The 50,608-nt window shown below is 61.9% G+C and carries 51 protein-coding genes and 1 tRNA gene; 37 read left to right on the top strand and 15 right to left on the bottom strand.

Features of this window, described 5'->3' with window-relative positions; genetic code table 11:
- Window positions 1-132 precede the first annotated feature (132 nt).
- The 3 genes from G8767_RS35595 to G8767_RS30130 all read left to right on the top strand — a co-directional run bounded on the left by G8767_RS35595 (window position 133) and on the right by G8767_RS30130 (window position 4,834).
- Window positions 133-321: a helix-turn-helix domain-containing protein gene (locus tag G8767_RS35595; protein WP_206029924.1), complete on the top strand. Its 189-nt coding sequence runs from the start codon at window positions 133-135 to the stop codon at window positions 319-321.
- A 576-nt stretch (window positions 322-897) separates the two neighbouring features.
- Window positions 898-3,018, top strand: coding sequence for a restriction endonuclease (locus G8767_RS30135; protein ID WP_166813519.1), 2,121 nt, complete (start codon window positions 898-900; stop codon window positions 3,016-3,018).
- Window positions 3,019-4,042: 1,024 nt separating this feature from the next.
- A complete protein-coding gene (locus tag G8767_RS30130) occupies window positions 4,043-4,834 on the top strand; it encodes a hypothetical protein (RefSeq protein ID WP_166813517.1) in 792 nt (263 codons plus the stop codon).
- Between the two features lie 220 nt (window positions 4,835-5,054).
- Here the strand turns inward: G8767_RS30130 and G8767_RS30125 are convergent, their stop codons facing one another.
- Window positions 5,055-6,026, bottom strand: a complete 972-nt coding sequence (locus G8767_RS30125; RefSeq protein WP_166813515.1) for a pseudouridine synthase — start codon at window positions 6,024-6,026, stop codon at window positions 5,055-5,057.
- Window positions 6,027-6,216: 190 nt separating this feature from the next.
- Here G8767_RS30125 and G8767_RS30120 point away from each other — a divergent pair.
- Window positions 6,217-6,289, top strand: a tRNA-His gene (locus G8767_RS30120).
- Between the two features lie 299 nt (window positions 6,290-6,588).
- Here the strand turns inward: G8767_RS30120 and G8767_RS30115 are convergent.
- Window positions 6,589-7,686, bottom strand: coding sequence for a glycerophosphodiester phosphodiesterase family protein (locus G8767_RS30115; protein ID WP_200316140.1), 1,098 nt, complete (start codon window positions 7,684-7,686; stop codon window positions 6,589-6,591).
- A gap of 63 nt (window positions 7,687-7,749) precedes the next feature.
- On the bottom strand, window positions 7,750-8,607 hold the full coding sequence (locus G8767_RS30110) for a PE-PPE domain-containing protein (protein WP_166813513.1): 858 nt from the start codon (window positions 8,605-8,607) through the stop codon (window positions 7,750-7,752).
- 107 nt (window positions 8,608-8,714) lie between these two features.
- Here G8767_RS30110 and G8767_RS30105 point away from each other — a divergent pair, with 107 nt between their 5' ends.
- From G8767_RS30105 to G8767_RS30075, 7 genes are all read left to right on the top strand, one after another.
- Window positions 8,715-9,680 carry an L-lactate dehydrogenase gene (locus G8767_RS30105; protein ID WP_166813512.1) on the top strand — a complete coding sequence of 322 codons (966 nt, stop codon included), beginning with the start codon at window positions 8,715-8,717 and terminating at the stop codon, window positions 9,678-9,680.
- Window positions 9,681-9,720: 40 nt separating this feature from the next.
- Window positions 9,721-10,107: a phage holin family protein gene (locus G8767_RS30100; RefSeq protein WP_003945275.1), complete on the top strand. Its 387-nt coding sequence runs from the start codon at window positions 9,721-9,723 to the stop codon at window positions 10,105-10,107.
- Window positions 10,104-10,469: a VOC family protein gene (locus tag G8767_RS30095; RefSeq protein ID WP_166813510.1), complete on the top strand. Its 366-nt coding sequence runs from the start codon at window positions 10,104-10,106 to the stop codon at window positions 10,467-10,469. The genes G8767_RS30100 and G8767_RS30095 overlap by 4 nt, the downstream gene beginning before the upstream one ends.
- Window positions 10,470-10,544: 75 nt before the next feature.
- A complete protein-coding gene (locus G8767_RS30090) occupies window positions 10,545-11,021 on the top strand; it encodes an SRPBCC family protein (protein WP_166813508.1) in 477 nt (158 codons plus the stop codon).
- A 32-nt stretch (window positions 11,022-11,053) separates the two neighbouring features.
- Window positions 11,054-12,382 carry a WS/DGAT domain-containing protein gene (locus tag G8767_RS30085; RefSeq protein WP_166813506.1) on the top strand — a complete coding sequence of 443 codons (1,329 nt, stop codon included), beginning with the start codon at window positions 11,054-11,056 and terminating at the stop codon, window positions 12,380-12,382.
- A gap of 20 nt (window positions 12,383-12,402) precedes the next feature.
- Complete coding sequence (locus tag G8767_RS30080) at window positions 12,403-12,966, top strand: mismatch-specific DNA-glycosylase (protein WP_166813504.1); 564 nt, start codon at window positions 12,403-12,405, stop codon at window positions 12,964-12,966.
- 52 nt (window positions 12,967-13,018) lie between these two features.
- Complete coding sequence (locus tag G8767_RS30075; RefSeq protein WP_166813502.1) at window positions 13,019-13,369, top strand: hypothetical protein; 351 nt, start codon at window positions 13,019-13,021, stop codon at window positions 13,367-13,369.
- Window positions 13,370-13,429: 60 nt separating this feature from the next.
- Here G8767_RS30075 and G8767_RS30070 read toward each other — a convergent pair whose 3' ends face one another.
- Window positions 13,430-15,127, bottom strand: coding sequence for a fumarate hydratase (locus G8767_RS30070; RefSeq protein WP_166813500.1), 1,698 nt, complete (start codon window positions 15,125-15,127; stop codon window positions 13,430-13,432).
- Between the two features lie 114 nt (window positions 15,128-15,241).
- Window positions 15,242-16,363 (bottom strand): winged helix DNA-binding domain-containing protein, encoded by a 1,122-nt coding sequence (locus G8767_RS30065; protein ID WP_166813498.1) that lies wholly within the window; start codon window positions 16,361-16,363, stop codon window positions 15,242-15,244.
- 271 nt (window positions 16,364-16,634) lie between these two features.
- On the opposite strand from G8767_RS30065, the gene G8767_RS36410 reads away from it, so the two are divergent.
- From G8767_RS36410 to G8767_RS30030, 8 genes are all read left to right on the top strand, one after another.
- Window positions 16,635-16,766, top strand: a complete 132-nt coding sequence (locus G8767_RS36410; protein ID WP_255246888.1) for a hypothetical protein — start codon at window positions 16,635-16,637, stop codon at window positions 16,764-16,766.
- Between the two features lie 348 nt (window positions 16,767-17,114).
- Window positions 17,115-18,119 carry an alpha/beta hydrolase family protein gene (locus G8767_RS30060; protein ID WP_166813496.1) on the top strand — a complete coding sequence of 335 codons (1,005 nt, stop codon included), beginning with the start codon at window positions 17,115-17,117 and terminating at the stop codon, window positions 18,117-18,119.
- Window positions 18,116-19,102: an alpha/beta hydrolase family protein gene (locus G8767_RS30055; RefSeq protein WP_346843050.1), complete on the top strand. Its 987-nt coding sequence runs from the start codon at window positions 18,116-18,118 to the stop codon at window positions 19,100-19,102. The genes G8767_RS30060 and G8767_RS30055 overlap by 4 nt, the downstream gene beginning before the upstream one ends.
- Window positions 19,103-19,187: 85 nt before the next feature.
- A complete protein-coding gene (locus G8767_RS30050; protein ID WP_003945229.1) occupies window positions 19,188-19,667 on the top strand; it encodes a VOC family protein in 480 nt (159 codons plus the stop codon).
- Window positions 19,668-19,756: 89 nt separating this feature from the next.
- Window positions 19,757-20,740, top strand: a complete 984-nt coding sequence (locus G8767_RS30045; RefSeq protein ID WP_095972217.1) for an iron-siderophore ABC transporter substrate-binding protein — start codon at window positions 19,757-19,759, stop codon at window positions 20,738-20,740.
- Window positions 20,741-20,908: 168 nt separating this feature from the next.
- Complete coding sequence (locus G8767_RS30040) at window positions 20,909-21,607, top strand: CPBP family intramembrane glutamic endopeptidase (RefSeq protein WP_124567143.1); 699 nt, start codon at window positions 20,909-20,911, stop codon at window positions 21,605-21,607.
- Between the two features lie 69 nt (window positions 21,608-21,676).
- Window positions 21,677-23,077, top strand: a complete 1,401-nt coding sequence (locus G8767_RS30035) for an amidohydrolase family protein (protein WP_166813492.1) — start codon at window positions 21,677-21,679, stop codon at window positions 23,075-23,077.
- A 1-nt stretch (window position 23,078) separates the two neighbouring features.
- On the top strand, window positions 23,079-24,020 hold the full coding sequence (locus G8767_RS30030) for an antibiotic biosynthesis monooxygenase (protein ID WP_166813490.1): 942 nt from the start codon (window positions 23,079-23,081) through the stop codon (window positions 24,018-24,020).
- Here G8767_RS30030 and G8767_RS30025 read toward each other — a convergent pair.
- Window positions 24,008-24,238, bottom strand: a complete 231-nt coding sequence (locus G8767_RS30025) for a PLD nuclease N-terminal domain-containing protein (RefSeq protein ID WP_166813488.1) — start codon at window positions 24,236-24,238, stop codon at window positions 24,008-24,010. The two genes, G8767_RS30030 and G8767_RS30025, sit on opposite strands and share 13 nt — an antisense overlap.
- An 888-nt stretch (window positions 24,239-25,126) precedes the next feature.
- Here G8767_RS30025 and G8767_RS30020 point away from each other — a divergent pair.
- Window positions 25,127-25,909, top strand: coding sequence for a DUF1906 domain-containing protein (locus G8767_RS30020; RefSeq protein ID WP_166813486.1), 783 nt, complete (start codon window positions 25,127-25,129; stop codon window positions 25,907-25,909).
- Here G8767_RS30020 and G8767_RS30015 read toward each other — a convergent pair.
- Window positions 25,896-26,396 (bottom strand): nuclear transport factor 2 family protein, encoded by a 501-nt coding sequence (locus tag G8767_RS30015; protein WP_166813484.1) that lies wholly within the window; start codon window positions 26,394-26,396, stop codon window positions 25,896-25,898. The genes G8767_RS30020 and G8767_RS30015 overlap by 14 nt on opposite strands.
- 236 nt (window positions 26,397-26,632) lie before the next feature.
- A complete protein-coding gene (locus tag G8767_RS30010; protein WP_095972223.1) occupies window positions 26,633-28,063 on the bottom strand; it encodes an MFS transporter in 1,431 nt (476 codons plus the stop codon).
- A 79-nt stretch (window positions 28,064-28,142) separates the two neighbouring features.
- On the opposite strand from G8767_RS30010, the gene G8767_RS30005 reads away from it, so the two are divergent.
- Window positions 28,143-28,607, top strand: a complete 465-nt coding sequence (locus tag G8767_RS30005; protein ID WP_166813482.1) for a MarR family winged helix-turn-helix transcriptional regulator — start codon at window positions 28,143-28,145, stop codon at window positions 28,605-28,607.
- On the opposite strand, the gene G8767_RS36015 is transcribed toward G8767_RS30005, so the two are convergent.
- The 3 genes from G8767_RS36015 to G8767_RS29990 all read right to left on the bottom strand — a co-directional run bounded on the left by G8767_RS36015 (window position 28,598) and on the right by G8767_RS29990 (window position 30,396).
- Window positions 28,598-28,999, bottom strand: coding sequence for a hypothetical protein (locus G8767_RS36015; RefSeq protein ID WP_234036817.1), 402 nt, complete (start codon window positions 28,997-28,999; stop codon window positions 28,598-28,600). The genes G8767_RS30005 and G8767_RS36015 overlap by 10 nt on opposite strands.
- A 79-nt stretch (window positions 29,000-29,078) precedes the next feature.
- The gene (locus G8767_RS29995; protein WP_095972224.1) at window positions 29,079-29,822 is read right to left on the bottom strand and encodes a hypothetical protein; all 744 of its coding nucleotides are present in this window, start codon (window positions 29,820-29,822) and stop codon (window positions 29,079-29,081) included.
- Between the two features lie 271 nt (window positions 29,823-30,093).
- A complete protein-coding gene (locus G8767_RS29990; RefSeq protein ID WP_095972225.1) occupies window positions 30,094-30,396 on the bottom strand; it encodes a 4a-hydroxytetrahydrobiopterin dehydratase in 303 nt (100 codons plus the stop codon).
- A 16-nt stretch (window positions 30,397-30,412) separates the two neighbouring features.
- Between G8767_RS29990 and G8767_RS29985 the strand changes: the two genes are divergently transcribed.
- Window positions 30,413-30,838: a (deoxy)nucleoside triphosphate pyrophosphohydrolase gene (locus G8767_RS29985; RefSeq protein WP_095972226.1), complete on the top strand. Its 426-nt coding sequence runs from the start codon at window positions 30,413-30,415 to the stop codon at window positions 30,836-30,838.
- Here G8767_RS29985 and G8767_RS29980 read toward each other — a convergent pair.
- Window positions 30,816-30,992: a hypothetical protein gene (locus G8767_RS29980; protein WP_003945207.1), complete on the bottom strand. Its 177-nt coding sequence runs from the start codon at window positions 30,990-30,992 to the stop codon at window positions 30,816-30,818. The genes G8767_RS29985 and G8767_RS29980 overlap by 23 nt on opposite strands.
- Window positions 30,993-31,316: 324 nt before the next feature.
- Here G8767_RS29980 and typA point away from each other — a divergent pair, with 324 nt between their 5' ends.
- From typA to G8767_RS29950, 6 genes are all read left to right on the top strand, one after another.
- Window positions 31,317-33,224, top strand: a complete 1,908-nt coding sequence (typA, locus tag G8767_RS29975) for a translational GTPase TypA (protein ID WP_095972227.1) — start codon at window positions 31,317-31,319, stop codon at window positions 33,222-33,224.
- Window positions 33,225-33,374: 150 nt separating this feature from the next.
- Entirely contained in the window at window positions 33,375-35,159 is a 1,785-nt protein-coding gene (locus tag G8767_RS29970; RefSeq protein WP_166813480.1) for an ABC transporter family substrate-binding protein, read from the top strand.
- Complete coding sequence (gene mshB / locus G8767_RS29965) at window positions 35,156-36,040, top strand: N-acetyl-1-D-myo-inositol-2-amino-2-deoxy-alpha-D-glucopyranoside deacetylase (protein WP_166813478.1); 885 nt, start codon at window positions 35,156-35,158, stop codon at window positions 36,038-36,040. Before G8767_RS29970 ends, mshB begins: the two co-directional genes overlap by 4 nt.
- Before the next feature lie 49 nt (window positions 36,041-36,089).
- Entirely contained in the window at window positions 36,090-36,305 is a 216-nt protein-coding gene (locus tag G8767_RS29960) for a hypothetical protein (RefSeq protein ID WP_166813471.1), read from the top strand.
- A 100-nt stretch (window positions 36,306-36,405) separates the two neighbouring features.
- Window positions 36,406-36,822 carry a hypothetical protein gene (locus G8767_RS29955; RefSeq protein ID WP_166813477.1) on the top strand — a complete coding sequence of 139 codons (417 nt, stop codon included), beginning with the start codon at window positions 36,406-36,408 and terminating at the stop codon, window positions 36,820-36,822.
- Window positions 36,823-36,873: 51 nt separating this feature from the next.
- Entirely contained in the window at window positions 36,874-37,719 is an 846-nt protein-coding gene (locus G8767_RS29950) for a uroporphyrinogen-III synthase (RefSeq protein WP_124567047.1), read from the top strand.
- On the opposite strand, the gene G8767_RS29945 is transcribed toward G8767_RS29950, so the two are convergent.
- Window positions 37,679-39,250, bottom strand: coding sequence for a PH domain-containing protein (locus G8767_RS29945; RefSeq protein ID WP_095972232.1), 1,572 nt, complete (start codon window positions 39,248-39,250; stop codon window positions 37,679-37,681). The two genes, G8767_RS29950 and G8767_RS29945, sit on opposite strands and share 41 nt — an antisense overlap.
- On the bottom strand, window positions 39,247-39,750 hold the full coding sequence (locus tag G8767_RS29940; RefSeq protein WP_095972233.1) for a PH domain-containing protein: 504 nt from the start codon (window positions 39,748-39,750) through the stop codon (window positions 39,247-39,249). The genes G8767_RS29945 and G8767_RS29940 overlap by 4 nt, the downstream gene beginning before the upstream one ends.
- Before the next feature lie 82 nt (window positions 39,751-39,832).
- Here G8767_RS29940 and G8767_RS29935 point away from each other — a divergent pair, with 82 nt between their 5' ends.
- From G8767_RS29935 to G8767_RS29900, 8 genes are all read left to right on the top strand, one after another.
- Window positions 39,833-40,021 carry a hypothetical protein gene (locus G8767_RS29935; RefSeq protein ID WP_166813476.1) on the top strand — a complete coding sequence of 63 codons (189 nt, stop codon included), beginning with the start codon at window positions 39,833-39,835 and terminating at the stop codon, window positions 40,019-40,021.
- 118 nt (window positions 40,022-40,139) lie between these two features.
- Complete coding sequence (locus tag G8767_RS29930) at window positions 40,140-42,698, top strand: bifunctional FO biosynthesis protein CofGH (RefSeq protein WP_166813525.1); 2,559 nt, start codon at window positions 40,140-40,142, stop codon at window positions 42,696-42,698.
- Window positions 42,698-43,456 carry a hypothetical protein gene (locus tag G8767_RS29925; RefSeq protein ID WP_095972236.1) on the top strand — a complete coding sequence of 253 codons (759 nt, stop codon included), beginning with the start codon at window positions 42,698-42,700 and terminating at the stop codon, window positions 43,454-43,456. Before G8767_RS29930 ends, G8767_RS29925 begins: the two co-directional genes overlap by 1 nt.
- Window positions 43,457-43,602: 146 nt before the next feature.
- The gene (fdxA, locus tag G8767_RS29920) at window positions 43,603-43,926 is read left to right on the top strand and encodes a ferredoxin (protein ID WP_003945248.1); all 324 of its coding nucleotides are present in this window, start codon (window positions 43,603-43,605) and stop codon (window positions 43,924-43,926) included.
- A 5-nt stretch (window positions 43,927-43,931) separates the two neighbouring features.
- Entirely contained in the window at window positions 43,932-45,035 is a 1,104-nt protein-coding gene (dapC, locus tag G8767_RS29915; protein ID WP_166813475.1) for a succinyldiaminopimelate transaminase, read from the top strand.
- Between the two features lie 64 nt (window positions 45,036-45,099).
- Window positions 45,100-45,780: a rhomboid family intramembrane serine protease gene (locus tag G8767_RS29910; RefSeq protein ID WP_166813474.1), complete on the top strand. Its 681-nt coding sequence runs from the start codon at window positions 45,100-45,102 to the stop codon at window positions 45,778-45,780.
- A gap of 12 nt (window positions 45,781-45,792) precedes the next feature.
- On the top strand, window positions 45,793-47,205 hold the full coding sequence (locus tag G8767_RS29905; RefSeq protein WP_166813523.1) for an acyl-CoA synthetase: 1,413 nt from the start codon (window positions 45,793-45,795) through the stop codon (window positions 47,203-47,205).
- Window positions 47,206-47,418: 213 nt separating this feature from the next.
- Window positions 47,419-49,020, top strand: coding sequence for a substrate-binding and VWA domain-containing protein (locus G8767_RS29900; protein WP_095972239.1), 1,602 nt, complete (start codon window positions 47,419-47,421; stop codon window positions 49,018-49,020).
- A gap of 15 nt (window positions 49,021-49,035) precedes the next feature.
- Here G8767_RS29900 and G8767_RS29895 read toward each other — a convergent pair whose 3' ends face one another.
- Window positions 49,036-50,358, bottom strand: a complete 1,323-nt coding sequence (locus G8767_RS29895; RefSeq protein ID WP_166813473.1) for an HNH endonuclease signature motif containing protein — start codon at window positions 50,356-50,358, stop codon at window positions 49,036-49,038.
- Between the two features lie 124 nt (window positions 50,359-50,482).
- Between G8767_RS29895 and G8767_RS29890 the strand changes: the two genes are divergently transcribed.
- Window positions 50,483-50,608, top strand: a 126-nt coding sequence (locus G8767_RS29890) for an ATP-binding cassette domain-containing protein (protein WP_166813472.1), incomplete at its 3' end; no start/stop codon positions are given.

The raw sequence follows: 50,608 nt of genomic DNA, 5'->3' as shown, positions 1-50,608 counted from the left end.
GAAGCACATTTTTCAATCAGCAGCCAGGGCGTCCCGAAGCGCTGGGCGGCCACTCGTTTCGAGCCACACAAGGCAAGACACCATCAGCCACACCCAGCACTTCCGGACCAACTAACAACTTACGGAGACACCATGATCGAACGCACACGTGCCGGACTGATAGCAGCTGCCGCAAACGGACGCAAGGGCGGACGGCCCCGCAAGGTGACAGATTCTGACGCGATCAAGGCTCGACAGTTGCGCGAAAAAGGTATCAGCGCTCCAGATATTGCACGAATGCTCGACTGCTCACGTGCGACGGTCTACCGGTATCTCGCGTAACTCTTGAACAGATACAGAGACAATTCGCATGGCGGATGTCGATAGGTCACACCGTAACTGTCAACGCGTGGTGCAGCATAAGATGCTGACCGTTGTAGCGGACCCCCACCACGTTCCGTCACCAAAAAGCGTTAGACCTTTCGATAACGCAAACGACCCATGGTGTTCGATTGATCTACCGTCTTCTGGTAGTCCGACTCAGCGTTAGCGGCTGTGGCTAAAGAGAGTGCACGGAGACTGTGCGGAACCGTCCTCGGCTTCGGGCAGGTCGAGGCGCACGGTGTCTGCCAAGTCGAGGTGGAGACGAGACCGACGAGCGAATGATCTCAGTTTCCTTGCGCGCTAGGCGAGTTGCGCGGGGGCGGCGAACGTCTTGTTGATCAATGCGAGTGGTTGGATGATTCCCCGGAAGAAGGCTGGGTGGCCTATCACTCGATCTCACCGCGACCGAGCTGAAGACTAGACGTCGTCGACCGGTGTTCAGAAAGGGGCGATCCACACTTGGACACCAGACGGAATTGAAAACGGTGAGGACGTTTTCGATGAGCGAAACAAGCAGTCCCTTAGACTCCTCCCATGGCTCCAGCAATCAAAACCAACCCGCGGCATGAGGTAGCCGAGCAGACGGCACTTTGGCGGAGGCAAGCGTCCTCGCTACCCGCGTTGCGTGGAGGCAAGCGAGTCTGGTTTGCGCTCGTCGTCGAGCTCGTGGAGCAGATCGCCGCTGGTAAAGCAGACGTTATGGAGTCTCGCCCCAATATTCCTCCTGCGATTTTCGAGGGCGCCATACACAAGGTTGGCGCTGCGCCCTCAACAGATCCATCAACATGGCGTGAATACGGCAGATTCCTCAAAGCGGCTGGATTCGCACAGACCGTGCGAGGTCGACTTGACCTAACATCGGCCGGTCAGGCTTTTCAGTCGGGTCCGGCACCCGAAGCCCTCGGTGCAGCCCTCGCAGGCCACTTTCGGCTATTCGCGGAATCGCTGGCGTTTGTGTCCAACGCGCCATGCACGGTCGAGGACCTCGACCGCCATCTTCGCGTTCAATATGAAACGGCATGGAGGAGTCTGGGCGGCACGCGCGATCGGATTGATTGGCTTGACGCTCTTGGTCTTGTCGAAGGAATCGGAGGCCGGCGTTGGAGTACAACGTCAGCGGGGGAGAAACTTCTCGCTCAGTGCACGATCGTTAGCCCCCAAGCCATCGCAATACGTCGTACCACCACCGACGACATTGCGGAAGCGCCGCACGAGATCAAGCTCCTCCTCGCAGAGCTCTCGACGACCGAACGTACTCATGAATCTCGTAGCACCTACAACATCTGGGTTCCAAGTCCAGCCTCAAGACCCAACAAGGTCGAAAACCTCAGGACGATTGTGAACGCGGCCCTCGATCCAATCGATCGGGAAGAGCTTCTTCGCTTTATTACCGACACGTTCGCGCTGCAACGCAGTAGCGTCGATTCAATGATGCCGTTCCTCCGGGCATCGGGTCTTCTGCACGAGGTCGGACTCGGCATTTACCAAGCCACGACCTCCGCTAAAGCGTGGATTGAATCGGAAGAGGACATCAACTTCATCCGAATTCTTCATGCGAATATGCGATTTGTCGGCGAAATGCTTCAGACTGTGAAGCTCGGTATCACTCGCACTGACATGTATCTCGAATCTGCGAAGTACGGCCTCAACGTCGACAAAAGTCGCTGGATCGCATCATTTCTCGAAGACGCCGGTTTGGTCGAGCAGCCACGGTACGGGAGCCTCCGGGCAACTTCACTTGGACTAGCTCTGCTCGCTGGGCTGCCACTCGCAACCGCTCCGATTCCTCGCGATCATGAGCAGGCTCAGTCTGCCGAGATTACCCGGGCCAGCCCCCCAAACCAACCTTCGCTCACGGATCAGTTGGTGACGTTGTCGCGATCGCCAAACGCTTCAGGTCTCGGTTCGGGGAAGGCTTTCGAGCTCGCAATCCGCGATGCTTTTCGAGCACTGGGGTTCCATGCACGAATAATCAGCGGATCGGGTGATACCGATGTCGTTGTGAGCTGGCGCGACGATACCGGAACTGAAGCGGTGGCCATCGTAGAGGCTAAGTCTCGATCGAACGGTCAGGTATCACACACTGACATTAGCGATGTAGCTTTGGAGACTCACAAGACCCAGCATCAGGCAGTTTTCGCTGCGGTAATAGGACCGACGTTCGCTGGCGAGACCATCAAAAACATGGCCGTCAAGCGGAAGTGGGCGCTCGTGGACGCGCAGGGGCTTGGAGATATCGTTGAGGCTGCCACCGAGCTCGGATTGAGCCCGAAGACGACGAGTCTCTTGTTCAAGGTTCCAAATGGACTCGACGAGCTAGCTCGCGCAATCGAGGGGCGACGCCGAAAGCTTTCTGTGATTTCGTTTGTGGTGTCCCAGCTTGTCGACGAAGCAGCGGATACAGGTGACGCGATTACAGCCCGCGATATTTCTCGAGACGGGCGGAGGTCCCAGCTACAACCAACCCTCGAAGAAGTACTGGATGCACTCGCGCACCTAACAAGCACGGCCACTGACGCGATTCGAGTCGTGCAAGGACACGATGACGTCAGATTCTCGACATACTCACTCGGCGACGCGCGGTCGGAAGCTTCGCGATTGCGAGCGTTGGCAAACGCAATTGAAAGGTCATTGCCGGAGAATCTTAATAGCTGAGGGTGATGTGTGTCTGCGCGACTCCGTCATGTACCGAATGTGGTGCGCTTCCGTCTCGCCAGGTTGACGGCTTTTGTGATCGGAAGGTGTCCCCGGCGTATACCTGATCTCGGTTTGCAGCCATGGCCGGCCGCGCGGAGGCTTCTTGCGCTTCCCATCTATGGCTCTTGTTGCGCTGATTGGGGTTACGCTGAATCGTGTCGTAGTCGACACGATATTTCTCATGGGCGGGTCGACCGTTTGACAAGTTCACCAGTGCAACCGTGTTCGTGATTTTCTTCCGGCGCAACACACATTTGCGGACGGGCGGCTTGCCCGCAGCGCGGGCCGCTTGATCTCGCGCTGGCGTGGCGTGTTGCCCATAGTGACCGCCTGAATGGATGCGACGGGGTGAATCTTCCAGTGTCTCAATATTTCAGGCATCGCTATATGCCGACACGGCGGGCTCGCTCGGTGCATGGCCTCACCGATCGGCTGCGCGTACTAATCCGATGCGAACGTCACTGCGGATTCGTTCTGGCGATTTGGGCGCAACGCCTCATATGTGTTCACGTGTAGGCGCGTTCGAATCATTGGTTCCCGTAGATGAAGTCCTGTATCGCCTTGGTCTCGGCCAAATCGTAGGGGTCGTTCGCCAGTCGTTCGGCCTAGTCACGAATGTCTTGGCGTCGCTTCTTCCGCAGTTCCATTGCCATACAGGGCAGCTTGATCGCAGCCTCAGTGGCGCCCCAGTTGGGGGAGTACCTCACCCCGGCATCGATCACGCCCCCCAACTCGCTCGCGTGATCGCAAGATGTACGGGTTCCCAGGTCTAAAAGGAGAATCGAACGTATCTACGCCCCACCGTGCTAATCCGCGATACTCGGCCTCGTGACGCCTGGAAGATCTCACGTCGACTGACATTCATGCGATATCGTTTGTGGCGCTTGCTAAACCGAATCCACTCTCTTTGCATGCGCAAAGCCCATGATGATTCGGCAACTTTCGTCGAGCAAAGAAAATCCGAACACGAAGGACGACGATATTGAAGATTGACGAAATTGAAATTGGTCACGACTACGCCTACCGTGTTGGCGGTCAAGGCGCATTCACCCGTGTGAAATGTCTTGAGATTCAGAAGAGAAGTTCCCCGCCTCGCGTGGTTGTCCGTTTTGAGGCTGACGGAGTCAAGGATCGCGTAACCCCTGCCAGGTTGCACGTCGAGTGGGACCTCCGCGATGCACTCATGGAGAAGGAGAGCAGGCAAGCCGCGGTCCGTAAGGCTTCGCTCGGTTACAACGATCCGCGGGAAGACGCGTGCCATGTTGTATTCGACGAACTGATTGATCGAACTATTGCATCGGCAGGGCACAGCAAAGAGGCTGGTGTCATCACGATTTCCGATGTTGATGCGTTGGCTCGAATTCTCGAGATTGAGCCTACTCAGCTGGAATCTGACTCATTGACATTCCGTGACGGTGATGATTTGGTGGCGCCGTGGGCGACGACAAGCCTTGTCCTGACCAGGCTATGTGAACTGAACTCCGAGAAGATTTTGAAGCGGGTGGAGTCGGATGAGCGGGCGGCCGCTGCAAGGATCCGCGAGCATGGCAGCGATGATCCATGGTGGTCGGGGTTTGAAGAGAATCAGGTACAGGCGCGGAATATTTTGAGGCAATGGTGCGGAACTGAAGCAGTAGAGCGGCGCGATGAGCTGATCGTGCTACGCGAGCAGGTAAAACACGCGTGGGATGCGGCTGAATCAGCGATCAAACTGCTGAGGAACTATGGGTACGACACAGATGCCGACCGACTTAGCCGCGAACTTCATTCTTGACTAAGGCCAAGCGACGCACTCTAGTCATCCTGAGCTGACAGCCGCCAGACATGACGCATTCGGTACGCAGAGAGTACGCAGTAGATCCGAAATTGTCCGAATCCTGCCAACGGTACTAGTCGGTTAACCTCCTGTTCAGGGCATGTTCTCGTATCGAATCAACTTCGACAAACGCCCAGCACCGGATTCCGCTTCAACGTCTAGATCTGGCTTCGGGTCCTCACCGCACGGGCATCTCGCTGAGCGCCCGACGTGTGACAAACCGCCGTGGTCTCCCCGACAGCGGATCGGTGAATTCGAGTTCCCTCGCGAGCAATTGGAGTGGGAGAGAATGATCGTCCGGCGCGTCGGGGAGCAGGTCGGGGTATCGCCGGTCGCCCAGAATCCCGGCGCCGAGAGCTGCCAGGTGCACCCGCAACTGGTGCATCCGTCCGGACTGCGGACGTAGAACCGTGTGCAGCACAGCACGTCCGGAGGCGCTCACGCCCGTCCCTCGCGCCTCGATCATGGTCTCGGAGTTGGGTTCACGGCTGTCGTCGACGAGGACCCGCAACTCGCCACGCCGTGCTTCGATGTGGTTGCGGTAAACGAGGGGACCATCGGATTCGGCGAACCCCTGTGCGTCCTGGCCCCACCGGGACGGTCGCGCTGACACTGCCTCGTAGACCTTCGTGACCTGACGCTTCTCGAACAGTGACTGGTAGGCGCCGCGCGTCGCGGAGCGGGCCGAGAACATCACCACGCCTGCGGTGCCGCGGTCGAGTCGATGGATCGGGGTCAGATCTGGGTTGTCGAGGCGGACCCGCAGTCGGACGAGCGCCGACTCACGCAGGTAGCGCCCGCTGGGGGTGGTCGGGAGAAAATGTGGCTTGTCGATGACGACGAGATCGTCGTCGATGTGCAGGATCTCTTCGTGGAACGGCACGGGGTCCTCCGCCGACAACTCACGGTAGTACCAGATGAACCGGTGCGCGCTGAGTTCTGTGCTCCGGCAGATCGACTGGCCGTCGATACCCACGAACTCACCGTCGTCGAACCGCCGATACAAGTTTTCGGCGTCCAGATGGCCGAACTTGGCTACGACGTACTCGGCGATCGTCGCCCACGGACCAGAGAGCGGGATGCGTAGGCGCGTCGGGCCAACCCCGTTCTTGACGGGCAGCGGTGGAGACATGGACACGCAGGTCATCATCCCATCGACAGCTGGTCAGCGGTGATTCGGTGTGGCCTCTACCGGGGACGTCCCCGCGGGGACGCGGAAACCGAACTCGGAGCGGCGGCCGCCCAGAGATCGTCGAGTGGAAAATCAGTAGCGCGGACGACAGTCGGGTCCGTATTGTTCGGGAGACAAAGACCGCAGTCGAAAAGCGCTGCGGTCCATACCTTCTGTAGCTCAATTGGTGAGAGCACCCGACTGTGACTCGGGCGACGGCGGATCGTAACCGCCCAGAGGGACTCAGCTCAGATACGGCTCAGGTCGGGCCTCTAGGCGCAGAGACCGGCAGCCCTTTGCCTGCACAGTTGCCGAACCAGCCTCAGTCGGTATTCCCTGAATCGCCGAACAGCATTCCAGTCGCCGGCCATTTCCGCGTCGGCAAGTAGGTATTCGCAGTTGTCCAACTGATCCTTCAAAGACATCATCAGAATTCACCTCCGATCACCCGAGCAAGTACCTGTCCAGGATGCGTCCGACGGGACCTCGCGGGCATCGGCCGTACTACCTGATCAGGTACCTGCTTCGGAGTGGGGGCGGGCTACTTCTTGACCGCAGACGCAGGTAGCGGCATACCGCGCTCGGCCAGGACGGCGCGGAGGCGATCGGGGTAGTCGGTGATGATTCCGTCGACACCGAGGTCGATCAGGGCGTGCATGGTGGCGGGATCATCGACGGTCCACGGGATGACCTTCATGCCACGCGCATGTGCGCTCGCGATCATGTCGGCTGTCGGATAGAGGGTGAAACCGGGATCCCCGACCTTTCCGCCCTGCGGAGTTCCTTGGACAGGGGAGTAGGCGGAGGCGCCGAAGGTTGCCACCGCCGCGATGCCGTCGCCACCGAAATCATCGATGTCCAGACCACCGAGCCACGGTGACGCTCCGTCCTTGCCTACCTGGAGAAAGTCGCCGTTGGTGAGCGCGACAACGGGCACACTCGGCGCGAGTTGACGGGTGAGCATGAGCGAGCCCCAGTCGAAGCTCTGAATGGTGACGCTGTCCAACAATCCGGCTGTCCGGATCGTGTCGAGAACTACGGAGACGAACTGCTCACGCGGGGCGGTCTCGTGAGGCGCTCCCGCTTCCACCTTGGTCTCGATGTTGAGCTTGATTCCGGGTGCGTTGTACGACTTCACCAGAGCGAGGACTGCTTCGAGCGTCTGCATTTTCGCTCCCGGAACACTCTGCTGCTCAGGGTATCCGGCAAGGGGGAGGGTGCCGCAGTCCATGGTCTCGATCTGCTGCAGGTTCAGCGTGTTGACGAATTTCCCGACGTAGGGGAACTCCGGGTCGCCGGCAGTTGCGGGCTCGGTGTCGAGGCATTTCTTGTTCGAGATCTTACGATCGTGCGTGACGACAGCGATCCCGTCTTCGGTGACCTGGGTATCGAGTTCCAATGTGCTGACGCCCATTTCGAGAGCATTCGAGAACGCGGCCAGGCTGCTCTCCGTGTACAGGCCGAGCCCGCCGCGGTGGGCTTGGACGTCGAACGTCGAAACCGGCTGGGGCGCTGAACTACCGAACGAACCGGACCAGTCGAGACTTCCGGTGGGCGATGCGGCGGCCGGGGTCGCCAAGGCGGTGAGGGGGAGTGCGACGGTCACGGCGGCGCACGACAATATTCTGCTCAGTTGCATGAAAGGAAACGTAGAGGCGCCGAATGGCCCACTGGGGTTCGTTAGGTAAACTAACGGTAAAGGTCAGGCCGCGTGAATACGCTGCTCGATGCCGTTCGCTTGGACCTTCATCCACGACGCCAGAAGCTCGCACCCGGTCAGTCCGCTCTCGTCGAGAGGTTCGATCGCGTAGCTGATGTGTCTACCGCCGCGAGGGTTCTCCAGCTGAAAGCGGTTCAGGTTCAACCGCGTCGGCAGATAGCCGAGTACTTCGAGGAACGCGGTGCGAATGCGTCGTAGATCGGTACGCCACTGCTTGGGGCTGAACCGAGTCTTCTGCGCGTTCTGGAAAGCATTGCTGCGAAGTAGTTCCCACACCTTACGTGCCCACACGCGTGCCTGGGAGAAGGACATCCAGCGCGTCAAGTCTGCGATGTCGCGAATGTAGTTGTCGTCGCTGGCATTACAGATCATGTCCTGTGGGTGCCCGATCCACTTGACCGGAATCCACGGGTGGACTTCGGGTCCGTCGCCGGCAACGCCGTGTCCCTCACAACCTTCGATGACACCGGCCGGTTGTTGAGGATCCGAGATCAATCCGACTCCGATGATGTTGGCGCCGTTCAGCGTCGGAGAAGTCAATGTCGGAAGTGCTGCGCGGATCACACTGCATCCCTGGGAGTATCCGATCAGCATGACTGGGCCGTCTGTCTGTGCGATTTCGGCAGTGAGGGCCTTCACACCCATCGCGGTGCTGTGCCGAAAGCTCAGGCCGCCGTCGGCGACCGGGCCGTACGACGCGGGATAGGCGACCCAGCGAGAATCGAATCGATGGTCGAGTTCGTCGGTGACGGCACTGAGGAGTCCGCGCACACGGGCGCCGTCGTCGCCGACGTGGGATTCGCCGGTGCCGCCAACTGCAAGAACGGTTACCTCAGCCATGTCAGCCATGATCCACGTCGATTCTGAGAGGTCGGCATCCAAACCCTGAGAAGAGACTGGCAATCCGTTGTGCTGCGAAATCGTTATGGAACGAGCACCATTTACCCATGACGACGCCGAATCGTTCATCCAGGCGAAAAGTGTCCGTGGTCGGGGCGGGAAGCGTCGGCACTGCGATTGCATACGCATGCTTGATACGCGGATCAGCCGACGTCCTTGCCCTCTACGACACCAACAGGGCAAAGGTCCGCGCCGAAGTTCTCGATCTCAACCACGGAACCCAGTTCACACCGCCGTGCACCGTGGAGGGAGGCGATGACATCTCGGTCACCGCGGGATCGGACTTGGTCATTGTCACCGCGGGCGCCAAGCAGCATCCCGGCCAGTCGCGGCTCGAACTTGCCGCGGTGAACGTCAAGATTGCACAGACTTTGACCGAACAACTGTTGTCGGTGTCGCCGGACGCGGTTCTTCTCTTCGTCACCAACCCGGTCGACGTGGCGACCTACGCCGCGATCCAGGCCGCTGGACCGTCGTACAGCGGCCGAATTTTCGGATCGGGGACGGTGCTCGACACGGCCCGATTGCGATTCCTGCTGGCCACCGAACTCGGAGTCGCAGTCGAGAACGTCCATGCCTTCATCGTCGGCGAGCATGGGGACTCCGAGATTCCGCTCTGGTCGAGCGCAACCATCGGCGGAGTGCCGGCAACCTCGTTCGTGGGACCGTCGGGCGGCATCCTCGGCCCCGACCTACGCGCGAACGTCGCGAAGTCTGTGGTCCGCAGTGCTTACGAGATCATCGAAGGAAAGGGTGCGACCAACCTCGCCATCGGATTGTCGAGCGCATTCATCGCGGAAGTCGTGCTGCGGGACGAACAACGGGTTCTGCCGGTATCGACTTTGCAGACCGGTGTCCACGGACTCGAGCGCGTTTGTCTCTCCCTTCCCACGATGGTTGGTCGTGCGGGTGCCGGTCGAGTCCTCGAAATACCGCTATCGGAAAAAGAGGCTTCGGGCCTCCGATCTTCTGCCCGTACATTGCGAGAGGTGCAGGAATCTCTGGGATTGTGAATATCTGTTCTCCTCGATATCCGACATATAGGATCAACAAATGATCAGCTTCCTGATTCGCGCCGCGATCTTCCTGGGTTCTGCCGCTGTCGGGCTTCTTGTTGCGTCGTTGATTCTTTCGGGTTTCTCGGCGCCCACATCCGGATTCATCGTTGCGGTCGTGATCTTTGCGATTGCGCAGTCGGTCCTGGCGCCGTTCATCGCCACAGTGGCGAAGCGACACGCACCGGCGTTTCTCGGCGGAATCGGATTGGTATCGACGTTTGTCGCTCTATTGGTGGCGTCGCTCTTCTCCAATCTGTCGATCTCCGGTGTCTCGACGTGGATTCTGGGAACCGTCGTCGTGTGGCTGGTAACCGCAGTTGCGACGCTGGTTCTTCCGTTGTTGTTCGTGCGTAAGAAAGTTCAGGAGAAGAAGGCACAGTGACGCGCCCGAACATCGGTATGGACTACACAGTCCTGGACTGCCCGGATCCAGCTGCATTGGCCAGCTTCTACGTCCAGGTCCTCGAGTGGAAAAGTGTTCGCGACGAGGACGATTGGCACGTGATCGAAGGACCCGGCGGGGAGCGGCTCGCGTTTCAGCTCGCTCCGGATTTCGTTCCGGTGGACTGGCCGACCTCCGGCGTCGGGATCCATCTGGATCTGCTCGTCGATTCTCTCGACCCCGCGGAGGCTTGGGTGATCAGTCTGGGTGCGCGGCGGGTGACCGGCAACCCGGACCATCAGACTTTCCGCGTCTACCGCGACCCGGTCGGTCACCATTTCTGCCTGTGCCTGCGGGGCTGAGTGCCGACTCGCCCCGATCTCGTCGACCGTGGATAATTCCGAACACTTGTCACGCCCGAGAATTGGAGATCGACGATGGCTTCGCAGAATTCCGACGAATTCCTGGTAGAACGTACGACGATCGTCAAGGCAGAAGCCTCGGACGTCTTCGCGTTGATCAACGATTTCCACCAGTGGACGCAGTGGTCGCCCTGGGAAGGTCTCGACCCGGCAATGCAGCGTACGTACGCGGGTCCGGACGCGGGCGTCGGGGCTTCGTACGCCTGGGCGGGAAACAAGAAGGCGGGCTCCGGTTCGATGGTGATCACCGAATCCGTCCCGAATGAACGCGTAGTTCTGGACCTGGCTTTCCTCAAGCCGTTCAAGGCGCAGAACGTCACCACCTTTCTCATCTCGCCGAATGCCGGTGATGTTCAGGTGACGTGGAAGATGACCGGGAAGAAGAATCTGTTCTTCAAGATCTTCGGTTTCATCTTCAGCATGGACAAGCTCGTCGGTAAGGATTTCGAGAAGGGCCTGTCTCAGCTGAAAGCTGCTGCAGAAAAGAGCTGACAAGCCGGTGGTACCGTCTCCCGGTGTTACGGATGACGCCCACCGATGCCCAAACTTTCTGGATTTCGGAGAAGATCCCGAACGATCAGCTATTGCTCTACTGTTTCGACGGTCAGAGCCAGTCGATCGACGAGCTACGCCGCTCAGCGGTGGAACGAGCGTCGCTCATTCCGGATCTCAATGTTCGGATTCGTGAATCACCGTGGCACCTCGACTATCCGGTCTGGGAACCCATGCCGGTCGATGCCTCGTTGGTGAGAGTGCATGAGCTGACCGATGACTCGTGGATCTCGTGCATTCAGGGAATCGAGAAACTCCTCGAGAACCACGTCGATCCGCGCGAGTCGCCGTGGGCGCTGCACCTGTTTCACGGCGTCACCGGCGTGCCGCGCTGCAGTGGCCCGGCGCTGATCGCAGTTCTGCAGGTCGCGCATTCTCTGGCAGACGGCAAACGGGCGTCGGCGATTGCTCGCCAGCTGTTCTCGCCGCAACCGCCCGCGCAGCAGAAGACGGACGTGCGGCGTAGCGGATCAGCCGAGATTCTGGGCCGCGCCGCCTTGCGCCTGCCGGGTCAACTCGTTTCACTGTTCCGCGACGGCCGGGCGGGGCACCGAGCGCAGTTGCAACTGCAGGCCGACACCGAATCGGGAGTTGTTGCGCCGCAGGCGGCGAGCCGTCCCAAAGTGCGCTCCAACATCCCTCCCGGACCTCACCGATTGGTGCGCATGGTCGTGCGGGACAGCGCAGATTTCCGTGGCGACGGCGTATCCGTCACGGTCGGAGCGATGACAGCTATCTCGCTGGCGATGGCGAACTACCTCACCGAGCGAGACGGCTCGGTACCGCCGGAACTGGGAGCTGAGGTGACCATCGCCAAGGCGGGTACACCCACGGCGCGCAACCACTTCCGCAATGCAGGTGTCGGACTGTTCCCGGACGTCGAAGACCTTCGTGAGCGAGCCCAACGGATCAAGGAGTCGATGGACGAGCGTCGCGCACGAGCGTCCCATCCGTCCAGTGCAGCGTCGGATCTCGCGCTGAACGCGGTTCCCGGCCCGCTGGTCCGTTGGGGCGTGCAGCAATACGATTTCACGGCGGTGCCCGACGAGGTCACCGGCAACACCGTGGTGTCGAGTGTCGCGCGCGGTGACGCGGATCTGATGCTCGGAGGCGGCGTCGTTCGGTTCACCGCCGGCTTCCCGAGTTTGTCACCGGTCATGTCGTTGACCCACGGCGTCCACGGGATCGGGGACACGGTGACGATCAGCATCACCAGCAGTCCGGCCTCGATTCCGGACATCGACGTGTACGAGCAGATGATGCACGACGCGATCGACGAGGTGCGCGAGGCGCTGTCGTGACGGCCTGATGTACTGGGAGCATGGGATTCACGCGCGCCGAGCTGGAGTCTTTCCGAGACGCCGAGATCGAGGATCTGATCGGGCCGAATTGTCGGCTGTTGTTCGTCGGTATCAATCCGGGACTGTGGACTGCCGCGACGGGCGCGCATTTCGCGAGGCCAGGCAATCGGTTCTATCCGGCACTGCTGCGGGCAGGCATCATCGAGCGTGCGATCGACCCCTCCGCGGGTATGTCGGACGCTGACACACAACATCTGATCGATCGGGGAGTGGGCATCACCAACTTGGCGGTGCGGGCAACTGCGCGCGCAGATGAATTGTCGTCGGAGGAGCTCGCAACTGGCGGAGTCCGGGTCCGAAACATCGTGCGCGCAACCAAACCAGTAGTCGTTGCCTTCGCCGGGATCACCGCCTATCGAACAGCTTTCGGTGACAAGAAGGCGAAGGCCGGGCGCCAAGACCGCGATTTCGAGGGGGCAAAACTGTGGATCGTGCCCAATCCCAGTGGCCTCAACGCACACGAGACGGTAGACACCTTGGCAGCGAAATATCGTTCCGCCGCATCCGAAGCCGGAATTCTCTGAGAGAAGTCGCAGTTCCGTTCGGCCAGAACAAGGTACAAGTTAAAGTGCTTGTATGTCTGTTCTATACAACGTCTTTGTAGTGATTCACCTACTCGGTATGGCTGCCCTGGTCGGTAGCTACTTCACGGTCCTCAAGGCTCCTTCGATCACCGAGGTCATGGTGTGGGGTGCCAGGATGCAGTTCGTGTCCGGCCTGATCATCGTCGGGTTGGGCGAAGGCGCCCTGGACAAGAACTACATTCACGCGAAGATCGCTGTGAAACTGGTGCTTTCGTTGGTCATCGTGGCGCTTGCCGAGATCACCCGTGCGAAGCAGAAGAAGTGCCAGCCCAATCCGAATCTGGTACACGTCGTCGGCGGTTTGTCGATCGTGACCGTATTCGTGGCCGCGCTCTGGACCTGACAAAGACACAAAAGAGCCCCGGCGATCGAAACTCGCCGGGGCTCTTTGCTGTTGACGTGTCTACAGGCCTGGACGCTTACCGATCGTCAGGGTCACTTCACCGGTATGGGCGAAGAAGTCGTTGCCCTTGTCGTCGACGACGATGAACGCGGGGAAGTCCTCGACGTCGATCTTCCAGACGGCTTCCATCCCCAGCTCGGCGTACTCGAGGATGTCGACCTTCTTGATGCAGTCGAGTGCCAGGCGAGCTGCCGGTCCACCGATGGATCCGAGGTAGAAACCGCCGTGGGTGTTGCAGGCGTCGGTCACCTGCTTGGAGCGGTTTCCCTTGGCGAGCATGATCATCGAGCCACCGGCGGCCTGGAACTGCTCGACGTACGAGTCCATACGGCCGGCCGTGGTCGGGCCGAACGAACCGGATGCCATACCGTCGGGTGTCTTGGCGGGGCCGGCGTAGTACACCGGGTGATCCTTGAGGTACTGCGGCATCTCTTCGCCTGCGTCGAGACGCTCTTTGATCTTGGCGTGCGCGATGTCTCGTGCCACGACGAGCGGACCGGTCAAGGAGAGACGAGTCTTCACCGGGTGCTTGGAAAGCTCGGCGAGGATCTCGGCCATGGGCTTGGTGAGGTCGATCTTGACCGCTGCGCCCTTGCCGGTTCCGGAGATTCCGTCGGTTTCGGAGTCGAGCTGCGCGTCGGTGACCTCGGGCAGGAATCGGCCCGGGTTGAATTCGAGCTGTTCGAGGAAGACACCTTCGGGCGTGATCTTGGCCTTGGCCTGACGGTCTGCGGAGCACGACACGGCAATGGCAACGGGCAGCGAAGCGCCGTGGCGGGGGAGACGGACGACGCGGACGTCGTGGCAGAAGTACTTACCGCCGAACTGGGCGCCGATACCGATCTTTTGCGTGAGCTCGAAGACCTTCTTCTCGAGCTCGTGATCTCGGAAGCCGCGACCCGTGATGGCGCCTTCGGTAGGCAGTTCGTCGAGATAGTGTGCCGACGCGTACTTCGCCGTCTTCATCGCGAACTCGGCCGAAGTACCGCCGACGACGATTGCAAGGTGGTACGGCGGGCAGGCAGCAGTACCGAGCGAGCGGATCTTTGCCTCGAGGAACTGCATCATCGAGTCAGGGTTCAGGATCGCTTTGGTTTCCTGGTACAGGTAGGACTTGTTGGCGCTGCCGCCGCCCTTGGCCATGAAGAGGAACTTGTACGAGTTCTCGTGTCCGGCAGCAGTATCGGCGTACAGCTCGATCTGTGCGGGCAAGTTGTTGCCAGTGTTCTTCTCGTCCCACATCGTGATGGGGGCGTTCTGCGAGTAACGCAGGTTCAGACGCGTGTAGGCGTCGTAGACACCGCGGGCAATGGACTTCTCGTCGTCGCCGGGGGTGAGTACGTGCTGTCCACGCTTGCCCATGACGATGGCGGTTCCGGTGTCCTGGCACATCGGCAGAACGCCGGCAGCGGCGATATTGGCGTTCTTGAGCAGATCGAGCGCGACGAACTTGTCGTTGTTCGACGCTTCGGGATCGTCGAGGATGCTCGCGAGCTGCGTCAGGTGATCCGTCCGCAGGTAATGAGAGATGTCGTGCAGCGCCGTTTCGGTCAGCAAGCGCATTGCTTCCGGCTCGACCTGCAGGAAGGTGCGGCCGTCCGGTCCCTCGACTGTCGACACCCCTTCGGTGGTGAGCAATCGGTACTCGGTGGTGTCATCACCGATCGGCAACAGGTCCTCATAGAGGAAGTCGGCCATCATCTCTCCTGAACAAGGGTGCGTGCGAAGGTCGCATTCAGGTTATCGTTGGGGGTTTCCTTCTCTGAATCGGGGCGGGTGTGAGCTGGAATTATCCGGATACCACTGGCTCGATCAAGATACTTCGACCAGTTCGGAGAGCTCGACGCCGCGAAATTCGGCAAGGATTTCGGCCTGCTCGGCCACCGCTGCGCGGGCCGATCGTGACCACGTTCCCCACGGGGCGACCGCGACCTTCAGCTTCTTTCCGGACGCCCGCGGTCGCCACAGTCCGGTGATCGTGCCGCCGACCACCACCGTGCCCGGTCGCCCGAGGGTTGGCCACACCGTCTTCTGTGCGTCCGGATCGGGAACCAGGGTCTCCCGATCCTTGAGCTGTACATACGGATCGAAAGGCCCGAGTAGGCGAGTGCTCGAATCGGTGGGGGAGCCGAGCAAGTCTTCGCGGTCCTGTTCGAGAATCCATCGCTTCTCGCCGTTCACCTCGATCTCCTCGGTATCGGTGGGCCAGTGGGCCCTGACGTCCTTGACCGGGGCATCGAGAAACGACGCAACGAGAGCAGGAGTGGCGGGGCCGTAGAAGCGCAAATATCCGCGGATCACGTCGAAGCGAGGATCGGCGTCCGAACCTGAGGATGTGTACGGGCGTCGGCGCCAACCCGGAATGCGTTCGAGCACTGGGGGAGATGTGCCCGGCTGCAGCTCGAGGCCTGCCTGAAGTGCCGCGAGCCGGAACGGCATCTCGTACAGATGGGTGGCGTTGCACGGGCGGCAGAATCTCAGATACGGCTCGGTGACCCGGGTGGTCAACTTCGCGGACATCTCGCCCTTGACGGTGGGTTTGGAGACGATATCCCGCATCGCGGTAGCAACTGTTTGCAGAGCGGTCAGGGTCGGAATGCCGGCGGCCTTCAGTGGCCGGTTCGCGTCGTAAATGCGTTTGGCTGCATCAGCTTCGCTGAACGGGGACGTGGCGACGGCGACAGCAGGCAGGTCGCGACGACGGTAGTAGTGGGGAGCGCCGCGCAATGTCCAAGCAAGCGCGAGGTCAGTGGCGTCGCCGCGGACGCCGCGGATCCGCAGTGCCCACGCGGCGCCGTCCGGTCCGGTGTTCTGAATCCCGAGGTCGAGTATTGCGCAGTCGTTGTGATCGGCATCACCGGAATGGGGCCTGTCGAGTTGATGGCGGTGCCACCGGAAATTAGCTACCTGCGTGAGTGAGGTTGCGCTAGACATGATTTCAGTTTACTGGTGGGTAACCGCAGGATTTGGGGCGGTTGATCAATGTGGCGACAGAATTGGTCAGATTCGACCGATTGGCCGGAATTTTTTCAGTAGCAGACCTTATTAGTCGAAATAATGACCCCATTGTCGAAATCCTTTGCCAACTGGTCGTTCGTATGATTACTGTTACCCACGTCACGGATACATTACAGATGTGACGCAGCTGTCACAGCACTGTCGGGTGCTTTGGGCAGCTGACCTCTGACTTCTCTAGGAGATTCACATGGGTTCACTGATGTCGATCGTCGAACTTGCACTCAAGGGCCTCGGCTCGGTCGGTGCCGGCGACCAGTTGTTCGAAACCTTCATCGGTTCGGTTCAGACGAACACGGGCAGCCTCAAGCCCCTCCTCTGATCCTGCTCGCTGGAATCGGATCGTTCGACCACACAACTTCCGCTCGGGTGACCGAGACCTAAACAACTGTAGGAGTTTTCATGGGATCCTTCGAAATCGTGGGGAACGTCATCACGGCTGTCAACAACGTCGGCACCGCATTCTTCAATTCGCTGACCGAGCTCAGTGGCGGCACGGTTACGCCCAAGTAAGCGTCGTCTGACGAGAAAGGCTCACGCACTCGGTGCGTGAGCCTTTCCGCGTCGATCGGAACTAGGTCGACCGGATCGAGTTTTTCCGATCACGTCGGGTTTGCCTCTTTCAGCCGGTACCGTTCGAAAGGTTCCGCTGCCGAAGAGAGTGACCCGGATGATCGAGACTCGTGCTTTGCGAACGGTTTTCCGCGTCTTCGTGGCGTTGGCCACGGCAGTATGTGGGCTCCAGCTCCTCACGGCACCGGGTCACGCTCAGTCGGTGGACAGCAGGCTGGTCGACATCTCGGTGTACTCACCGTCGATGGGGCGCGACATTCCGTTGCAGGTCTTGCGGCCCGCTGATACCTCGAGGCCCGCTCCGACGCTCTACCTACTCAACGGAGTGGACGGAGGCAAAGACGATGCGACGTGGTCGGTGCGGACCGATGCGCCGAAGTTCTTCGCGGACAAGCACGTCAACGTGGTCACCCCTCTGGGCGGAGCATTCAGCTACTACACCGATTGGGAGCGGCCGGACCCCGGCCTCGCGAAATCCGGCAACAACAACGGGGTCAACATGTGGACCACGTTCCTGACGGAAGAACTACCGCCGGTGATCGATTCGATGTTCGCGACGACCGGCGAGAACGCTCTGGCAGGCTTGTCGATGGCAGGCACGTCGGTACTGGATCTGGCTATGGCGGCGCCCGCGCTGTACAACAGTGTCGGGTCCTTCAGCGGATGTGCGATGACGAGTCCCGGCATCGGTCAAGACTTCGTGAAACTCGTGGTTGCAGTGGGTGGTGGTAACGCGGAGAACATGTGGGGTCCGTACGATGGTCCCGGCTGGCCGGCTCACGATCCGGTTGTCAACGCGGACAGGTTACCTCGCATCCCGATGTACATCACCACTGCAACCGGGATTTCGGGTCCGTACGACACACTTGCCGATCCACGGATCGGCAACGACGTCACAGATTTGGCGTTGCAGCTCGTTCTCGGTGGCGGAATCGAGGCGGCAACGCACTACTGCACCACCCAGCTTGCGGACAGGACGAACGCATTGGGTATGAACAACATTCGCTACAACTTCAAGCCGGCAGGAACGCATTCATGGGGATACTGGGAAGACGACTTACACGACTCGTGGCCGATGATCGCCGCGTCGCTCGGCGTGTGAGGTCCCATCGAGCGAGCCTTCGAAGCGTAGGTCTCGTCGGCGCGCTCGCCTTGATTTCACTACTTGCGCTGCCCTCGACCGCGCTCGCCGACGAGGCCCCGAAGATAACGGGCGTCACCGAACTGTCTTCGCGCTTGGTTCTTCTCGACGTCGCGAGTCCCGCTATGGGGCGCACCATGCAGGTGAAAGTACTGCTTCCTGCCGACCGCTCGGAACCGCGCGGGACGCTGTATCTCCTGGACGGCAATTCCGGGCAGATCGAAGAGAACAACTGGTTGGCCCCGGCTAACGGCGATATCGTCCCGTTCTTTGCCGACAAGAACGTGAACGTCGTACTCCCCATCGGTGGAACAGGCACCATGTACACCGATTGGCAGGAAGACCACCCGAAATTCGGTCGTCTGAAATGGGAGACGTTCCTGACGAAAGAGCTTCCCCCACTGATCGACACGAGGTTCGCAACGAACGGACACAACGCAATCGGTGGGATCTCGATGGGCGCAGAGGCCGCGCTGATCCTGGCCCAACGCTCGGCCGGGTTGTACGACGCAGTCGCGGGCTACAGCGGCTGCTACACAACCGTCGGAGGATTCGGCAAGGCGTTGACCGATCTTGTGGTCGTCAACGGAAATGCCCGTTCGGAGCAGATGTGGGGTCCGGCAGGCAGCGAGGCTTGGCAAGAGCACGACATCTTCGCCAATGCCGACAAGCTACGCGGCACCAAGGTGTATCTCGCCTCGGGATCGGGACTGCCAGGCCCGCACGAAACTCTCGATACTCCTGCCCTGGGGCGTGTACTGGTCGTCGGCGGGGTCATGGAACTGGGATCGAACCTGTGCACCGACCAGATCACGCAGGTGTTGCGCGATCGCGGAGTCGATGTCACCCGCAGCGCTCAACCGGTGGGGACGCACGGTTGGCCGTACTGGCGCGACGAACTCGTTCGCTCCTGGCCGATGCTCGACTCTGCGTTGTCGGCTTGAGCAATTCCTTGCGATGAGTTTCCGCTTCGGGCCGGGTCTATAACCGTGTACACCTGATTCGTCACCTCACCGACAAGGACAGAACATGCCTTCCATCACTCCCTGTTTGTGGTTCGACAACCAAGCAGAAGAAGCAGCGAACTTCTACATCTCGGTGTTCGGTTCCGGGCAGATCCTGGGAATCGAAAGATACGTCGAGGGATCGCCTTCCGGAATGCCGGCGGGATCGGTGATGACCGTCAGCTTCGAGCTCGACGGTCAGCGATTCACCGGATTGAACGGCGGACCGATGTTCACGTTCTCGGAAGCAGTGTCTTTCGAGATTCCGTGCGTCGATCAGGCTGAGGTCGATCACTACTGGTCCAGGCTGACCGAAGGCGGAGAAGAGGGCCCGTGCGGATGGGCCAAGGACAAGTTCGGATTGTCCTGGCAGGTAGTCCCGAATCGCCTTCTCGAACTGATGAAGGATCCGGATCGGGCCAAGGCGCAACGCGCCACGGACGCGATGATGAAGATGAAGAAGATCGACATCGCAGAGCTCGAACGGGCCGCGGACGCATCCTGAACACGATCTGGCCGATGGGCGACAGTCTTCGTTAGCTGATGCTAGCCTTCCCTAATTCTCGCTGGAGCGTTGGAGGAGTGCTGGTAACCATGCGAATCAAAGTCTCTCGAATGAAGATCGCAGTCACGGCCTTGGCGGCCTCACTCGCCGTCGCCGGGCTTGCCGGCTGCAGCAGCGACAGCGCTGACGCACCCGCGGAGGCGGGAGCAACCGTCTCGACCATGTTCGGCGACGTCGAAGTTCCGGCCAACCCACAGCGCGTCGTGGCGCTCGGTTGGTCGGACGCCGAAACAGCACTTGCCCTCGGAACGCAGCCGGTCGGTGTCGCGGACTGGATGGCGTTCGGTGGCAAAGGCGTCGGACCCTGGATTGCGGACGAGTTCACCACAGACCCGAAGATCCTCGGAACGATGGACCTGAGCGTCGAGGACGTTATTGCTCTAGAGCCGGACCTGATCTTGTGGACACGAAGCGACAACACGCAGGCAACCTACGACAAGCTGAGCGCTATCGCGCCGACGGTCGGGCCGCCGCCGGGTCTGGCCACTGCGTACGGGACGACGGTCGAGCAGCAGACCGAACTCGTCGCGGAAGCTCTCGGTAAGGAAGCAGAAGGAAAGGCGTTACTGGACGGCCTCGACGCCAAGTTCGACGCCGCGATTGCCGCCAATCCGGCCTTCGCGGGCAAGACCGCGGCGGTCGGCGCCTACAGTTCCGATGGTTACGGCGCATATGTACCCGGCGACGCACGCGCCGACTTCATGACCCGACTCGGCTTCACGATCCCGACGGCGATCACCGAAAAAGCCACCGGCAACTTCTACATCCCGGTCGCCAACGAGAACCTGAATCTGTTCGACGCCGACCTGACCGTGCTGTTCCCGATCTTCCTCGACAGCAGTGCGTTTGCGAACGATCCGCTACTGCGCGCAATTCCTTCGGCTCAGCAGGGGCATTTGTTGATCCTCGACGATCCCGCGCTCGTCAACGCGTTCTCGAGTGGCTCGGTACCGGGGTTGACCTACGCAATCGACAACGCCGTTCCGAAGTTTGCGAGCACACTCGGCGCCTGATCAGAGCTGTTTCGGGATCTGTCCGTCACTGTGAGCGTGTTCGCAAACAGTGGCGGGCAGTTCTCGTGCGTCGGTACACTGGAAAAAGTGAACTTTCAGCTAACGAGCGGCGGCCCAGTGGAGATCGCTCCAGTGGAGATCGCAGCGACCGCTCCTCGTTTTCCACGTATGCACGCATATGTGGATATCGCTGTCGTCGTCGTGGTCTTGGTGGGAACCAATCTGATCGCGCATTTCACCACCGCATGGGCAAGCATCGCCACGGTCCCCATTTCTGCTCTCGTCCTGTTGGCGCTCACCAAGCGCCGGGGGATGGGGTGGGCGGAATTAGGGCTCTCACCTCGTGATCTGCGGCGGGGTTCGAAGTACGCTCTTGCCGCCGTCGGCCTGGTCCTGACCGTAGTCGCCGTTGGCGCGTTGCTCCCGCTCACACGTCCTTTCTTCATGGCGGATCGCTACGCCACTATTTCCGGCGCGATCATCGCGTCGATGATCGTGATCCCGCTGCAGACCGTCATTCCCGAAGAGTTGGCCTTCCGCGGCGTCCTGCACGGCACGTTGAACCGGGTCAGTGGATTCCGGGGCGTCGCCGCTGCCGGTTCACTGATGTTCGGGCTGTGGCACATCGCGTCGTCGATGGGTTTGACCAGTGGTAACGAAGGGCTTTCCGGGTTTCTCGGTACCGGAGTCGTCGGTCAGGTCGCCGGGATCCTCGGAGCTGTTCTCGCAACCGCTGCAGCCGGCCTCGTGTTCACCTGGCTTCGTCATCGCAGCGGCAGCCTCATTGCGCCGATTGCTCTGCATTGGTCGTTGAACGGGGCAGGCGCATTGGCTGCGGCTCTTGTTTGGCACGCAACTCTTGCTTGATCCCAATATCTGACAAAAAGGACAGCATTCGCCGCGCGGCGCCGGGTAGTTCTGTGCTTTGCTCAGTGGGTGACGCACCTTCATCGAGGCCATGTCTTCCACATTTCCGGTCGTCCGACGGTTGAGGACGCGGCGCAGTCGCTCGTCTCGATCCCGGACGGCGTGTTGGCGATCGACGATGCCGGAACGATCGTCTACTGCGGAGAATTCGAATCACTCCCGAGCGATCTCGAAGGTGCTGAAACCCACGACCACCGACCGGGATTCCTGTTGCCCGGCTTCGTCGACGCTCACATTCATTTCCCGCAGACTTACGCCGGCGATGCGTACGGCGGCGGTCAACTCCTCGAGTGGCTCGATCTCTGTGTCTTTCCCTCCGAATCGAGGTTTGCCGATCCCGAGTTCGCCCAGCACGCTGCCGAGGCCTTCTGTTCTCGCCGAATCGCCACGGGAACCACGGCCGCGATGGTGTTCGGATCGGCCTTCCCACACGCGCAGGACGCGTTGTTCTCGGAAACTCTGAAACGCGGCCTTCGAGTGGTCAGCGGCCGCGGGATTCAGACCACCGGACCGGCCTCCGCTGCCGCGCTGATCACCTCGGAAGAGGACGCGATCAGACTCACCAGCGAGGAGATCGACAAGTGGCACGCATCCGACACCGGCGACGTGAACACTGCACTCGTTCACGTTGCAGTGGTTCCCCGCTTCTCCCTCGCGGTGACAACACGGACATTGAAGGATCTGGGGGAGTTGTACGACTCGGTCCGTGACCGGGGCGTCTACTTTCACAGCCATCTCAACGAGAACAATCGGCCCGGAACGGGCGAGGTGGCAACCACGCTCGCCGAGTACGAGGTCGAGACCTATCTCGACACGTACGACGGCAAGTTCCTCCCCGGCTCGCAGGTCGGCGGAAAGAGCTTCCTAGGCCCACGCGCGATACTCGCGCACTCGGTGCACTGCCAGGACTCCGAACTCGCACGAATGGCCGAGACCGGAACCTCGATCGCACATTGTCCGACGTCCCAGCAGTTTCTCGGCTCAGGCACCATGCCGTGGAAACGCACCGTGGCGTCAGGGGTCAACATCGCGATCGGATCGGATTTCGGCGGCGGCGACGAGTGCCTGCTCACCCGAGTCCTCGGCGACGCGTTCAAAGTTCACATCTCCGAAGCCGGCGACGACGGAGTGTCGATGCACCCCGCCGAACTGCTGTTCACCGGAACACTCGCCGGTGCTCGCGCGCTGGACATGGAGAACCGGATCGGCAACTTCGACGAGGGCAAAGAAGCAGACTTCCTGGTGATCGACCCGGCCGGATGGCCGCCGCTCGCCGGGCTCGTCAACCACGGAACGCGTTCGGACGATCCGATTCTCGCCCGCGACCAGACGCTCTTCGGGCTCCTGATGGCGATGCGCGAGCCCGCGATTGCGCACGTATACGTGCAAGGGCGCCGGGTGTCGGGCTGACGTGTCCGCAACCGCCATCACCGGGTACCACCGAACGAGTTCGGGATTCCGGGCGTGGGTCGAGCGCGCGGCCGAGACCGCCGGTCGATTCGACGGCTACCTGAGCTGTGGCATCAGTGATCAACCGGAACCGGTGTCGCACGGCGTGTCCGTCACGTTCGACAGTGCCGACGATCTACACCGTTGGCTCGAGTCGACTGATCGCCGCGATCTCGAAAGATCCGCTGCTGCAACGGGAATTCTGGCGCAGACGAGTGATCTCGTCCTGGTCGACGGCGTGCTGCCGCCGCCCGGTATCGGTGTGTACGACCACGCCGTCGTCGTGGGCAAGGAGAACGAGTTTCTGCGAACGCAACGACACCTCATCGATCTCAGTTCGCGATTTTCCGGCTATGAGTCGGTGATGTTGTTGCGGTCGGTCACCGACTCCACCCAGTGGAAGTCCGTTCTTCGGTTTCGGACTGAACAGCAGTTGGCGGTGTGGATGGCGTCACCCGAGAGGGTCGCAGCACTACCGAAACTGCGGGCCGAGTTGGCCGAGGACTTCACCGAGACCACGCGGTCGACACCGTTCGGCACCATCCTGCGCACGGATAACGGGCAGACTCGTGCGACGCCGAATTGGAAGACGGCGATGATCATCCTGCTCGTTCTCTATCCGACAGTGATGACCCTGTCACGATTTCTCGGTCCGCTGCTCGACGGAATCGGAGCACCTCCCTGGCTGTCGATGTGGCTGAGCCAGATAGTCAGCGTCGGCGCCATGACGTGGTTTCTGATGCCCACGGTCACGCGGTGGTTCCGCCATTGGCTGGACCCGGTCGACGGTGCTGTTCCCCGCACCAATTTTCGCGGCGTCGCGTCGGTAGTAGCCGTGTACGCAGTGACTCTGACGCTCTTCGCGTCCGTGAAGTGGCTGCAGTTCTGGGACTATTTCGACTGAATCCGGCCTCGGCGGAAGTACGCGAGCGGCCCGAAGAAGTTGACGAAGATGATCGCCGCCCACTTTTTCTTGCTGCCGTTGACCGTATCGGCAGGGCGTCGCGCCAAGTCTGTCCACGCGGCGATCGCCAGCAGGGACTGAATCGTGGCGAGCAGGGCGACGACGCGGCGCTGCGCGGGTGACAGCTCACTCCAGGATTTCTTCTTTGTGAGGTTCATGGTGTCCACCTTGCCCTCGAACGTCCGATCGGTGTCGAGATCGGGTTGTTATCGGTGCCCGAAGTTCCTCGAATCGGTGTGAATAGCATCACCATGATGACCGATAGGTACGGTCCCGCGGTCCGTCGGGGCGGTCGTTTTCGGCGTAAAGATCTCGCTAACTCGAACTGTGGCTGAATGTTTGCGCCCGCACTAAGCTCGCGTGGCCACATTGGCGGGAGGGAATTGGCCAAGCTGCTGGTACGCGCTCTAGCGGGAGCAACACCCACCCTGTTAAGTAAGGCTTGCCAATCTTGTGGTCAGCCTACAGGTTTGATGCTGTTGGGTAGCTGCTATCGGGAACGATGTTCGGAATGCGTCAACAAATCGTCCGTAGGTGACAGTTTGATCACTGCTGGTGGGTGTCACCTGTGTGTATGTACGTGTCCTGAAGGGGTCGAAATGTAACGTCCCGGACACATTTGGTGTCGCGGAAGTAACGGAAGACCTCTACTCTTATCGCCAGCAGCCACTCACGTGGCGGCAATCCTCTGGACCGTATCTTCGACAGGAGCACATCGCATGAGCAGCGCAGAATTCTCGGATGCCTTCACCTTCCTCAACGACTTCTTCAGCAACGCGTCTGATCTCTTCAGCGCTCTGAGCTTCTTCACCTCGCTCAGCTGATAGCTTCCGGCCGCTAGGCCGACTCAGTGGCCCCCGAAGACGATGTCTTCGGGGGCCACTGCTGTCTGTCTGATTATCTGTCTAGCGTCCAATTTGGTGACAATGTGAGCATTGTTGGTCAAGTGCATGGCGGGGTTGATGTGACTGTGGTGGAATGCGAGCGAAAGAAGATAGCTTGCCTGCCCGCCACTTCCGGCGGGACACGCCGATGATCGGAGCTTTGTGCACGTCTCGCGAAGAAACCTCTTCAAGTACGCAGCGGCTGGATCGGCCGCTGCCGGACTCGCTGCATTGAGCGGTACGACGTCGGTGGCCAATGCCGGTTCGCTCGGGACCCTGCTCGATTACGCCGCCGGTGTGCCGTCTGCTCAGGCGATCAAAGCCGCCGGATATGCAGGCGCCATTCGATACGTTTCGGACAGGCGCCCGGGCGCCGCTTGGATGGTCGGCAAGCCCGTACTGGCGCGGGAAACCGACGCGTTGACGGCGGCCGGACTCCAAGTCGTGTCCTGCTATCAATTCGGCAAGGGCGGAACGGCGGACTGGCGCGGGGCTCGAGAGGCCGGCAAGCGTCACGCTTCCCGGGGTCTCGAACTCCACGCTGCTGCCGGTGGGCCGTCCGGTCGGCCGATCTACGCGTCGATCGACGACAATCCCACCAGCACCGAGATCACGACACTGATCGCGCCGTACCTCGAGGGATGGGCGTCGGTTGTCGGCAACGGAGCGCTCGGTGTCTACGGAAACACTCGCGTGATCGACGCGATGATCAGTGCCGGCGTCGGAACCTGGTTCTGGCAGCACAACTGGGGTTCGCCCGCCGGGTATGTGCATCCGAGGGCAAACCTGCACCAGTTCGAAATCGACAAGCGCAAGGTCGACGGCGTTGGCGTCGACCTGAATTCGATCCTCACTCGCGACTACGGCCAGTGGTCGTTGGCCGGATCGGTCGGTCCGGCCCAGCCCGTCGGATCCTCGTTGCCGACGGGTTCTATCGCACCATAGCGCCGAATTTGGCGAGCCAGGACTCGGCGTCATCGGGGAGGGTGCCCGCCGCTTCGGCGGCGAGGCACCATGCTTTTGCCATCGACAGGAAGTTCATCGGGTTGTAGGCGTCTTCTTCGCGAGACCACAGTCCGTTGCCTGCGTAGTGCAGGATCGTGATGTTGGCGGCTCCGTGCTTGGATCCGTCACCCGGATCCTCCATCGGGTTGTCGATCTCGCACACGATCCATCCGCGCTCCTCGTCGACGACGAACCAGTTGGCCGGAAACTCGGTCATCCGGCGTCCCGGGAACTCCGTCATCGTGCGAGTGACCCACTTGCGTACCGCCTCTCGGCCGTTCAGGGTGCCGAAAGCGTGTTCCACGTAGACGACGTCCTCGGTGAACATGTCCGCGAAGGCGTTCCAGTCGCCGGAGCGTGTGCACTCGACAACGGTGTTCTGATACCCCGCGAAGGCGTCTTCGAGTTCGGTGCGTGTCCAGCTCATGAAAGCTCCTCGGGTAGGCGTCATCGCCTCAGATTAGAACACGTTGCAGAATTGATTGTCGGCGATTCGACGCAGAAGAGTTCTGCGGTACCGTCGTTGACGGGTCGGGACCCATTATGTGAGAGGGCAACACGTGGAATTCATCATCGACTTCATCTACACACTTCTGTCGAAGTTGCAGACGGGTAGCATCGAAGGCTCTTCGGAGAAGTGAGTCCTCTGCCGGGTTGGTTCCCTTACGTGGCTTTCTGTTTGGGAATCAACCCGGCGAACACCATCGTCACAACGGCGGCGGCGATGGAAATCAGGAACGTCGCACGAAACGCCTCGAACGAGGGGATCACTGCGGTGCCGACGGTGATGGTCATACCGGCCAGAACGACGCTCACGATCGCGGCAGACGTCGACGTGCCGATTGATCGCATCAGTGAATTCAGGCCGTTCGCGGCTGCAGATTCCGTGATGGGTACCGCGCCCATGATCAGGGCGGGCATGGCCGAGTACGAGAGCCCGACGCCCGCGCCGATGAACATTCCGGCCACGGCGACCTGCCAGACGCTCGACACCGTGAAATATGCGAAGGCATAACCCAATCCGATGACGAGGGCGCCGAGCATCAACGTGATTCGTGGGCCACGCCACGCCGAAATTCGGGCGGAGACGGGCGAGAGCGCCATCATGACGAGTCCGCCGGGGGCCAATGCGAGTCCCGCTGCAACCATGGACAATCCGAGTCCGTAGCCGGTGGACGTCGGTGCCATCAGAAGTTGGGGGAGTGTCAAGGAATTGCCGTACATGGCAAAACCGACGGCGATGGACGCGAAGTTGGTGAAGAGAACCTGAGGCCGGGCCGATACGCGGAGGTCCACCAGTGGTGCGTTGCGTCGAAGTTCCCACCATCCCCAGACGAGGAAACTGAGAGCGGAAACTGCCAGGAGGCCCAGGGTTTTCGTGTCGCCCCATCCCCAAGTCCCGCCTTTGGTGATGGGGAGCAGCAGGGTGATCAGGCCGACGGTGAGACCGAGCGCACCGACGAAGTCGAAACGGCCCGGACGTCGTACCGTTGATTCGGGGATGACGAACGCAACCAGAGCGATGCAGATCAAGCCGAATGCCGCCGAAGTGACGAACAGGAAGTGCCAGTTGGCATTCTGAGCGATCACTGCGGCGATCGGCAGTCCGATCGCGCCGCCGACGCCGAGGGTGGCACTCATGACGGCCATGGCGCCGGCCACCTTCTTCGGTGGAAGCACGTCGCGAATAATTGCGATTCCCAACGGAATTGCCCCGACAGATGCACCTTGAAGTGCGCGACCGATGACGAGCACGATCAGAGAAGGTGCGATCGCGCAGATCGCCGAGCCCAGGACGACCATCCCGAGGCTGACGAGCAGCATTCGTTTCTTGCCGAACATGTCACCGAGGCGTCCGCTGATAGGCGTGATCACCGCGGCGGCGAGGAGTGTTGCGGTGACCGCCCACGAGGTGTCGGCGGGAGTGGAGTTCAGGAGGTGCGGCAACTGCGGAATGATCGGGACGACCAGCGTCTGCATCAAGGCGACGACGATGCCGCACAGCCCGAGGACGGTGAGCACGGGACCCGAGGGTGCGTACTTCGTGACCGGGGGTTTCTCGTCGACGCTCGACGAATCTGCGTGAACGGACATTTGGCTCCCGCCATGGAGGTTCTACTTCGGTGCGTTCGCCCCAGTGTGCACGCTACACATCGTGTGTATTCTGCACAATATGAGTGTGGATCGGGAACCCGAACTGGTGGATATCGAGTACGAGTTGACCCTGCTCTCGCGCTATCACGCGCTCGCTCAACGGGCCGAACTTCATCTGGACCGGTCTGCCTATCTACTGCTCGGTCGACTGGAGTTGCAACATCCCATGAGCCTCAAGGAGCTCTCCTGCGCTTTCTCGCTCGACATCTCGACCATCAACCGGCAGATCGGCGCGCTGAGGCGTCAGGGTCTGGTGGAGCGAGTGGAGGATCCGGACGGTGGGCTGGCGCGAAAGGTTCGGCCGACAGCACAGGGGCTGTCGAAACTTCATGCCGATCGCGAACACTCGACGGCAGGCGTCGAGAAGGTCCTGCGCGAGTGGACGCCGGAGCAGCGCCAGGCCCTCGGCGATCTGTTGCGACAATTCAATCGCTCGGTGGAGAACTTGGAGGGTCGCGACTGGCCGCGGCCGGATCAGGTCTGAGAGTGCGAAACCGACCGCAGTGAGGGGTTCGGGTCGCTCGAATCCGATTCCGGCGCAATGACAACAAGTTTCGGGTGTTCTTCGGGGGCTGCATGATTTCCACGCCAGGACAGCAACGACCAGCGTGAGAGACCGGACAGCGCCGACCCGAGACTGGCGAAAGACCCCGAACTCAGCACCGATGCCGTAGATCCGATGCTTCCGATGGAAAGAAAAGAGCCGACGCTACCGATCGAGAGAATCGAGTACGCCGATCCGATCGAGAGAATGGACCCTTCGGATCGGATGGACAGTATCGATCGCGTCGACTTGTGCGACCGTATCGACTGGTCGTCTGGGCGTGATTTCCGCTCTCGACGGCCATGCGTGATGTCCACTCGTAGATGTCCCATCTATCGGGTCTATCACGGTGATCGGAGATGCAAAAGGGACCCGCCGAAATTTCGGCGGGTCCCTGTCACAAGACTTCGATCAAGCTACCGCGAACATGCCCACGGTCGGAAGGAAGCTGCAGGTGATGCGATCTGCGCCTTCCGGCTGGGTGGTCAGCGAGCCGCTGATCACCGAGAGGACGCGTCCGGGGCCGGTGTCGGCGATAGCCGACAGAGTGGCGGGGCCGTCCGGGTTGATGCGCGCGGCGTTGGTCAGGTTCTGGGTGGCGCTGCGCTGGTTGTCGATGTTGACCCAGGTGACGGTCATCGGCACCGGCTGGTCGTCGACCGCGGGAGCAGTTCCGAGAGCGGTGAAGACGAAGCCGGCCTGACCGGCAGCGGGGCCGGGAGGAGGCAGGTGAGCCGGGCCCGGAACAGCAAGCGCGGTTCCGACCGAATCGGCGGTGGCCGAGATGCAACCCTTGCCGAGCGTCGGGTACAGGAACTGCGCGATGACGGGAGCGTTCTCGTTCGGGATTTCCGGTCCGCCGCCGCCACTGCCGTCGAGGAAGGTGATGACCTTCTCGAGGGTGGCCTTGATCTCGGGCGGAATGCCGGGGGAGTTCAGGATCGCGCGAGCCTGGTCGAGCAAGGCTTGCTGCGGGCCGCCGGCGACGTCAGCCGGACCGGCAGCGGCGCCGATGATGGCGGGCGCAAACGATGCGAGGAACTCGATCGGCACACTTTCGGGTGCGGGCGGTGCTGCCGGATCGGCCATTGCCTGTGCCGGCAATGCCAGTCCTGCTACTGCGGCAATAGCGACGGCGGTGAACGCCTTTCGCATACCTCGGGTTCGAAGCACTGTTTCCCCATCCTTAGTCATACCGCGCGGGCGCCTAGGCGAGCTCCGCGTTTGACGGCTCGAGGGGTCACTCTATGTACAGAGCCCCCGGGTTGTACAGCTGTTCAGTTGCTGAGCAGCTACGCACCGGGGGGAGTCTATGGCATGACCGGCCTCGATCGTGATTTACGGCGACCATACCTGTGACTGAAGTGATCTATGTGAAAGTTGATGCAACTGTTACGTCAGATTGCGAGGTTTGTTCATCGGAAGATCAGTCAAATCGGACCGAATCGTCGACAAGTACGTCAATTCGACGGGCAAGGTCGAAGTCCAGTTCTGTGAGGCCGCCCGCCGAGTGCGTCGAAAGCGTGTACGTGACCTTTCGCCAGCGAACATCGATGTCGGGATGATGATCCGCGGCCTCGGCGACTGCCGCGATGCGTTGGAGAAGCGCGATGGCGTCCGGGAACGTCGCAGACTCGACCGTGCGAGTGATCGACCCCGGCGACAGTTGCCAGGTCGGCAGTTCGTCGAGAGCGCTTTGGATTGCGGAGTCGGGCAACAAAGTGGCCATACTCCATCATGGTGCGATGAGTGATGCACCTGCAAGGGATCGGGAAGTTGTCGCCGGTGCAATCTTCCACGGGGGAAGGCTGCTACTCGCGCAGCGGACGCGACCGCCGGCGTTGGCCGGGCGCTGGGAACTGCCGGGCGGGAAGGTCGAGGAGTTCGAATCGCCGCAGAGTGCTTTGGTTCGCGAATTGCGCGAGGAACTCGCAGTAGAGGTTCGATGCGGAGCCCGAATCGGCGTCGATGTGCCGCTGTCGCGGGGGATGGTGTTGCGGGCGTACCGGGCGGAGTTGGTGTCCGGCGAGCCGGTCGCGCTCGAGCACTCTCAGTTGAGGTGGGTCGACGCCGAAGAACTGTTGTCGATGGATCTGGTCGACAACGATCGAGCCTGGATCCCTGAGCTACTCGAGGAATTGAGCGCGCTTACGCCGCACGAGCCTTCTTGAGACCCGCTTTCAGTTCCTTCTTGGAGGCGCCCTCGTTCTCGAGCTTCTTCATCCGCATGATGACGACGGGACACTTGATGCACCGCGTCTTCTTGCGGCAGCACTTCTTCTTCGGCTTGAGCTGCGAGACCTTGCTTGCCTTGACTTTTCCCATGTGACGCTGCGGCTTTCCTGTTTCACTACGGCGGAGAGCCCGCTCTTGGAACGAGGTTAGCGTACCCTTAAACACCCTGTTTCTCCAGGTCGTAATCCTACGCGCTTCGGCGTGGTGCAGATCACTATTGGCTGGTGGGGGCGGTGATAGGGGCCGCACAATGCAGGAGTATCCGCCCGGAGCGAGTAGTATTTACTAGGCCGCGGTGCCTTCTCAGGCGATTCGTGCCCTGATTCGGATCACACACTCGTGCAGCGGCCACCAGAAGAGCCGTGCGACTTGACTTTCGCGTGGCCGAATCAACTCAGCCAGGAGAGCCATCGCGTGACCATCACCAGCTTCCGTAACGTTGCCATCGTCGCACACGTCGACCACGGCAAGACCACCCTCGTCGACGCCATGCTTCGTCAGTCCGGCGCGTTCGAGGAGCGCGCCGAGCTGGTCGATCGCGTTATGGACTCCGGCGACCTCGAACGCGAGAAGGGCATCACCATTCTCGCGAAGAACACCGCAGTACATAAGGTCAACGAGGACGGTTCCATCACCGTCATCAACGTCATCGACACCCCCGGCCACGCCGACTTCGGCGGCGAGGTCGAGCGCGGCCTGTCCATGGTCGACGGCGTCGTCCTGCTCGTCGATGCTTCCGAGGGCCCGCTGCCGCAGACGCGTTTCGTGCTGCGCAAGGCACTCGCTGCTTCGCTGCCCGTCATCCTGGTCGTCAACAAGACGGACCGCCCCGACGCCCGCATCGAAGAGGTTGTCACCGAGGCTCAGGACCTGCTCCTCGACCTCGCATCGGACCTGTCCGACGAGGCCGCCGAAGCCGCCGAGCTCGCACTCGAACTGCCCGTCCTCTACGCATCCGGTCGCGAAGGCAAGGCATCGACCGTGCAGCCCGAGAACGGCAAGGCTCCCGACGCCGAGGACCTCACCGCCCTCTTCCAGGTTCTGATGGAGTACGTCCCCGCGCCGAAGGGCTCGGTCGACGCACCGCTGCAGGCTCACGTCACCAACCTCGACGCTTCGGCATTCCTCGGCCGCCTCGCACTCGTTCGCATCCACAACGGCGAGCTGCGCAAGGGACAGACCGTGTCCTGGTGCCGCGAGGTCGACGGCGAGCCCGTCGTCACGAAGACCAAGATCACCGAACTGCTCACCACCATCGGTGTCGAGCGCGTTCCCGGTGAGGTCGCCGTTGCCGGTGACATCTGCGCCGTCGCAGGATTCCCCGACATCATGATCGGCGACACCCTCGCCGATCTCGAGAACCCGGTCGCACTGCCCCGCATCACCGTCGACCAGCCGGCAATCTCGGTCACGATCGGCACCAACACGTCCCCGCTCGTCGGTCGCGTCAAGGGCCACAAGCTGACCGCACGCATGGTCAAGTCCCGTCTGGACCAGGAGCTCGTCGGTAACGTCTCGCTCAAGGTCCTCGACATCGGTCGTCCCGATGCGTGGGAGGTCCAGGGTCGTGGAGAGCTCGCACTCGCCATCCTCGTCGAGCAGATGCGTCGTGAGGGCTTCGAGCTCACCGTCGGTAAGCCGCAGGTTGTCACGCAGCTCGTCGACGGCAAGGTTCACGAGCCTTTCGAAGAGCTGACCATCGACAGCCCCGAGGAGTACCTCGGCGCCATCACCCAGCTTCTGGCCAACCGCAAGGGCAAGATGGTCCAGATGTCGAACCACGGCGCAGGCTGGGTTCGCATGGAGTTCATCGTTCCTTCGCGTGGCCTCATCGGCTTCCGCACGGACTTCCTCACGGAAACCCGCGGAACCGGTATCGCCAACGCCGTGTTCGACGGATACGGCCCGTGGGCCGGCGAGATCCGTGCGCGCCACACCGGCTCGCTCGTCTCGGACCGCTCCGGCACCGTGACGCCGTTCGCCATGATCCAGTTGGCCGACCGCGGAACCTTCTTCGTCGAGCCCGGCGCCGATACCTACGAGGGCATGGTCGTGGGCATCAACCCGCGTCAGGAAGACCTCGACATCAACGTCACCCGCGAGAAGAAGCTGACCAACATGCGTCAGTCGTCCGCAGACGTGATGGAGACCCTCGCAAAGCCGATCAAGCTCGAACTCGAAGCAGCAATGGAGTTCTGCTCCGGCGACGAGTGTGTCGAGGTCACCCCGGAGGACGTCCGCGTCCGCAAGGTGCACCTCAACGCAACCGAGCGCGCTCGTGAGCGTTCACGTAGCAAGGCACGCGACAAGGCTGCTCTGTAGTCTTTCGTCGGTTACAACCTGACAGGCGGATGTGCCTTTCAGCCGAGTTTTCGGCGGAAAGGTACATTCGCCTTCATGGTTTCCGGGCAAAGTTCTGTCGGGAAATCGAGCGCGAAGGGGCGACGCGGCCCCGTACGGAAGGAATTGTCTGTGGCCTCAGGACGTCGCTACCTGGCGTTGGCAGTGGCAGTGACGGCGTTGTCGCTGACTGCATGTACAGCCGATCCGCCGCCTCCGGTCGAGAGCACCGAAACCGTCAAGCCCACACCGACTCCGGTCGTTCCGGCGATGAAGCAGGTCACTGTGGCAATCGACGAGGTGGGAGGCGGATTCAACCCGCACCTGCTCGCTGATCAGTCGCCGGTCAACTCCGCAGTCGGCAACCTCGTATTGCCCAGTGCATTTCGTCCGATCAATTCGCCGACGCAGCCTGGCGCGACGGAGTGGGCGATCGACGACTCCTTCCTCGTTTCGGCTGAAGTGACGTCGCAGGCCCCGTTCACGATTCGCTACCAACTGCGCAACGAAGCCCAATGGTCGGACGGTGCTCCCATTGCGGCAGAAGACTTTCGCTACCTGTGGCAGCAGATGATCTCGGTTCCCGGTGTGGTCAATCCCGCGGGCTATCAGATGATCGACGACGTGAACTCGTCCGGCGGTGGCAAGACGGTCAACGTCGTGATGCGTGCGCCGTATCCGGCGTGGCGAGAGTTGTTCACCGATATTCTTCCGTCGCACCTGATCAAGGACACTCCCGGCGGTTTCAGCACCGGTTTGAGTGAGGGGATTCCGGTGTCGGGAGCCCACTTTCACGTGCGCTCGGTCGATCGTGGCCGAGACGAAATCGTGCTCGAACGTAACGACCGATTCTGGGGCAAGCCTTCGGATCCGGATCAGATAGTTCTGCGACGCGGAGGAACGGCTTCGCAGTTGGCGGACGCACTGCGTACCGACGATGCTCAAGTGGCGCAAGTTCATTCGGGTAGCGCCACGGATATTCAGCTGTCTGCCATCCCGGGTGTCGGTACGGCATTCTCCTACGTTCCGCGCACTCTCGACATCAACGTCAACGGGCGCAGCAAGAACTTCGCCGACGTTCGGGTGCGTAAAGGTGTTCTGGGACTGCTCGATCCGGACCTGCTCGCCGTAGTGGCGGCCGGGAGTGAATCGGCGTCCGCCCCGGTGAAAGCTCAGATCCTCGCTCCGTCGGATCCGGGATATGCGCCCACCGCCCCGCCGAAACCGACCAGAGAGCAGGCGCTGGGCGAGCTGACCGCAGCCGGCTACCTGACGGCACCGCCCACCGGAATCGTCACGGGCACTGGAACGGTCGGATCGATCGTTCGGGACGGCGCTCAGCTGACACTGCTGATCGGCGCTCCCGAAAACGACGACATCGCGATCGCCGTGGCAAACACCGCTGCCGACGAATTGCGTGACGTGGGAATCCTGGCGACCGTCGAATCGGTGCCGCCCGAGGAGCTCTACGGCGAGGATCTGACTACAGGACGCGTCGACATGATCGTCGGGTGGAGCCGAGCGGGCGCCGACACAGCGACGTCACTGGCCTCCCGGTTCAGTTGCCCGACAGCACCTTCCGTCCCCGCGCCGGCTTCGGCAGTGCCCGCTCCGACGCCGTCGCAGACGCCGGAGCCGGTCCGAACGACAAGCGTCGAGGCCCCGAGCAATCTGTCCGGGCTGTGTGATCCTGCGCTACAAGGTCGGATCGACGAAGCGCTCAGTGGAGTCGGGGATCTCGGATCGTTGATCAACGATGCGGAGCCCAAGCTGTGGGATCTTGCGGCGGTATTGCCGATCGTGCAGTCACGGGCGCTGGTCGCAGTCGGTACCGGCGTCGAGGGCGTCGTACTCGACGGCCCGGTGCAGGTAGGGATATTCGGAAACGCTACGGACTGGGTGAGGGTGGCAAAGTGACCGCGTCGGCGAAGCGACTTCTGTTGGTGCACGCACATCCGGACGACGAAACGATCACCACCGGCGGCACCATCGCGCGATACGCGTCCGAAGGCGCCGAGGTCACGGTCCTCACCTGCACGTTGGGGGAGGAAGGCGAAGTGATCGGTGACGCGTGGGCCGGGCTCGTGGCTTCCGAGGCCGATCAACTCGGTGGCTACCGGATCGCGGAACTGAGTGCTGCTTTGTCGGCTTTGGGCAGTGCCGCTCCCCGCTTCCTCGACGGTGCCGGTCGGTATCGCGATTCCGGAATGATCGGCACACCTTCGGCCGCCAATCCCCGTGCTTTTGTCAATGCTCGACTCGACGAGGCAGTCGGCGCGGTGGTCGCCGTCATTCGTGAGATTCGGCCGCACGTCGTGATCACGTACGACCCCAACGGAGGCTACGGGCACCCGGATCACATCCAGGCGCACGCGATCACGACCGCGGCCGTGGAAGCTGCCGCAACGACCGCGTATCCCGAGACGGGCGAGCCGTGGTCGACTCCGAAGTTCTATTGGACCGTGACCGAGCGCAGCGGACTCGAACGCGGCATCGCGGCAATTTCCGAGTTCCCGGAAAAGTGGCGTCTGCCCGAGCCCGGGGAATTGCCGAGCGTCGACGACGGAGACGTGACGACGGCGATCGACGTTCGAGGCGTCATGGACGCGAAGGCGAGGGCATTGAGCGCCCACGCGACTCAGGTGACGGTAGCCCCGAGCGGAGCCGAGTTCGCACTGTCGAACAACGTGGTTCAACCGATCCTGACGGTCGAGCATTTCGTATTGGCCGCCGGCACGCTCGGTCCGGTGGGTGAGGACGGTCGTGAGAGCGATCTGTTCGGCGGGCTGCACAGCTGACCTGGGCGTCGGCTGGCAGGCATTGCGATCGACGCCGTAGTGGTGTGTGATGCGTGTCACCGGATGGGTGGTCCTTTCGGTGAAAAAAAGCCTGGGGGCTGAAGAAATGTACAACTGGGATCTGCAGAACCAGATCGTTGCCTTCGTCGATTCGTTGCGTCCGATGGCCGGTTACTACCACGACATGTATTACGGATCGCTCTACGCGTTCGCAGATCAGCAAAGTCATCTGCTGACGCTGCTCGGGTTCCCACCGGTTCCCTGATCGACTGATCGACTTCGTACTTGTCGGGTGCGAGCCGGGGTGCTTGTCGGGAGGGACCCCGCGCTCGCGCGTCAGCCGTCGATAGACCACTATCGAAACCATGATCACGGCCGAGAACAACACAGGCGCTTCGACAGGAACGTCACTGCCGTGGCTCGACCCTGTCATCCTCGGCGTCCTGATTTTCGACGGGTTCCTGTGCGCGGTGTTGTCCGTCCTGTTCTTGCCGACTCATCTCGGTACGACGGCATTTCCGATCAGCATTCTCGTGGCAGCGGTGGCGAACCTCGTCTTGGTGATCGCCGCCCGCACGGTTACGACGCCGGGTAGGGCCGCCTTGCCCCTCGCCGGTTGGATCGTCGGGTTCTTGGTGTGCATGGTCGGTGGTCCAGGCGGCGACGTGCTGGTGCTCTCGTCCCCGCTGACCTTCCTGCTGCTGGTCGGCGCAATCGCTCCGGCCGCGGTTTTCCTCTTCAAAGTAGCGATCAACAGGCTTGCCACCCTCAGTTCGCACTAGTTCTCGGCGCGCGCGTAGGAAACTGACCCGTGCATAAGGGACACTCAGCCTGTGGCTGAACATGACTTGGCGGGCGCGACCATCGCCTTGACCGCAGAACGGCGTGTCGAAGAATTTGCGACGCTCCTCGAACGTCGAGGCGCGGAGATCGTTCGAACACCGGTGATCCATGTGCTGCCGTTGGTGGACGATCGAGACCTGCGCACTCAGACGTCCGCTTTGATTGCCGAGCCACCGGAATTGGTCGTGATCAGCACCGGAATCGGCTTTCGAGGTTGGCTCGACGCCGTCGCGTCGTGGGGTTTGACCGACGAGTTCCTCGGAGCTCTCGCCCGCACGCGCATCATCGCCCGCGGCCCGAAGGCGACGGGCGCCATCCGGGGCGCCGGACTGCGTGAGGAATGGTCGCCTTCGGGCGAGTCGTCCGAGGAAGTTCTGGCACACCTCGGAAGCGAGGGAGTGGCCGGTTTACGCGTCGCGGTTCAGTTGCACGGCACCATCACCGAATGGGAGCCGCTGACGGACCTGAGCGCCTCCCTCGCCGACATCGGCGCGGTTGTCACTCCGGTGTCGGTCTATCGGTGGATCCGGCCGCCGGATCAGTCGCCGGTCCGCGCGTTGGTTGCTGCAGTTCGTTCCGGTGCAATCGACGCGCTGACCTTCACCAGTGCCCCCGCGGTCTCCTCGATGCTCAGCACGGCAAAAGAAATGGGCGAGCTGGAGCGGTTCGTCGCAGCGATGCGCGGACCGGTACCGACCTACTGCGTCGGACCGGTGACGGCCGCTCCGCTCGAACTCCTCGGTGTTCCGACCATCCAGCCGGAGCGATCTCGTCTCGGTTCGCTGGCGAGGCTCATCATCGACGACCTGCCCAGACGTCGCCACCGCCCGGAGTGACGGCTTCGATCAAGGCCCACGCGTTCTCGGCGGGGAGATCGATCACCTCGTAGCTTCCCGTGCCTGCCGGCGTCGCAGCAACCACGGTTGCCACACCTGCGCGCCGCTGGAAGAACGTCTCGCGCACCGTCCATCCGATGACACCTTCGGATTCGAGACTGTGACGCTGTCGGTCGAGCGAGCCGCTTCGGGTGATCAACCACCCCGGCAGAACTGCGTGGCCGAGGCCGTTGTATCGGTCGTAGGCGAGCGCAGCGCCGCCGATCGCGAGCACAGCGACCCCGAACCACGCGTAGATCGGCACGTGCACGCCGGATGCCGCGCACGCCACGCAGACCAGGAACGCCACTGTCGCGAGAAACAGTGCCCGGGTGTAGCGGCGACGGCGCGCCGCCGGGCCGTGCGGGATCAGCGGGGTGGAAGCCTGGCGTGAATCACCGATCACGGTGGCCATCACTCGCTCGGCCTCCCGGCGTGGTCCCTGCGGCAGCAGCAGTGAAGATTCCTTCTTCTCGGCGCTCACCCCGGTCATGATGGCGTCGAGCCGCGCGCCGCGGGCCAGCCGCAGCAGGAGCGGTTCCTTGAGCGTCGTGCCGCGCAGGCGGGCGCGGTCGAGTGTGGTCTGCCGAGTCTTCAACAGGCCGTGACTGACATGCAGGATGCGTCCGTTGTCGGTGAGTTTCATGTTGCCGAACGCGATCAGGTATTGGACGCAGGCGAGTGCACTCGACAGCACGAGCAGCACGACGAGCGCGATGACGACCATCAGCGCGATGCCGAGGCTCTCGAGGGAGTCGAAGCTGTCGCTTACTGCCGACGATTTCGCGACGGCAGTGCCGATGCCGTATTGAAACGAGATGCCGATGATCGCTGCGATGATGGCGATCCCGGTGAACGAAAAGGGTGCGTAGCGAACCCAACTGGGCTCCCAGTGTCCGATCTCGGTGTCGACCGGTTCGGTGACGTTCGAGGCCGGAGCGCCCGGGGTTTGCAGCCCTCGTGCCTGTTGCGCGCCGGCCAACAGTGCGGCGCGCAGGTCCGGAACCAGGGCAGTCGACAGGGCGTTGAGCTCGAACTTGTTCGAATCGTGGCCGCTCCCAGCGCGTTGGCCGGTCCCGATGCGCACGATCGACAGTCCGAGCAGTCGGTGCATGACCCCGGCTTCGACGTCGACGGATCGGATGCGGCTGCGCGGGACGGAGAGCAGCTTCTTCTGGAAGACCCCGGTGCGCAGCTGTACGTGAACGGGCCCGATTCGGTACGTGGTGGTGAAGTACCGCAACAGACCGAAGACGACGAGCAGAGTGACGACGCCGAGTCCCCACCAGTGATTCCCGGATTGGCTGCCGAGAACAACGGAGACGAGCAGGACCGGGAGGAGCTTGACCACTTCGTTGACGGGGTGAACCAGAAGCATGCGTCGGTCGAGGCGGAGCCAGGGCTGCTCCTCTTCGGCTGCCTCGGCAGCTGCCGTTTCCGCCTCGGCGGGAATGTCGATCGCGGTCGGGTCGCCCAACTGTTTCTCGTTCACGTTGCGTCTCCCACGTTGGTGCCCGCGATCTCCGTCAGTTGAGCGACCGTGCGATCGGCGATTTCCTGGTCGAGCGCGGAGATCTTCACGGCTCCGGCCGACGACGCCGTCGTGACCGTCACGGTTGCCAGACCCAACATCCGGTCGATCGGTCCGCGCTCGGTGTCCACTGTCTGCACGCGCGAGATCGGTGCGATGCGTCGTTCCTGGGTGAACCAGCCGGTGCGTGTGTACACCGCGGTGTCACTGATCTCCCATCGGTGGACGCGATACCGCCACGCCGGAACCATCAGAATGTAGGTGGCAGCGAAGAGAACGGTGACTGCGAATACGGTGCCGACCACCCAGGACGGGATTCCGGGTATCAAGACGGCACAGACGATTTCGGCGATGATGACGGGTACCCAGAACAGTGAGGCAGTGATTGCCCACAGCCTCGGGGCTTTGGTGCTGGGTCGCCATAGTGGGTCGGCCATGGTCAGCGGTTGCGGCGCAGTCATGGGCACTACTTTGGTCGAGTGAGGGGCGATCTGTCGACATCGGCCCTATCGTGGAGTGTGGCGACCGCGAAGGGAGTACGTGATGACCGAACAAGATGCGACATTCGACCCGGAGGCTCCGGAATCAGATGCGCTCGAACAATCGACACCCGTAGATCCGAACGCCCCCGAAGAACCCGATCTGACCGACATCCCACTCGACGCACCAGTGGCTGACGTGGTGGATCAACGAGTCGATGTAGCGGTCGACGACGACTATCCGCCCTCATGATCGAGGCGGTATCGAGCCCGTGAGGCCTCCTACTTCTGGCACCGGGTGGCACTAGTCGTCTCACATGGCGCATGATCGCTAGGTGAACCGAACTGGTGATGACTCCGGCAAACCCACCATGCTTCCGATGCCAGGCATTTCCGCGTCCGCCTCGTCCAGTCCGTCGCCCGGCCCGTCAGCGTCGGCGATGCGGCGAGTTCTCCGTCGTGCACGCGACGGAGCGACCCTGAACGTCGACGAGGCGGCAACGCTGCTGCAGGCACGGGGAACCGATCTGACCGATCTGTGTTCCTCGGCGGCCAAGGTTCGCGATGCCGGTCTGCTGGCAGCGGGTCGGCCGAACACCGTGACGTATTCGCGGAAAGTGTTCATTCCGCTGACCCGTCTGTGCCAGGACAAGTGCCACTACTGCACCTTCGTCACGGTGCCCGGGAAGCTGCGTGCCGCTGGGCACGGCATGTTCCTTGAGCCTGACGAGGTTTTGGACATTGCCCGGGCAGGTGCCGAATTGGGCTGCAAGGAAGCGTTGTTCACGCTGGGGGATCGCCCCGAGGCTCGCTGGCCGGAAGCCAAGCAATGGCTGGACGAACGCGGCTACGACTCCACCCTCGACTACGTGCGGGCGATGTCGATTCGGGTGCTCGAGGAGACCGGACTTCTTCCGCACTTGAATCCCGGTGTGATGAGCTGGCAAGAGCTCTCGCGACTCAAGCCTGTTGCGCCGTCGATGGGCATGATGCTCGAGACGACCGCTACTCGGCTGTTCACCGACAAAGGCGAATGCCACTACGGCAGCCCGGACAAGGACCCGGCGGTTCGGCTGCGCACTCTGACCGACGCAGGCCGCCTGAACATCCCGTTCACCACGGGAATTCTTGTGGGCATCGGGGAGAACTTCCTCGAGCGTGCCGAATCGATCATGGCGATACGCAAGTCGCAGAAGGCGTTCGGCCACATCCAGGAAGTGATCATTCAGAACTTCCTGGCCAAGCCTGATACCGCGATGCGCAACACCCCTGATGCAGGACTCGACGAGTTTCTCGCGGCCATCGCCGTCGCACGCCTGTTGCTCGGGCCGACGATGCGGATTCAGAGTCCGCCGAATCTCGTCTCGAACAGCGAGTGCCTCGCGCTGCTCGGCGCCGGTGTGGACGACTGGGGCGGGGTATCGCCGTTGACCCCCGATCACGTCAACCCGGAGCGCCCGTGGCCGAATCTCGAGACCTTGGCCGAGATCAGCGCCGAAGGCGGCTTCACGCTGACCGAACGCACTGCGGCTCAGCCGGCATATGTCCTGGCCGGGGCTCCGTGGATCGATCCGCGCATTGCGGGTCACGTGCAGGCACTGGCGGATCCCAAGACCGGCCTCGCCTTGCCCGACACCAAGCCGGTGGGTCGACCGTGGCAGGAGCCGGACGAGTCGTGGGAATCGAGCGGACGCATCGATCTCAATACCGAGATCGACACGGACGGGCGCAACACCGAGACCCGCAGTGACCTGGGCAGTGCGTTCGGCGACTGGGAGACCGTGCGCGAACAGGTACTCGAGTTGAGTGCTCCGATTCGCGTCGACACCGATCTGTTGGCTGCATTGCGCAGTGCCGAACGCGACCCGGCCGGATGCTCCGACGACGAGTACCTTGCTCTTGCGACCGCGGACGGACCGGGCCTGGAAGCTGTTGTGGCGCTGGCGGATGCGCTACGCAAGGATGCTGTCGGCGAGGACGTCACCTACGTGGTGAACCGGAACATCAACTTCACCAACATCTGCTACACGGGCTGCCGGTTCTGTGCGTTCGCGCAGCGCAAGGGTGACGCCGACGCCTTCACCCTGTCGGCGGACCAGGTTGCCGACCGTGCGTGGGAAGCGCACGTCGCCGGCGCGACCGAAGTGTGCATGCAGGGCGGTATCGATCCGGAACTTCCCGTCACCGGTTACGCCGACCTGGTTCGCGCAGTCAAGAAACGCGTGCCGTCGATGCACGTCCATGCGTTCTCGCCCATGGAGATCGTCAACGGTGCTTCGCGCAGCGGTGAAAGCATCAGGGACTGGCTGACCGCCCTGCGTGAGGCGGGCCTCGACACCATTCCCGGTACGGCAGCGGAGATCCTCGACGACGAGGTGCGCTGGATCCTCACCAAGGGCAAGCTGCCCACGGCGGAGTGGATCGAAGTGGTCACCACGGCACACGAGGTGGGACTGCGGTCGAGTTCGACGATGATGTACGGACACGTCGATCAGCCGCACCACTGGGTCGGGCACCTGAACGTCCTCCGTGGAATCCAGGATCGCACAGGCGGATTCACGGAGTTCGTGCTGCTTCCGTTCGTTCACCAGAGCGCGCCGCTGTACCTGGCGGGTGCTTCACGGCCAGGGCCGACCAACCGGGACAACCGCGCTGCGCACGCACTGGCACGCATCATGCTGCACGGTCGTATCCCCAACATCCAGACCAGCTGGGTCAAGCTCGGTATCACCGGAACGCAGATGATGCTCAACGGCGGAGCCAACGACCTCGGCGGAACGCTGATGGAGGAGACGATCTCGAGGATGGCCGGCTCCGAACACGGGTCCGAGAAGACCGTCGCAGAGCTGCGCGCCATCGCCGAGGGAATCGGACGGCCGGCACGCGAACGAACCACCACACACGCACGACGCGAAGGAGCGATCGCCTGATGGCTGACGTACTGGGGGACCGCAAGGTCGTCGAGGTTCTCGATCGGGCGGTCTGGGGCATCAACCCCGTTCTCGACCTCGCCTACAGCGATCCGCTCGGAATCAAGCGTCGGACCTTCGAGCCGACCGATCCCGAGCGAAATGCTGCCGCGATGGTGTTGGACGCAGCCGCTTGGGTCCTCGATGTCGTCAAGTTCCCCGGGACGGCGGCGTGGTCGGTGATGACCGACGAGCAGCGTTCGAAGTGGTGGACGACCCGGTTGGGCGCACTCAACACCGTTGCCGTCGCGTTCCCCGGCATCTTCGGCGTCCTCCTCAATCGGCTCCCGATCCAGGACCTGCTGGCATTCGCGAATCAGGCCGTTGTGCTCGTTGCGGTTGCCCGTGAACACGGAGTGACGGAACGGGATCAGCAGGTGGACCTCCTGGCGTCGGTGTTGTGCCGGCGTGAGACGAAGTCCCGAGAGCTTCTCGCCGGAGAGGACTTCGCCGAGAAATCAGCCGGCGGCGCCGACGAGACCTGGCGCCCGTTCGCGCTCATCGGCACGTTGTGGCGCACGTCCAAGACTTTTCGTGCCATCACGGACGAGCTGCACAAGCGGCCGTCGCGGACAAAGCCGTACGAGGTTTTCGGCAAGATTCCGGTGATCGGCGTCGTGGCGGATTACCTCGGTGAACGCGGTGCACTGGTTCGCGCTGCTGCCGCGGGGGAGAAGTGGATCGCGATTCGGTCGAGGAACATCACCACAGTAGGCTGAAATGTGTTACCCCCGCCTGCTCAGAGTCGGTCGGCAGGGGGATAATAGGCTGTTCCCGCGGTACGTGAGAGTCGTATCGGATTTTCGGCCCCTTGCAACTGCGTGTTGCGGCGGCGATGCACGACAGGAAGGCAGGGAGATCGGCAGTGACCTACACGATTGCTGAACCGTGTGTAGATGTGATGGACAAGGCGTGCATCGAAGAATGCCCTGTCGACTGCATCTACGAGGGTGGACGCATGCTTTACATCCACCCCGACGAGTGTGTCGACTGCGGCGCGTGTGAGCCTGTCTGTCCCGTCGAAGCCATCTTCTACGAAGACGACGTCCCGGACCAGTGGAACGCTTACATCAGCACCAACGTCGATTTCTTCGACGATCTCGGTTCGCCGGGTGGAGCAGCCAAGCTCGGCAAGGTCGACTACGACACGCCGTTCATCAAGGCGCTGCCTCCCATGGGTGAGGAATAGAGATCTTGTCTCGTACTCCGGTGGCCGCTGGGCTTCCTGATTTTCCGTGGGATTCGCTCGCCGACGTCACGGCGAAGGCACACTCTCATCCCGACGGCATCGTGAACCTGTCCGTGGGTACGCCGGTTGATCCGGTGGATCCGGTAATCCAGGAGGCTTTGGCATCTGTTGCCGAGGTGCCGGGATATCCGACTACTCATGGCACGCTCGCACTGCGCGAGGCCGTGGCGGAGTCACTGGATCGCCGTTACAACATTCCCGACGTCGATCCGGCAGCGGTGCTGCCGGCCATCGGTACCAAGGAAATGATCGCGTGGCTGCCGAAATTGCTCGGTCTCGGCGCCGACGATCTGGTGGTCATTCCGGAGTTGGCATACCCGACCTACGAGGTCGCGGCGAAACTCGCAGGCGCGCGCGTTCTGCGCGCCGACGGCTTGAACAAGCTAGGTCCCGAGTCGGCGGCGATGATCTTCGTGAACTCGCCGTCCAACCCCACCGGAAAGGTGCTCGGGCTCGAGCACTTGCAGAAGGTCGTGGCCTGGGCACGCGAGCGCGGCGCCATCGTCGTCTCCGACGAGTGCTACCTCGGGTTGACCTGGGAAGCCGATGCACTCTCCATCCTCGATCCTCGGGTCAACGGCGGCGATCTGACCGGTTTGCTTGCGGTCCATTCACTTTCGAAGACGTCGAATCTCGCAAGCTATCGCGCCGGGTTCGTCACCGGTGATCCGGCTCTGGTGTCGGAACTGCTCGAGGTGCGCAAGCACGCGGGCATGATCCTGCCTTTGCCGATCCAAGCCGCGATGACCGCAGCCTTGGGCGACGACCAACACGAGAACGTCCAGCGCGAGCGGTACCGCGAGCGTCGCAGCGTGTTGATCGAAGCTGTCCGAGGCGCCGGATTCACCGTCGACAATTCCGAGGCCGGTCTGTACCTCTGGGCAACCCGCGGCGAGGAATGCCGAGCCACGGTCAGTTGGTTCGCCGATCGTGGGATCCTCGTTGCGCCCGGTGAGTTCTACGGACCGAGCGGGAGCAAGCACGTTCGGATCGCTCTCACCGCAACAGACGAACGAATCGCCGCGGCAGCAAAGCGCCTCTCCGCCTGAACCGTGTGTTTTCGCGGGTGTCAGGTTCCCTGATGTCGGTAGCAGTCCGATGTAAGGTCGCGCTGTGACCACCTCAGGGACCGGCGGCTTGGACGCGGTACTGATTGTCGCCGTCGTTGTTGCCTCGATCGCGCTGATGCTCGCGTGGCTGAAGGATCGTCGAATATTCGGAGACCTACCTCTTTCGGCCGTTGTGCTTTGGCTCGTGGTGGCAGTGCCGTCAATTTTGCAGGCGCTGATGCCGGGACTGTTGGACATGTTTCGCCGTGATCCCACGTTGATCCGCGACGGTCAGTGGTGGCGGATTCTGACGTCGGTGTTCGTCCAGGACGGCGGCCTTGCCGGGACGGTTGCCAACCTTCTCACGTTGGCAGTGGTGGCGCCGCCTGCTTTTCGGCTCTGGGGCGCCGCACGCGGTTGGGCACTCTTCCTGCTCGGTCAATTGCTGTTCGGTTTGCTCACCACCGCAGTCTTCCCGTCGACCGGCGCCGGTAACTCCGGTGCGACACTGGCTCTGGCAGCGGCGGCGGCGGGGATCGGCGTTCTGGTGCGCTCGCGAATGCCCGAGATTTTTCTGACTGCCGTGATTGTCGTCGGCGGTGCAACTCTGGTGACGGTCGACGACGCGCACGGATTCGCAGTTCTTTCCGGAGCTCTACTGGGGGCGGCGCTGGTGACGCTGTTCCCTCCTCACTCGATGGACGCGCGTCGGGCAGGAGAAAGTTTGCGACCGTCTGCGCTGTGAGATGCTGTCGTGGTGCTGCTGAGATCACTGAACCCCCTTGCTGTTGCCCGCGGTGACGACCTCGACGACGCCGTGACGATCGGTGACACGGTGCTCTCGCGGAGTGCCATTCTCGGTGCCGCGACCTCGGTCGCGGAACGAGTGGCGCAGGCCGACCGGGTTGCCGTATTGGCAACTCCCACAGCAAAAACGATCCTCGCCGTCGTCGGTGCATTGATTGCCGGCGTCACCGTTGTGCCGGTACCGCCGGACTCGGGCAGGGCTGAGCGGGAGCACATTCTGCGTGACTCCGGAGCTCAGGCGTGGCTCGGTGAAACGGACGAGCACTGCGACACTCTGCCGGTAGTCCCCGTCCGGTTGCATGCGCGCTCATGGCACAGCTATCCCGAACCGGCTCCTCAGTCCACAGCGTTCGTCCTGTACACCTCGGGAACCACCGGCCCACCGAAGGGTGTTCTGCTCAGTCGCTCGGCCATCGCAGCCGGGATCGACGCGCTCGCCGAGGCCTGGGACTGGACGTGGCGAGACACTCTCGTGCACGGGCTTCCGCTCTTCCACGTGCACGGGCTGATCCTCGGAATCCTCGGTCCGCTCCGGATCGGCAGCCGGGTGATCCATACCGTCAAGCCGACGCCGGAAAACTACGCACGAGCCAAAGGCTCCCTCTACTTCGGTGTCCCCACCGTCTGGTCGCGTATCGCCGAAGACGAAGAGGCGGCCCGTGCGTTGTCCGGCGCTCGGCTGCTGGTCTCCGGCAGTGCGCCGCTTCCCGTCCCAGTCTTCGAAAAGTTGCGTGAGCGAACAGGATTGACCCCAATTGAGCGTTACGGCATGAGCGAGACGATGCTGACGCTGAGTACTCGATTCGACGGCGAGCGACGCCCGGGTTGGGTCGGAGTGCCATTGCGCGGTGTCGAGACTCGTCTTCGTGACGAAAAAGGCAACGATGTTCCACACGACGGCGAGAGCATCGGCGGCCTGCAGGTACGTGGGCCGATGCTTTTCGACGGTTACTTGAACCGTCCAGACGCAACCGCCGAGTCCTGGACGGAGGACGGCTACTTCAAGACCGGTGATGTCGCCGTCATCGACGAGGGTGGGTTCCACCGAATCGTCGGCCGCGAATCCATCGACTTGATCAAAACCGGCGGATTCAGAGTCGGCGCAGGCGAGATCGAGACTGCCATCCTCGGGCACCCCTCGGTGTCCGAAGTTGCGGTGATCGGTGTCCCCGACGCCGATCTGGGGCAGCGGATCATCGCCGTCGTCGTCCGCAAGCCAGGCAGTCCCGACGTCACCGAAGCCGAATTGGTCGAGTTGGTCGGGGCAGAGTTGTCGGCGCACAAGCGTCCCCGCGAAGTTCGTTTTGCCGAGACTCTGCCGCGTAACGCGATGGGTAAGGTCCAGAAGCGCGACCTGTGGTGAGCGGAGCCGATTGCTGAAAAGTCGCTCCGGCGCTCGAATCTTGGTGAGTTCGGCCCGCCTGCCCCGGAATGTGGGCCCGCCGGTTCGCCGATGATTCAGCGCTAGTTGGAAATTCTGTGTTCTTGGCTACACTACCGCCCGGTAGGGATAGCTCCAGTCGCACGCATGCCGTCGGTATGCCTGAGTGCGAGTGGCCTCGGAAGGGCAGATTTCATGGCGGGCGGACGGCATTCGAGTCCTGACAGCGGGCGGTCGATCGGGTTCTACGCAGTGGGTGGGTTGGTTGCCGTCGCGGTAGTCGCCACCGGGGTGGTGGTCTTCAAGGCAACACAGTCCGATTCCTGCGAGAGCGTCGACGAGTACTCGCTGGCAGCAGATCCTGCGATCGCGCCTGCAGTAACGGAGATCCTCGCAGAAGCGTCGCCGGAGCAGACGGGCTGTTCGCGGATCACGGTCACCTCTGCGCTGCCCGGCGATGTCGCGGGAACTTTGGGCAAGGGTGTGGACGCGCCGGACATGTGGATACCGGATTCGACAGCGTGGGTCGGCAAAGCTTCATTGACGGCCAAGGGACCGGTCGCTGCGGCCGGCGGTTCGATCGCGACCTCACCTGTCGTTCTCGCCTCCGGCGGTGGCGAGCAGTTTGCCAGTTGGCTCACAGCGCTACAGGTTCCTGACCTCGCGCTGGGCAATCCATTGTTCACCGGGGTTGCATCGGCGCCCATTCTCGGAGCTCTCGCGGAGACCGGGGCCACCTCCGAATCGGTTCGAGCGGCACTCGTACCCCATGCTCAAGCCGAAAGTGTTCGTACCGAAGATCAGCCGGTAGGACAGAAGATGCTCACCGAATTGGTCAGCTCAGGCAAGGTTGGTGTTTCGACCGAGCAGCAGGTGGTCGAGTTCACGAAGGCAGAGTCGAAGATTTCCGCGACAGTGCCGGCGACTGGAACCATGATCATGGACTACCCACTGGTGGTCAGTGCGTCGGCACCGGATCGGCACTACGCCGCAGCCAAGAAGAGTGACGCCATCGCCGAGCTGTTGCACAGTGAATCTGCCCAGGAAGTGCTGGCACGCAGCGGTTTCCGTACTTCCGGCGGTGGAGCCGTCGAAGGTGGGGTTGGTGACGTCACGGCATTGACTGTCTCCGAACAGTCGGTGGCCGATCAGACACTGGGTGCTTGGGCGTTGATGGCCAAGCCGATCCGAACACTCGTCGCGATCGACGTGTCTGCATCGATGGACTATCCGGCGGCAGGTGGCAAGACGCGCATGCAGTTGACCACTGCTGCTGCTCTCGCCGGCAATCAAGTCTTCCCGGACAGCGTCGCTGCCGGTCTGTGGGCCTTCTCCCAAGGTATGAACGGAACCCAGGACTTCCAGGAATTAGTGCCGATCAGGCGCTACGACACCATCGTCGACGGCGTGACTCAACGAAAGTTGATGGCTGATCAAGCGAACCGGCTCACCGAACTCAAGCGTGGTGCCACAGGTTTGTACGACACGACGCTGGCTGCCTTCCGGAAAGTCCAGGAATCGTACGATCCGCGAGCGGTCAACAGCGTCATCATCTTGACCGACGGTGCAAACGAAGATCCCGACAGCATCAGCCGTGAACAGCTGCTCGATGTTCTTGCACGCGAGCAGGATCCGGCGCGTCCGGTCATCATCGTCACCATCGGCATCACCGATGACGCCGACGCTGCAGCGCTCGCCGATATCTCCCGCGTGACGGGCGGGTCGACCTATATCGCACGGGACCCCTCGGAGATTTCCGAGGTGTTCGTGAACGCACTGGCTCACCGAGGATCATGAGCCCCACCGAAGAACTCAGGCCGCGTCGGGACCGGTCCAGGGTGTCGGAAGTGGCGGAGCCTCAGACGAATATCGGTGCCCGGTAGGCGTCGTCGTGGTGAAGGTGTGCCGGTTACCCGGCACAGGTTCGGCAGACCAGTCCGAGCCCTGTTTCGCGTAATTGCATGCCGCGCACAACCCGGCACCGTTCGCTGCGCTGGTGAGTCCACCCCTCGAGTGATCGCGAATGTGGTCACGGTGGCGAACCGGCGCGTCGCACCACGGAGTACGGCAGCTGCGATCCCGGAGTTCGATCAATCGTGCCAACCCCTTCGGGAATGTTCTCGCCGTGGATTCCATTGCGGTCAATGCGCCGGTGTCGGGGCGTGCGTAGAGTTTTCGGACCGTTGCCATTGTTTCGGAGTCTTCGCTGCACTTGGCGATCCATTCGCGTGCAATATCGGCTGGTACAGGCCCGTACCCATGAACGTGCGCCGGGTCGGAATTGTCGCCCAACAATGACTGGTCGGAGACAACCAGATTCACGGTGACGGGTGTCGGTGTGGCGCGACCGATTCCGGTAACCCGCTCGACCAGGAGATCAGCCATGATTTGCGCTCGTGTGCGCTTGTCCCCGCCGGCAAGTACGGAATCTGCGTCGCGCCTGAGCGTGGCGTGCACGGCGATACCTTCGGCTGCGGGAAGCAGCACATTGAGCCAGCACATCGTGTCGGGTGCAGGCCGTGACGTTACTCGTCTGTCTCCCACAGCTTTGCGTGCTCGTCTGGCAACACTGTCGGAGTCAATTTCGGCAGTGCGTGCGCGGATTCTTTCTGTCAGTTGGTGGTTGCCCCATCCGTCCAAGATTGCAGCGTCGCAGCAGAACTCGCGATCCAATGTAGCGCGATCCTGGACTGTGAGACAGGCAGTTTCACGCATGAGAATTGTCGCTTGATGCTCACTGATGGAGCCACGGACGAGTAGTCGAAGTGTGTGCGGCATCTCGTCGCTCAGTGCGCGGGCCAAGCTCAGATGTTGAGTTCCGAACCATGCCGACTCTCGCCGTGCGAGGGCAATCTGCGCGTTGATTCCACGGCCCTGGTATGCGCGCGGAACTCCCCGTTCGCCGCGGTCCTTGCGGGTGAACGCGTCGAGATCGGCAGCCAGTAATGCCTGGGCCCCAGCACAACTGGCCTTCAACTCTTCCAACGCGCGCAGAAGATCAACGCGTGCTGCGTTGTCGATGGAACGATCCATGCTGACGAGTGACGCTCGGAATTGTCCGATTGTCTCTTCGGATATCGTCTGTTTGGATATCGTCTGTTTGGATATCGCCTGTTCAGATACTTGCGTCGTCACTTTTACCCCCCGGTAGTGTCGAACATACATTCGATAATAGCCTCGACAATGAACGCCCGCAACACCTTTCTCTGTTGGTGACCGAAAGTTCCGACAGTTCGGTTTTCGTGGTTGACTGGTCGGCATGATTGAACTGAGGGGATTGACCAAGGTTTACGGACCGACGAAAGCGGTGGACGATTTGTCGTTCACGGTCAAGCCGGGCATCGTGACGGGCTTTCTGGGCCCCAACGGTGCGGGTAAGTCGACG

The organism is Rhodococcus sp. IC4_135 (assembly GCF_011602025.1).
In the GTDB taxonomy this organism is placed as follows: domain Bacteria; phylum Actinomycetota; class Actinomycetes; order Mycobacteriales; family Mycobacteriaceae; genus Rhodococcus_F; species Rhodococcus_F baikonurensis.
This window is presented reverse-complemented; position numbering and strand designations above follow the sequence as displayed.

Excerpts from the sequence above, each read along its gene's own strand:
- G8767_RS35595 (WP_206029924.1), top strand. The coding sequence starts at position 133 with ATGATCGAACGCACACGTGCCGGACTGATAGCAGCTGCCGCAAACGGA.
- G8767_RS30135 (WP_166813519.1), top strand. The coding sequence starts at position 898 with ATGGCTCCAGCAATCAAAACCAACCCGCGGCATGAGGTAGCCGAGCAG.
- G8767_RS30125 (WP_166813515.1), bottom strand. The coding sequence starts at position 6,026 with ATGATGACCTGCGTGTCCATGTCTCCACCGCTGCCCGTCAAGAACGGG.
- G8767_RS30115 (WP_200316140.1), bottom strand. The coding sequence starts at position 7,686 with ATGCAACTGAGCAGAATATTGTCGTGCGCCGCCGTGACCGTCGCACTC.
- G8767_RS30110 (WP_166813513.1), bottom strand. The coding sequence starts at position 8,607 with ATGGCTGAGGTAACCGTTCTTGCAGTTGGCGGCACCGGCGAATCCCAC.
- G8767_RS30105 (WP_166813512.1), top strand. The coding sequence starts at position 8,715 with ATGACGACGCCGAATCGTTCATCCAGGCGAAAAGTGTCCGTGGTCGGG.
- G8767_RS30100 (WP_003945275.1), top strand. The coding sequence starts at position 9,721 with ATGATCAGCTTCCTGATTCGCGCCGCGATCTTCCTGGGTTCTGCCGCT.
- G8767_RS30090 (WP_166813508.1), top strand. The coding sequence starts at position 10,545 with ATGGCTTCGCAGAATTCCGACGAATTCCTGGTAGAACGTACGACGATC.
- G8767_RS30085 (WP_166813506.1), top strand. The coding sequence starts at position 11,054 with ATGACGCCCACCGATGCCCAAACTTTCTGGATTTCGGAGAAGATCCCG.
- G8767_RS30080 (WP_166813504.1), top strand. The coding sequence starts at position 12,403 with ATGGGATTCACGCGCGCCGAGCTGGAGTCTTTCCGAGACGCCGAGATC.
- G8767_RS30075 (WP_166813502.1), top strand. The coding sequence starts at position 13,019 with ATGTCTGTTCTATACAACGTCTTTGTAGTGATTCACCTACTCGGTATG.
- G8767_RS30070 (WP_166813500.1), bottom strand. The coding sequence starts at position 15,127 with ATGGCCGACTTCCTCTATGAGGACCTGTTGCCGATCGGTGATGACACC.
- G8767_RS30065 (WP_166813498.1), bottom strand. The coding sequence starts at position 16,363 with ATGTCTAGCGCAACCTCACTCACGCAGGTAGCTAATTTCCGGTGGCAC.
- G8767_RS36410 (WP_255246888.1), top strand. The coding sequence starts at position 16,635 with ATGGGTTCACTGATGTCGATCGTCGAACTTGCACTCAAGGGCCTCGGC.
- G8767_RS30060 (WP_166813496.1), top strand. The coding sequence starts at position 17,115 with ATGATCGAGACTCGTGCTTTGCGAACGGTTTTCCGCGTCTTCGTGGCG.
- G8767_RS30050 (WP_003945229.1), top strand. The coding sequence starts at position 19,188 with ATGCCTTCCATCACTCCCTGTTTGTGGTTCGACAACCAAGCAGAAGAA.
- G8767_RS30045 (WP_095972217.1), top strand. The coding sequence starts at position 19,757 with ATGCGAATCAAAGTCTCTCGAATGAAGATCGCAGTCACGGCCTTGGCG.
- G8767_RS30040 (WP_124567143.1), top strand. The coding sequence starts at position 20,909 with ATGCACGCATATGTGGATATCGCTGTCGTCGTCGTGGTCTTGGTGGGA.
- G8767_RS30025 (WP_166813488.1), bottom strand. The coding sequence starts at position 24,238 with ATGAACCTCACAAAGAAGAAATCCTGGAGTGAGCTGTCACCCGCGCAG.
- G8767_RS30015 (WP_166813484.1), bottom strand. The coding sequence starts at position 26,396 with ATGAGCTGGACACGCACCGAACTCGAAGACGCCTTCGCGGGGTATCAG.
- G8767_RS30010 (WP_095972223.1), bottom strand. The coding sequence starts at position 28,063 with ATGTCCGTTCACGCAGATTCGTCGAGCGTCGACGAGAAACCCCCGGTC.
- G8767_RS30005 (WP_166813482.1), top strand. The coding sequence starts at position 28,143 with ATGAGTGTGGATCGGGAACCCGAACTGGTGGATATCGAGTACGAGTTG.
- G8767_RS36015 (WP_234036817.1), bottom strand. The coding sequence starts at position 28,999 with ATGGGACATCTACGAGTGGACATCACGCATGGCCGTCGAGAGCGGAAA.
- G8767_RS29995 (WP_095972224.1), bottom strand. The coding sequence starts at position 29,822 with ATGCGAAAGGCGTTCACCGCCGTCGCTATTGCCGCAGTAGCAGGACTG.
- G8767_RS29990 (WP_095972225.1), bottom strand. The coding sequence starts at position 30,396 with ATGGCCACTTTGTTGCCCGACTCCGCAATCCAAAGCGCTCTCGACGAA.
- G8767_RS29985 (WP_095972226.1), top strand. The coding sequence starts at position 30,413 with ATGAGTGATGCACCTGCAAGGGATCGGGAAGTTGTCGCCGGTGCAATC.
- G8767_RS29980 (WP_003945207.1), bottom strand. The coding sequence starts at position 30,992 with ATGGGAAAAGTCAAGGCAAGCAAGGTCTCGCAGCTCAAGCCGAAGAAG.
- G8767_RS29960 (WP_166813471.1), top strand. The coding sequence starts at position 36,090 with ATGCGTGTCACCGGATGGGTGGTCCTTTCGGTGAAAAAAAGCCTGGGG.
- G8767_RS29955 (WP_166813477.1), top strand. The coding sequence starts at position 36,406 with ATGATCACGGCCGAGAACAACACAGGCGCTTCGACAGGAACGTCACTG.
- G8767_RS29940 (WP_095972233.1), bottom strand. The coding sequence starts at position 39,750 with ATGACTGCGCCGCAACCGCTGACCATGGCCGACCCACTATGGCGACCC.
- G8767_RS29935 (WP_166813476.1), top strand. The coding sequence starts at position 39,833 with ATGACCGAACAAGATGCGACATTCGACCCGGAGGCTCCGGAATCAGAT.
- G8767_RS29930 (WP_166813525.1), top strand. The coding sequence starts at position 40,140 with ATGCTTCCGATGCCAGGCATTTCCGCGTCCGCCTCGTCCAGTCCGTCG.
- G8767_RS29925 (WP_095972236.1), top strand. The coding sequence starts at position 42,698 with ATGGCTGACGTACTGGGGGACCGCAAGGTCGTCGAGGTTCTCGATCGG.
- G8767_RS29900 (WP_095972239.1), top strand. The coding sequence starts at position 47,419 with ATGGCGGGCGGACGGCATTCGAGTCCTGACAGCGGGCGGTCGATCGGG.